At 70.4% G+C, this 40,947-nt stretch carries 40 protein-coding genes (1 of these 40 running past the window's edge); 11 read left to right on the forward strand and 29 right to left on the reverse strand.

The window, feature by feature from the left end; genetic code table 11:
- From pulA to ABZ855_RS24285, 3 genes are all read left to right on the forward strand, one after another.
- Window positions 1-2,829: the 3' portion of a pullulanase-type alpha-1,6-glucosidase gene (gene pulA / locus ABZ855_RS24275; RefSeq protein WP_360810126.1), read on the forward strand. Its footprint begins 2,553 nt before the window's first position; only the last 2,829 of its 5,382 coding nucleotides appear in the window; the start codon falls outside the window, past its left edge; it ends in the stop codon at window positions 2,827-2,829.
- Between the two features lie 70 nt (window positions 2,830-2,899).
- Window positions 2,900-4,552 carry a fused response regulator/phosphatase gene (locus ABZ855_RS24280; RefSeq protein WP_360810048.1) on the forward strand — a complete coding sequence of 551 codons (1,653 nt, stop codon included), beginning with the start codon at window positions 2,900-2,902 and terminating at the stop codon, window positions 4,550-4,552.
- 48 nt (window positions 4,553-4,600) lie between these two features.
- The gene (locus tag ABZ855_RS24285; RefSeq protein ID WP_360810050.1) at window positions 4,601-4,957 is read left to right on the forward strand and encodes an isomerase; all 357 of its coding nucleotides are present in this window, start codon (window positions 4,601-4,603) and stop codon (window positions 4,955-4,957) included.
- Window positions 4,958-4,979: 22 nt separating this feature from the next.
- Here ABZ855_RS24285 and ABZ855_RS24290 read toward each other — a convergent pair whose 3' ends face one another.
- The 3 genes from ABZ855_RS24290 to ABZ855_RS24300 form a co-directional block, all read right to left on the reverse strand.
- Window positions 4,980-5,699, reverse strand: a complete 720-nt coding sequence (locus ABZ855_RS24290) for a TetR/AcrR family transcriptional regulator (protein ID WP_360810052.1) — start codon at window positions 5,697-5,699, stop codon at window positions 4,980-4,982.
- A gap of 113 nt (window positions 5,700-5,812) precedes the next feature.
- Window positions 5,813-7,744 carry a hypothetical protein gene (locus ABZ855_RS24295; RefSeq protein WP_360810054.1) on the reverse strand — a complete coding sequence of 644 codons (1,932 nt, stop codon included), beginning with the start codon at window positions 7,742-7,744 and terminating at the stop codon, window positions 5,813-5,815.
- 62 nt (window positions 7,745-7,806) lie between these two features.
- Window positions 7,807-8,316, reverse strand: a complete 510-nt coding sequence (locus tag ABZ855_RS24300) for a tetratricopeptide repeat protein (RefSeq protein WP_360810056.1) — start codon at window positions 8,314-8,316, stop codon at window positions 7,807-7,809.
- Window positions 8,317-8,456: 140 nt separating this feature from the next.
- Here ABZ855_RS24300 and ABZ855_RS24305 point away from each other — a divergent pair, with 140 nt between their 5' ends.
- Window positions 8,457-8,891: a hypothetical protein gene (locus ABZ855_RS24305; RefSeq protein WP_360810058.1), complete on the forward strand. Its 435-nt coding sequence runs from the start codon at window positions 8,457-8,459 to the stop codon at window positions 8,889-8,891.
- A gap of 114 nt (window positions 8,892-9,005) precedes the next feature.
- On the opposite strand, the gene ABZ855_RS24310 is transcribed toward ABZ855_RS24305, so the two are convergent.
- From ABZ855_RS24310 to ABZ855_RS24340, 7 genes are all read right to left on the reverse strand, one after another.
- On the reverse strand, window positions 9,006-10,709 hold the full coding sequence (locus ABZ855_RS24310) for a DUF1996 domain-containing protein (RefSeq protein WP_360810060.1): 1,704 nt from the start codon (window positions 10,707-10,709) through the stop codon (window positions 9,006-9,008).
- A 222-nt stretch (window positions 10,710-10,931) separates the two neighbouring features.
- Window positions 10,932-11,585 (reverse strand): response regulator transcription factor, encoded by a 654-nt coding sequence (locus tag ABZ855_RS24315; RefSeq protein ID WP_360810062.1) that lies wholly within the window; start codon window positions 11,583-11,585, stop codon window positions 10,932-10,934.
- Entirely contained in the window at window positions 11,570-12,880 is a 1,311-nt protein-coding gene (locus ABZ855_RS24320) for a sensor domain-containing protein (RefSeq protein WP_360810064.1), read from the reverse strand. The genes ABZ855_RS24315 and ABZ855_RS24320 overlap by 16 nt, the downstream gene beginning before the upstream one ends.
- 119 nt (window positions 12,881-12,999) lie before the next feature.
- A complete protein-coding gene (locus tag ABZ855_RS24325) occupies window positions 13,000-13,599 on the reverse strand; it encodes a winged helix-turn-helix domain-containing protein (RefSeq protein WP_360810066.1) in 600 nt (199 codons plus the stop codon).
- Between the two features lie 329 nt (window positions 13,600-13,928).
- Entirely contained in the window at window positions 13,929-14,957 is a 1,029-nt protein-coding gene (glnII, locus tag ABZ855_RS24330; protein ID WP_360810068.1) for a glutamine synthetase, read from the reverse strand.
- 261 nt (window positions 14,958-15,218) lie between these two features.
- Entirely contained in the window at window positions 15,219-15,908 is a 690-nt protein-coding gene (locus ABZ855_RS24335; protein ID WP_360810070.1) for a hypothetical protein, read from the reverse strand.
- A gap of 97 nt (window positions 15,909-16,005) precedes the next feature.
- On the reverse strand, window positions 16,006-16,377 hold the full coding sequence (locus ABZ855_RS24340; protein ID WP_360810072.1) for an arsenate reductase family protein: 372 nt from the start codon (window positions 16,375-16,377) through the stop codon (window positions 16,006-16,008).
- 140 nt (window positions 16,378-16,517) lie between these two features.
- Between ABZ855_RS24340 and ABZ855_RS24345 the strand changes: the two genes are divergently transcribed.
- Window positions 16,518-16,826, forward strand: a complete 309-nt coding sequence (locus ABZ855_RS24345) for a hypothetical protein (RefSeq protein WP_360810074.1) — start codon at window positions 16,518-16,520, stop codon at window positions 16,824-16,826.
- Between the two features lie 48 nt (window positions 16,827-16,874).
- On the opposite strand, the gene ABZ855_RS24350 is transcribed toward ABZ855_RS24345, so the two are convergent.
- On the reverse strand, window positions 16,875-17,483 hold the full coding sequence (locus ABZ855_RS24350) for a hypothetical protein (RefSeq protein ID WP_360810076.1): 609 nt from the start codon (window positions 17,481-17,483) through the stop codon (window positions 16,875-16,877).
- A gap of 33 nt (window positions 17,484-17,516) precedes the next feature.
- Entirely contained in the window at window positions 17,517-18,437 is a 921-nt protein-coding gene (htpX, locus tag ABZ855_RS24355; RefSeq protein ID WP_360810077.1) for a zinc metalloprotease HtpX, read from the reverse strand.
- Window positions 18,438-18,733: 296 nt separating this feature from the next.
- On the opposite strand from htpX, the gene ABZ855_RS24360 reads away from it, so the two are divergent.
- Entirely contained in the window at window positions 18,734-20,065 is a 1,332-nt protein-coding gene (locus ABZ855_RS24360; RefSeq protein WP_360810079.1) for a chloride channel protein, read from the forward strand.
- A gap of 142 nt (window positions 20,066-20,207) precedes the next feature.
- On the forward strand, window positions 20,208-21,626 hold the full coding sequence (locus ABZ855_RS24365; protein ID WP_360810081.1) for a DUF2252 domain-containing protein: 1,419 nt from the start codon (window positions 20,208-20,210) through the stop codon (window positions 21,624-21,626).
- A gap of 91 nt (window positions 21,627-21,717) precedes the next feature.
- Here the strand turns inward: ABZ855_RS24365 and ABZ855_RS24370 are convergent, their stop codons facing one another.
- Complete coding sequence (locus ABZ855_RS24370; RefSeq protein ID WP_360810082.1) at window positions 21,718-22,080, reverse strand: carboxymuconolactone decarboxylase family protein; 363 nt, start codon at window positions 22,078-22,080, stop codon at window positions 21,718-21,720.
- Between the two features lie 176 nt (window positions 22,081-22,256).
- On the opposite strand from ABZ855_RS24370, the gene ABZ855_RS24375 reads away from it, so the two are divergent.
- Both ABZ855_RS24375 and ABZ855_RS24380 read left to right on the forward strand, forming a co-directional pair.
- Window positions 22,257-22,670 carry a hypothetical protein gene (locus ABZ855_RS24375; protein WP_360810084.1) on the forward strand — a complete coding sequence of 138 codons (414 nt, stop codon included), beginning with the start codon at window positions 22,257-22,259 and terminating at the stop codon, window positions 22,668-22,670.
- Between the two features lie 119 nt (window positions 22,671-22,789).
- Entirely contained in the window at window positions 22,790-22,981 is a 192-nt protein-coding gene (locus ABZ855_RS24380; RefSeq protein ID WP_360810086.1) for a DUF6381 family protein, read from the forward strand.
- A 101-nt stretch (window positions 22,982-23,082) separates the two neighbouring features.
- Here the strand turns inward: ABZ855_RS24380 and ABZ855_RS24385 are convergent, their stop codons facing one another.
- From ABZ855_RS24385 to ABZ855_RS24410, 6 genes are all read right to left on the reverse strand, one after another.
- The gene (locus ABZ855_RS24385; RefSeq protein ID WP_360810088.1) at window positions 23,083-24,447 is read right to left on the reverse strand and encodes a diacylglycerol kinase family protein; all 1,365 of its coding nucleotides are present in this window, start codon (window positions 24,445-24,447) and stop codon (window positions 23,083-23,085) included.
- A 56-nt stretch (window positions 24,448-24,503) separates the two neighbouring features.
- Window positions 24,504-24,953, reverse strand: coding sequence for a hypothetical protein (locus ABZ855_RS24390; RefSeq protein ID WP_360810090.1), 450 nt, complete (start codon window positions 24,951-24,953; stop codon window positions 24,504-24,506).
- Between the two features lie 30 nt (window positions 24,954-24,983).
- The gene (locus tag ABZ855_RS24395) at window positions 24,984-25,448 is read right to left on the reverse strand and encodes an SHOCT domain-containing protein (protein ID WP_360810092.1); all 465 of its coding nucleotides are present in this window, start codon (window positions 25,446-25,448) and stop codon (window positions 24,984-24,986) included.
- A 78-nt stretch (window positions 25,449-25,526) separates the two neighbouring features.
- Window positions 25,527-26,327, reverse strand: coding sequence for a ribonuclease BN (locus ABZ855_RS24400; RefSeq protein ID WP_360810094.1), 801 nt, complete (start codon window positions 26,325-26,327; stop codon window positions 25,527-25,529).
- A 114-nt stretch (window positions 26,328-26,441) separates the two neighbouring features.
- Entirely contained in the window at window positions 26,442-27,809 is a 1,368-nt protein-coding gene (locus ABZ855_RS24405; protein WP_360810096.1) for a hypothetical protein, read from the reverse strand.
- Window positions 27,810-27,950: 141 nt separating this feature from the next.
- Window positions 27,951-28,625 (reverse strand): DUF308 domain-containing protein, encoded by a 675-nt coding sequence (locus ABZ855_RS24410; RefSeq protein ID WP_360810098.1) that lies wholly within the window; start codon window positions 28,623-28,625, stop codon window positions 27,951-27,953.
- Between the two features lie 115 nt (window positions 28,626-28,740).
- Between ABZ855_RS24410 and ABZ855_RS24415 the strand changes: the two genes are divergently transcribed.
- Window positions 28,741-29,394, forward strand: a complete 654-nt coding sequence (locus ABZ855_RS24415; RefSeq protein ID WP_360810100.1) for a potassium channel family protein — start codon at window positions 28,741-28,743, stop codon at window positions 29,392-29,394.
- 9 nt (window positions 29,395-29,403) lie between these two features.
- Here the strand turns inward: ABZ855_RS24415 and ABZ855_RS24420 are convergent, their stop codons facing one another.
- The 7 genes from ABZ855_RS24420 to glnA form a co-directional block, all read right to left on the reverse strand.
- Window positions 29,404-29,601 carry a hypothetical protein gene (locus ABZ855_RS24420; RefSeq protein WP_360810102.1) on the reverse strand — a complete coding sequence of 66 codons (198 nt, stop codon included), beginning with the start codon at window positions 29,599-29,601 and terminating at the stop codon, window positions 29,404-29,406.
- Window positions 29,602-29,728: 127 nt separating this feature from the next.
- Window positions 29,729-30,292, reverse strand: coding sequence for a hypothetical protein (locus ABZ855_RS24425; RefSeq protein ID WP_360810104.1), 564 nt, complete (start codon window positions 30,290-30,292; stop codon window positions 29,729-29,731).
- Window positions 30,293-30,327: 35 nt separating this feature from the next.
- Window positions 30,328-31,938, reverse strand: coding sequence for an MFS transporter (locus tag ABZ855_RS24430; protein ID WP_360810106.1), 1,611 nt, complete (start codon window positions 31,936-31,938; stop codon window positions 30,328-30,330).
- A 120-nt stretch (window positions 31,939-32,058) separates the two neighbouring features.
- Window positions 32,059-34,710, reverse strand: coding sequence for a LuxR C-terminal-related transcriptional regulator (locus ABZ855_RS24435; RefSeq protein WP_360810128.1), 2,652 nt, complete (start codon window positions 34,708-34,710; stop codon window positions 32,059-32,061).
- Between the two features lie 88 nt (window positions 34,711-34,798).
- Window positions 34,799-35,659 carry a class II glutamine amidotransferase gene (locus tag ABZ855_RS24440; RefSeq protein WP_360810108.1) on the reverse strand — a complete coding sequence of 287 codons (861 nt, stop codon included), beginning with the start codon at window positions 35,657-35,659 and terminating at the stop codon, window positions 34,799-34,801.
- A gap of 186 nt (window positions 35,660-35,845) precedes the next feature.
- On the reverse strand, window positions 35,846-36,112 hold the full coding sequence (locus tag ABZ855_RS24445) for a hypothetical protein (protein WP_360810110.1): 267 nt from the start codon (window positions 36,110-36,112) through the stop codon (window positions 35,846-35,848).
- A 198-nt stretch (window positions 36,113-36,310) separates the two neighbouring features.
- Complete coding sequence (gene glnA / locus ABZ855_RS24450; RefSeq protein WP_360810112.1) at window positions 36,311-37,720, reverse strand: type I glutamate--ammonia ligase; 1,410 nt, start codon at window positions 37,718-37,720, stop codon at window positions 36,311-36,313.
- 197 nt (window positions 37,721-37,917) lie between these two features.
- Between glnA and ABZ855_RS24455 the strand changes: the two genes are divergently transcribed.
- Entirely contained in the window at window positions 37,918-38,385 is a 468-nt protein-coding gene (locus ABZ855_RS24455) for an RDD family protein (RefSeq protein ID WP_360810114.1), read from the forward strand.
- 103 nt (window positions 38,386-38,488) lie between these two features.
- On the opposite strand, the gene ABZ855_RS24460 is transcribed toward ABZ855_RS24455, so the two are convergent.
- The 3 genes from ABZ855_RS24460 to lipA form a co-directional block, all read right to left on the reverse strand.
- Window positions 38,489-39,187 (reverse strand): DUF4191 domain-containing protein, encoded by a 699-nt coding sequence (locus ABZ855_RS24460; protein ID WP_105975996.1) that lies wholly within the window; start codon window positions 39,185-39,187, stop codon window positions 38,489-38,491.
- Between the two features lie 68 nt (window positions 39,188-39,255).
- Window positions 39,256-39,456 (reverse strand): hypothetical protein, encoded by a 201-nt coding sequence (locus tag ABZ855_RS24465; protein ID WP_360810116.1) that lies wholly within the window; start codon window positions 39,454-39,456, stop codon window positions 39,256-39,258.
- A gap of 261 nt (window positions 39,457-39,717) precedes the next feature.
- Window positions 39,718-40,683, reverse strand: a complete 966-nt coding sequence (gene lipA, locus ABZ855_RS24470; RefSeq protein WP_164407770.1) for a lipoyl synthase — start codon at window positions 40,681-40,683, stop codon at window positions 39,718-39,720.
- Window positions 40,684-40,947: the final 264 nt, after the last annotated feature.

The raw sequence follows: 40,947 nt of genomic DNA on the forward strand, positions 1-40,947 counted from the left end.
GCCGCGAACCCCACCGACTGGGCCAAGCCCCTCGCGCCGGTACGCACCGACGCCTACGGGGCGGTCTACGAAGTTCCGCTCAACTCCGGTGCCACCAGCCTCAGTTACATCCTCCACAAGGGCGACGAGAAGGACCTCCCCACCGACCAGGCCCTCGACCTCAAGAGCAACGGCCACGAGGTCTGGCTCCTCGACGGCCAGGAGAAGTACCTGCTCCCACAACCCGCGGGCAGTGCCGGGGCCCTCGACCTGACCACCTCCAAGGCGATCTGGATCGACCGGAACACCGTCGCCTGGGACGGCGACGACAGCGCCGCCTCCACCCAACTGCTCTCCTCCCGCACCGGCTCGATCACCGCGAAGGACGGCGCTCTCACCAGCACCGACGAGCGCTGGCTCCGCCTCTCCAGGTCCGCCCTCACCGACGCGCAGAAGGCGAAGTTCCCGCACCTCGCCTCGTACACCGCCTGGACGGTCGACCCACGCGACCGCGACCGGGTCCGCGAGGCCCTGCTCGGCCAGGTCGTCGCCTCCCAACGGGCGGCGAACGGGGCTGTGTTGGCCGCGACGGGCGTCCAACTCGCGGGCGTACTCGACGATCTCTACGCCGACGCGTCGAAGGCCCACCTCGGACCGACCTTCAGCAAGGGCCGCCCCACGCTCTCCGTCTGGGCGCCCACAGCGCAATCGGTGAAGCTCGAACTCGGCCTCGACGGCTCCACGGTCGCCATGAAGCGGAACGACACCACCGGCGTCTGGTCCGTCACCGGCGCCAAGTCCTGGAAGGGCAAGCCCTATCGGTACGTCGTGAAGGTGTGGGCCCCGAGCGTCGCCAAGGTCGTCACCAACCGTGTCACCGACCCCTACTCCGTCGCCCTGAGCACCGACTCGGAGCGCAGCCTCGTCGTCGACCTCGACGACAAGTCCCTTGCCCCGCGCGGCTGGACGACGTACGCCAAGCCGAAGGCGGTACCCCTGCGCGACGCCGAGATCCAGGAACTGCACGTCCGGGACTTCTCGGTCGCCGACGACACCGTGCCCGCGAAGGACAGGGGCACCTACCTCGCCTTCACCGACAGGAACAGCGCGGGCTCGAAGCACCTGCGCGCACTGGCGAAGGCCGGCACCTCGTACGTGCACCTCCTGCCCGTCTTCGACATCGCCACCATCCCCGAGAGGCGGGCGGACCAGGCGACCGTCGACTGCGACCTGTCCTCCTACGCCCCCGACTCCGACCAGCAGCAGGCGTGCGTCGCGAGGATCGCCGCGAAGGACGCGTACAACTGGGGCTACGACCCGTACCACTACACCGTTCCGGAGGGCTCGTACGCGAGCGACCCGGACGGGACGCGGCGTACGGTCGAGTTCCGGCAGCTGGTGAAGTCGCTCAACGGCGACGGGCTGCGGGTCGTGATGGACGTCGTCTACAACCACACCCCGGCCAGTGGCCAGGCGAAGACCAGCGTCCTCGACCAGGTGGTCCCCGGCTACTACCAGCGGCTGCTCGCGGACGGCTCGGTCGCCAACTCCACCTGCTGCGCCAACACCGCGCCCGAGAACACCATGATGGGCAAGCTCGTCGTCGACTCGATCGTCACCTGGGCCAGGGAGTACAAGGTCGACGGCTTCCGCTTCGACCTGATGGGCCACCACCCGAAGGCCAACATCCTGGCGGTCAGAAAGGCCCTCGACGCGCTCACCCTCAAGAAGGACGGCGTCGACGGCAGAAAGATCATCCTGTACGGGGAGGGCTGGAACTTCGGCGAGGTCGCCGACGACGCCCGCTTCACGCAGGCCACCCAGAAGAACATGACGGGGACAGGCATCGCGACCTTCTCCGACCGGGCCCGGGACGCCGTACGCGGCGGCGGCCCCTTCGACGAGGACCCGGGGGTTCAAGGGTTCGCGTCCGGGCTCTATACGGACCCCAACTCATCGACCAGTAACGGCACTTCGGCCGAGCAGAAGGCCCGCCTCCTGCACTACCAGGACCTGATCAAGGTGGGCCTGAGCGGCAACCTCGCCGCCTACCGCTTCACCGACACGGACGGCAGGGACGTCACCGGCGCCCAGGTCGACTACAACGGCCAACCCGCCGGTTACGCGGACGCCCCCGGCGACGCCCTCGCCTACGCCGACGCGCACGACAACGAGTCGCTGTTCGACGCGCTCGCCTTCAAACTGCCCGCCACGACGAGCGCCGCCGACCGGGCCCGTATGCAGGTCCTCGCCATGGCCACGGCGACCCTCTCGCAGGGACCGGCACTCTCCCAGGCGGGCAGCGACCTGCTGCGCTCCAAGTCCCTGGACCGCAACTCCTACGACAGCGGCGACTGGTTCAACGCCATCCACTGGAACTGCGCGGACGGGAACGGCTTCGGGCGCGGGCTGCCCCCGGCGGCGGACAACGCCGCCAAGTGGCCCTATGCCAAGCCTCTGTTGGGCGCCGGAAATGTCAAGGCCGGCTGTGGTCAGATCCAGGACGCGTCCGACGCGTACCGGGACCTGCTGCGCATCCGTACGACGGAGAGCGACTTCTCCCTCGGCACGGCCGGCCAGGTGCAGTCGAAGCTCTCCTTCCCGCTGTCCGGCAAGGACGAGACACCCGGCGTGATCACCATGCGACTCGGCGATCTCGTCATCGTGTTCAACGCGACGCCCCGGCCGACCGAGCAGCGGGTCGGCCCGCTCGCCGGGACCCCGTACGAGCTGCACCCCGTCCTGCGGGCGGGAGCGGACCCCGTCGTCAAGTCGGCGACGTACGAACGGGAATCGGGCACGTTCGCCGTTCCGGCAAGGACCGTCGCGGTGTTCTCCCGCACCTCCTGATAAGGGCATATCTTGGTGGGGCAGACGCGGATCCCGGTCTTCCCCACCGGTGTGTCCAAGGGCGGGCGGGATGGACAGCAACGGCAAGCGGACCGACATCACCGATATCACCGACATCACCGTGCTCGTCGTGGACGACTCCACGGCCGGCCGGTACGCCATGAGTGCCCTGCTCCGCCGGGCCGGCCACCAGGTCGTGCCGGTCGCCGGCGGCCACGAGGCGCTCGCCGAACTCGACGTACGGCTCCGCAAGGGCAATCTGCCCGACGTGGCCCTCGTCGACGTGGACCTGCCCGACATGAGCGGGGCCGAGCTGTGCCGCAGGCTGAAGGCCCGGCCGCACATGGCGGGCCTGCCCGTCGTGCACTTCTCGGCCTCCGCCGTGTCGCCGGGAGCGCGCTCCGAGGGACTCGACGCGGGCGGCGAGGCCCATCTGACCGTGCCGGCCGAGCCCGAGGAGATCGACGCGGTGCTGCGGGCCGCCGTGCGCGCGTCGCGGCTGCGGGCCGACGACCAGGCGCTGGCGCGACGGCTGACCCTCCTGTCGGAGACGGTCTTCACCATCCAGGGGGCACGCTCCCTGCAGGAACTCGCCGACGCCGCCGCCGAGGGCACCGCCCGGCTCACCGGCTCGACCGCCGCCGTGTTCTTCCTCGGCCCGGACGACGAGCTGTACCGGGCCACCTCCCTGGGCCGCACCTCGCTCGCCATGCCGGACGAGAGCGCCCACCGAGCCGTCGCGGGCCTGCTCCGCCGCCTCACCCGAGGCCACAGCGGCGTCCAGATCACCACGGTGCCCGCGCTCCTGTGGCCCGCCGGGTTCTTCCGGCCCGGCGTGGAGCACGACGCACGTCTGGTGCTGATCCCCACCGAGGACGGCCGGGCCTCGGTGTGCCTGGCCACGCCCACCCGGGGGATGCGCAGAGTGAGCCCCGAGAAGGAGTCCCTGGTGGCCCGGCTCGCCCAGGCCACCGTCCTCGCCGCCGAACCGCTGCTCATGTACCAGGTCGAGCGCCATGTCGCCCTCACCCTTCAGCACAGCTTCCTGCCCCGCCCCGACCGGCTGCCCGAGCTCCCCGGCATCGACGTCGTCGTGCGGTACGTGCCCGCGTCCCGGGACGCCGAGATCGGCGGCGACTTCTACGCGGCCCTGCGCACCGACGCCGGCGTGCTCACCGCCGTCGGCGATGTCGTCGGGCACTCGCTGGACGCGGCCACCGTGATGGTCGAGATCAGGCACGCGCTGCGCGCCTACTGCGTCGAGGAGAGCGACCCGGCCGTGCTCGCCGAGCGGCTCGACCGGATGCTCCAGCGCTACCACCCCGAGGTCACGGCCACCGTCTGCCTGGTGCTCGTCGATCCGGCCACCGGACGCACCCGTATCGCCAACGCGGGCCACATCCCGCCGCTGATCATCCGGGACGGCGGCGGCGCCGACTACGCCAAGGCGGAGGGCCCGCTGCTCGGCGTGGGCCTCGCCCATCCGCCGCCCACCGAACTGTTCCTCGAGCCCACCGACCGGCTCCTCATGGTCACCGACGGTCTGATCGAGACCCGGGGCACCGACCTCGCGGACTCCCTGGAACACCTCCGCGCCGCCGCCTGTGGCGCGCTGCCCGGCCTGGACGCCCTGTGCGACACCCTGCTGGTCTCCTTCGGTCACGACCGGGAGGACGACATCGCGATGCTGGCACTGAGGATGGCCGATCAGGGCTCCGGTTAGGGTGTGGTGGCCGTGCCGTCCCACAAGCCCTAGAACAGGGGATTTTCCATGCCGCAGATCACCGTCGACTACTCGGACTCGCTGGCCGAGGCCTTCGACCGGCGCGGGTTCGCGCTCGCGCTGCACGACGAGGTCGTCGCCACGGCGAAGGCGAAGCCCGAGGCGTGCAAGACACAGTTCCGTCGCACCGAGGACGCCACCGTCGGGGCGGACAGCGACGGCCACGCGATCGTGCACGTCTGGATCGGCATGCTCACCGGGCGCACCACCGAGACCAAGAACCAACTGACGGAAACCGTACTGGAGTTGGTGCGCGCCCATGTGAAGCCGGTCGCCGACCTCGCCCTGCACGCCTCGGTCGAGGTCCGCGAACTCGACGACTCCTACCGGAAGTTCGACAACTGACCCGACAGCCGGGTCATGCGGGCTAGGAGGCGAGTGAGATGAGCCGTGCGACCAGATCGCTGAACGGGCCGTCGGCGGGCTCCTGTTTGAGCATCCGGCGCAGCAGCGCGGCCATCTCCTCGTCATAGGCGGCGCTCACGGCGGCCAGCGCCGCGAAGTCGTGCACGAGCTGCGCCTCCAGCTCGGCGCGCGGCACGCGCCGCCCGTCCAGCCAGATCAGCGCGGTCGACTCGACGAGCGATATCCACGTCCGGATCACCAACTCGAGCCGGGCGGGCGCCTCTTCGACGTCCAGCTCCAGATGCGACAGGATCTGGACGTACGCGGCCTGGCGTACGGCGTCGATGAGCGCGTTCGTCGTCGGGGAGCTGCTGGCGCGCACCTCGTCGGCGGAGACCGCCGGGCCACCGCGCATCAACGCCGCGAAGCCGGGCCCGTGTTCGTCGACGAAGTCGAAGAACCGGCGCATCACCCGCAGCAGCCGCGCCCCCAGCGGGCCCTCCTGGGGCTCCACGAACCGGCCCGCCAGGTCGTCCGACGCACGCTTCAACGCGGCCTCGTACAGGCTGAGTTTGCCGGGGAAGTAGTGGTAGACCAGTGGGCGCGAGATGCCCGCGGCCGACGCGATCTCATCGATGGAGACCTCGTCGGGCGAGCGGCGGCTGAACAGTTCGAGGGCGACGCCGATCAACTGCTGCCGGCGTTCCTCGACTCCCATTCTGCGGCGAACCCCGGTTGTCATGCGAACACCTTACCGATCGGATACGGCCCCCAATGGGCGGGTCCGACCATAGGTGTTCACAGGTCCAGCACAAGCGGACCGCTTCGCTCGTCCCTTATGCAGGGAGGGGCGCTTTACCGCAGGCCGGTGATCTGGCGGCCGTCCTTGAGGGTTCCCTTCAGTTCGGCCTGGGTGCCCTGCTTCGTCTTCGCCGCCAGTAGGGATCCTCGGCTGGATGCGCTCATTCCGCCCGTTGCCGTGATCGTTGCCGTGTTCTCCGCGCCGGCGGCCAGCATGTACCACTCGCCCGCTCCCGACTTCCACAGCACGCCGGCGAGTACGTTCGGGTCCCGGGGGCCGCAGGCCGGTGTGTTCGCGGACTTCGCCGCGACCGCCCCGTACTGCCCGCCCGGCGTGTGGAACTGGGCCAGCACCTGCGCCCCGTCGCCCCGCCAGGTCTCGGCGCGGGTGCACAGCCAGTCGGCGGTGCCGCTCGCGTCGGGCAGCGGCTGACGCGCGTACAGCCAGGCGTTCACCGAGCGCACGCCCTGGGAGTGCATCGCGGCGAGGGAGCAGGCGAACGGCGACCACCTCGCCAGCGCGTCCGGAGCCGAGGCCTCGCGAAGGGAGGTCGGGCGGCCCGTGGTGAGGTGCGCCGGGACCAGTTCGGCCAGGTCGCTCAGCAGCCGGGGGGAGCCCCCGGCGACCGTCACCTGGAGCGTGTTCCAGGACTGGCAGGTGCCCTTCTGTGCGACGGGGCTGGCCAGCGGCCCGCTCACCCCGTCCTTCAGCCCGAGGTCGACCGGCGTCGCGGCCGGCCTGCGCAGGTCCCGCATCTCCGTCCTGACCACCCAGGGGGCCGTCAGATAGCGGACGTTGCCGTCGGCCCGGTCGAGGACCACCGCGTCGGCCTCGGCGCCGCTCGCGCCGTCGACCCGGGCGAAGTCGAGGGCGGCCCCGCTGGTGCCGTCCTTCGGTTCCGCGTACCGGGCGATGCGCAGACCGTCGTACAGGATCACCACGCGGGCCGCGTCGACCGTGCCCGCGTACAGCAGCTGGGGCGGGCCGGCCGGGCCGCCGGACGGGGTGCCCGGGGTCGCCGAGACGAGGACTCTCTCGCCGGGGCGGGCCCAGACGGCGAGGGCGCGGCGCAGCAGCGCGCTGTCGCCGGTGAGGTCGCCGCGCGCGGGCCAGACGGAGAAGTCGGTGCGGGTGGAGGACTTCCAGGCGGCCGCCGGTACCAGGGTCAACCGGGCCGGATCCAGGGCGGCTTCGGCGGCCGGGTTCTGCGCGTACGCGGGGGCGGCGGCACCGTTCGGGGCCCAGCCGTCGCCCGGCAGACCGAGCAGCGTGCCGCACACCGCGACGGCCGCGGCGGCGACGAGCGCGGCCTTCAGGTGCTGCCTGCGCCGCATCAGGTCGGTGGGGCGGGCCTGGAGCGAACAGGCGTCGAACTCCGCGGACTCGAGCAGCGCGTACCGCGCCGGCACCTCGTCCGCCTCACGCAGCGCGTCGATCGGCCGGTCGACCCCGGCGGCCTCCAGCGCGGCGCGTACGTCGGAGTCCGGGAGCTTCTCCAGGCCGCGCAGGACGTACGCTGCCCGGGCCGGGCCGGAAAGCGCCGACAGCCGTTGGTCCAGGGCGAGTTCCTCGGCGCCACCGGACCGGGGGCGGAGCCGCAGGCCCCACACCTGGGGGAGCAGCGGCGGCAGCTGCGACCGCTTGGGCAGCGTGCGGCCCCGCCACGGCCGCCCCGCCTCGAGCGCCGTACGCAGCACCTGGAGGCGGACGAGCGCGTAACCGGGGTCGCCCGCACGGCCCTTGGGCTGGCTCGGCAGTACCGGCGTGGCCGTGCGTCCCCTGGGCAGCGCGCGCTGGGTGAGGGCGTGCGCGGTCAGGACACGCCGGCCCAGGCCCAGGCTCGGCGGCAGCACCAGATAGGCGAGCCGGACGAGCCGGGGGTAGTGCTCGACGAGCGCGGCCTCGGCCTGCTCCACGTCGACGACGGGGCGGCCCTTGGCGCTCTTACCGGTGGCGGGGCTGAAGGCGACATCCTGTGACTGCACGTTCAGCAGAACGAGCGAATCGTTGGATGGTCACCTCGCCCGTGCGCAGCCCCGGGCGGGAGTTACTCTTCGGGGTCGGTCAGCAGCCGTGCGTAGTTCGCCATCGACCGCTGGTAGCGCGGCAGATGGGGAGCGAGGGCGCGGAGGACGAGCGAGAGGCCCTCGCGGTCGCGGCCGAGACTGGACAGGCACAGCGCCAGACACGCCCGTACGGCGTCGTCCAACTCGTCGGAGGGGGCGTCCAGTTCGGGAGTGAGCAGCTTGACGCCCTCGTCGGCCTGGCCGAGGTTCCGCAGCGAACTCGACAGCTGGATTTTGGCGCGGCGCCCCTTGTAGCCGCTGGCTTCGCTCAGCCCGAGCGCGAGAGCCTCCCGGTAGAGCGGAACAGCTCTGTCGGAGTGGCCCGTCGAGTCCCAGGCGGAGGCCTGTTCGAAGAGGGCCAGGGGGCTGTCGGCGGGCAGTTCGGCGACGAGTGTGTCGATCACGGCGCGAAAGTCCGCCCCGTGCTCCTCGTCGTAGTCGTCGATGGTGGCCCAGGCAGCGGTCACTCGCTCTTCCCATTCTGCGTTCACTTGCCCACTCTCGCACACGCGTTCCCTGATTGAGTGGTCTGTGCCCGGCAGCCGTATCGAAAGGGAGGGCTCCTCGACGGAGCCTCCCGCGGCATGGGCCGAGAATGATGTCGGCGCCGAACGGACCGGAGGAAGAACAGATGATGGTGACGCGACCGAAGCTCGCGGCTGCCGCGGTCACAGCCGTGGCGGCGCTGGCCCTGACCGGCTGCTCGGGCGGCGACAGCGACCGTGCGGGCACGGAGATCGACGCCACGCCGGTCGCCGCCACGGGCAGCCTGGAGCACATCGCGAGCGAGGCGGGCTGCGAGCCCGTCATCCAGATCGACGCGGACGAACTCCGGCAGGCCGCCTGCAAGACCACGCCCTACGGCAAGTTCCTGCTCCTGACCTACGCCACCGACCGCGGCCAGCGCGAGTGGATCAACGGGGCCAAGGACTACGGCGGGTTCTACCTCCTCGGCCGCAAATGGACGGCGGTCGGTGACCAGAAGGTGATCGCGAAGCTGCAGACCAAGCTCGGCGGGACCACCGAGGTGGGCGCCGACCACCACGCGGCCGGCCACGAAGGCTGAACGCGGACAAGAGAAGCGCAGGAAGCACAAGAGAAAGCCGGTGGCGGGAGAACCCGCCACCGGCTTTCTCAGGTGGAGCTCAGGTGGACCACCGTCGGTGGTCCACCGGTGGGACTACTGGCACTTCTTGCCGGTGTTGATGCAGTTGACCATCTTGTTCATCGTCTGCACGGAGAAGAAGTTGATGAAGTCGTTGTGGTCGGTGATCGGCTTGTGCAGGTTCTCCGGGAAGGTGTCCACCGCGTACGGGTTGACGACCGTTCCGTTCTGCAGCTTCGGGGCCGGGACGTTGTAGACCAGACGGACCTGGAGCTGGGGGATCGCCTTGAAGCCGTTGGCGCACTGGCCGTTGGCCTGGACGAACGCCACGTGGGTGCGGTGGTTGGCGCTGTCGATGTTCTGACCGTCCCAGCAGCTCTGGAAGTTGGTCGTGCGCACCACCTGGCTGCCCTGCGGGCAGATCGGGTACTTGTCCTTCAGCTGCACCTTGTTCTCGAAGCCGGTGCAGCTCCAGTTCACGTTGGCGTTCGCGTTGCCGTTGACGAAGGCCTTCGCGTCACCGGTGATGATGCGCAGGGCGGTCGGCATGGCGACGACGTTGCCCCGCTTGTTGCCGACGAACTTCAGCTGGGCCTGGGCCGGCTGGAGGATCTTGCCGACGTTGCCTTCCTTGCCACCACCGTCGTTGTTCTGGTCGAAGTCCTGCGAACCGTCCTGCAGACGCAGCACCGGCCAGAAGTACGACGACTTGTCGCCCTGGTTCTGGCAGCTGGTCTGGGCCGCGGCCAGCTCCTGGTCGCTCGCGAAGGCGTCGTTGCTCTGGTTGCCGACGTAGTCGTGCAGGTGGTGAGCACCGTTGCTGACACCGGGGGCCACGATCACGTTGTCCGTGTTGTGGTTGTCGTTGCCGTTGGTGCCGCACTTCGTGGTGAACGAGCCGCGCGAGCCGCTGTTGCCGTTCGCGGGGAGGCCGTTCTGGCCCACACCGAGCTGGGCGTTGCCCTGGACCTGGGTGATGTCGACGAAGTCGGAGGCCACCGGGCCGTTGCCGCCCTGACCGCCACCGGCGTTGCCCTGGCCCTGGCCCTGGCCCTGACCGTTGTTGCCCTGGCCGTTGTTCTGGCCCTGGCCGTTGTTGCCCTGGCCCTGACCGTTGTTCTGGCCACCGTTGTTCTGGCCGTTGTTGTTCTGCCCCTGGCCGTTGTTGCCCTGGCCGTTGTTCTGACCCTGGCCGTTGTTGTTCTGGCCCTGGCCGTTGTTCTGGCCACCGTTGTTCTGGTTGCCGTTGTTGTTCTGGCCGTTGCCCTGGTTGTTGTTGCCCTGGCCCTGGCCGGCGTTGGTCTGCGGCGCGGCCGCGACACCGGTGCACTGGGCGAACTGCCCCAGGTTGTCGGCCCCGGAGCCACCAGCGCGCTGGATGTTGATCCGGATCCGGTCGATCGCCGCGAAGCGCTTGTCCTTCAGCGGGCCGACGATCGCGTTCTGCACGAAGCCCGGGTCACCGGCCTGCGCCTGCCGGGTGGAGGCGAGACGCGCGTAGGCCTCGGTGATCTGGGTGTCGAGGTTCGCCAGCTCCCTGTCCACACCGGCGCGGGCACCGGCCGGGACGTTCGTGAGCTTCTGACCGACGTCAGGGCAGTCGATCGTGGCGATCTGCGCCGCGGCGGCCTTGGTCTGGTTCTGGGCGCCGTTCTCCTCATGTGCGGAGGCGTAGAAATTCGCCCAGACAAGTCCACCACCACCGATCGCGAGGGCCGCGGATGCGGCCACGGCGCGAACGGCCAGTGGTGAGCGTCGTTTACGTGCATTGCGTCCCATGGAACTCCTCTGACTTCCTTGCGGGGCTATCGAGGCGCCCGACAGGAGTGAAGCGGCGCCATTCCATACGAGGGGGACCCCAGGAGTGTTCAGCCGCCTCAGAAATTGATGAGAGATTCGTAGGACAATTCGACCCCAACTCCACCGGGTATACCGGGAGTTGCGGATCTCTTACGGCAAGTGTTCGGCGGGGGCGCGGATATCTCCGAATTTGGCGTGCTTTCAACGCCCCTGGTCGAGATAGGTGAGTACCGCCAGGACGCGCCGGTTGTCGTCGTCCGACACCTCGAGTCCCAGTTTGGCGAAGATGTTCGACGTGTGCTTGGTGACCGCCCGCTCCGTGACAACCAGATGCCCGGCGATCGCCACGTTCGAACGTCCCTGGGCCATGAGATCCAGCACCTCCAGCTCCCGGGGCGTCAGCCGCCCCAGCGGTCGGCCGTCCCCGGCCCGCCCCGCCAGCAGCTGCCGGATCACCTGCGGGTCCATGGCGGTACCGCCCGCCGCGACCCGTCGTACGGCGTCCACGAACTGCTCCGCGTCGAACACCCGGTCCTTGAGCAGATAGCCGACCCCGCCGTCCCCGTCGGCCAGCAGCTCCCGCGCGTACAGCCGCTCCACGTGCTGCGACAGCACCAGCACCGGCAGCCCCGGCCGCGCCCGGCGGGCCCGCAGCGCGCACTGCAGCCCCTCGTCGGTGTGCGTCGGCGGCAGCCGTACGTCGACCACGGCGACGTCCGGAGCCAGTTCGGCCAGCGCCCTGTCCAGCTCGGGGCCGCTCTCCACCGCAGCGGCGATCTCGAAGTCGTACGCCTCCAGCAGCCGGACCAGTCCGTCACGCAGCAGGAACAGGTCTTCGGCTAGGACAACTCGCAAGGAATCTCCATGGTCACCGCGGTGGGACCGCCAGCCGGACTGCTGACGGCCAGGACGCCGTCGAATGTACCGAGCCGCCGCTCCACCCCGGCCAGCCCCGACCCGCCCCCGACCCGTGCCCCGCCCCGCCCGTCGTCGCGGACGGCGATGCGCAGCGAGCCGTCCGCGTACCGCACGTCGACCGACACGTGCTCGGCGCCGGAGTGCTTGACGGCGTTGGTCAGCACCTCGCTCACCGCGAAGTACGCCGCCGACTCCACGGGCGCGTCCGCCCGGCCGCCCTCGACGTCTACCGTGACCTCGGTGTCGACGGGCAGCCGCAGCGCCAACGCCCGTACGGCGTCGCCCAGTCCACGCTCGGCGAGTACCGGCGGATGGATGCCGTGCACCAGGTCGCGCAGCTCGGCGAGCGCGTCGGCGGAGGACTGCCGGGCCCGCGCGAGCAACTCCCGTGCCTTCCGCGGGTTCTTCTCGATCAGCGCGTCGACGGTTGCCAAATCCATCCCCACGGACACCAGCCGCGCCTGCGCACCGTCGTGCAGATCCCGCTCGATACGCCGGAGTTCGGCGGCGGAGCTGTCCACCGCGTCCCTGCGCGTCTGCGTCAACACCCGCACCCGGGCGGCCAGTTCAGCGCGCTCGCCGCCCAACAGCGCCCGGGTGGACAGGAAGTGGAACCGCAGCAGCGGGGGTGTCAGCCAGTAGGAGGAGACGAGGAGTGCGGCCCCGAGGGCGCCGGCGGCGAGCGCGCTGCCCTGCCCGCCGATGGGCACGAACCCGTACCACCAGCCGACGTACGTCCCGTCCGTGAACACCCGCCAGCCGCCGAGGGCCAGCGCGAACCCCTCGAGGGGATAGAAGAGCAGCGCGGCCGGTACCAGCGCGGTGAGCGACCCGAGCAGCGCGTCGAGCGGCAGCCACGCCGACTCCCGCCAGGTCGCCGGATCACGCAGCACCCGTACGGCCCGCTCCGACCGCCCCGCGTCCGCCGAGGGCACCCGGGACCGGGGAGGAATCCGCACCCCGCCCCATCGCATGGCCATCAACCGCCGCCGGTCGACCCACGCCCGCACCCACGTGACGGCCAGCGGAGTGGTGAGGAGCCCGAGCCCCAGGACGGGCACGAGCGCGAGGGAGAGGAGGAAGAGCACGAGCAGCGGCGTCGACACGGCGAGCGAGGAGACGGCCAGTAACAGGGCCCGCGCCCCGGCGACCACGACCGTGCGCACCCGGTTCCGGACCGCAACCCGTAGGGGAACTCGTGCGGTGAGGGTGTCGGCGCCGGCGTCATCCATGCGGTCAGTCTCGCCGAGCGCACCCAGCCGGGTCACGGGACCGAACACCCGTACAGGGGAGTGGTGTCAGCCCCACCCCCCGGTACGGGCGATCGGTCAGCGCACGGTAGCCGGTTACGTCAACGGGCGGTCGGGGGCGTGTACTTGTACCCCACCCGCCGTACGGTCTGGATCGCCTGGCGGTGCTCCGCGCCGAGCTTGCGGCGCAGCCGGGCGATGTGGACGTCGACGGTACGGCCGTCTCCCACATGCCCGTAGCCCCACACCGTGGTGACCAGCTGGTCGCGGGTGTGCACCCGGCCCGGGTGGGCGACAAGGTGGGCGAGCAGCTCGAACTCGAGGTAGGTGAGGTCCAGCGGACGCCCGTCGACCTCGGCGGTGCGCTGCACGTCGTCGACCCGTACGAGGGGACGGCCGCCGTCACCTCGCGCCACCTCGGGGGCGGCCGGGGCCGGTTCGGGCGCCGGGAGCACGAACGGCAGTACGGGAGGCTGCTGGTCGGCCGGTACGAGGACCAGGTAGCCGACCATCGGCGGCTGCCCCGGCAGCGTGGGCAGGGTGTGCGGGGGAGCCGGCAGCCAGGTGGCCCCCGGCGGCAGGAAGTCCGGGACGTCGATCACCTCGTCCCGGTCGACGGCACGCAGCCGGGCCCGGGCAGAGGTGCCGGGGGAGAGGGGAGCGAGAGGAGAGAGGGGGGAGAGAGTACGAGTGGTCGCCATGGCAAGTCAGCTCTTTCGCGCGAGGAGTTCGTCGGGGACGTACGTCGTGCGCGTGGGCCGAAGACCGAGAGGTACGGCGTCAGAGGGGCCGTACGGCTGGTGTTAGAGGGCCGACGCGTTCATCGCGCGACAACACACCCGGTCGAAGTCGTGGTGCTGGCGGGAAGGCCAGAAGGGCTCGAGGTCGTGGCGACCTGTCGCGATGCACTTCTGAAAGCTGGCCATGGGTCCATTGAAGCAGAGAAGGGGGGAGGCAGAGAAGGGGTGTCCACCATGAGGTGGACACCCCTTCTCACTATCCGGGACGATCATCCTGGATCAGCCGGGAATCAGACCTGTCCGGCCTTCTCCAGAGCCGAGCAGCAGGTGTCGACGATCAGCCGCGTCACGACGTACGGGTCGACGTTGGCGTTGGGACGGCGGTCCTCGATGTAGCCCTTGCCGTCCTTCTCGACCTGCCACGGGATACGGACCGAGGCGCCACGGTTGGAGACGCCGTACGAGTACTCGTTCCACGGGGCGGTCTCGTGCAGACCGGTCAGACGGTCGTCGATGCCGGCGCCGTAGTTCTTGACGTGGTCGAGGGGCTTGGAGCCCTCACCGAGCGACTCGCACGCGGTGATGATCGCGTCGTAGCCCTCGCGCATCGCCTTGGTGGAGAAGTTGGTGTGCGCACCGGCGCCGTTCCAGTCGCCCTTCACCGGCTTCGGGTCCAGCGTCGCGGAGACGCCGAAGTCCTCGGCGGTGCGGTAGAGCAGCCAGCGGGCGATCCACAGGTGGTCGGAGACCTCCAGCGGGGAGACCGGGCCGACCTGGAACTCCCACTGACCCGGCATGACCTCGGCGTTGATGCCGGAGATGGCGAGACCGGCCTTGAGGCAGTTCTCCAGGTGGGCCTCGACGATCTCGCGACCGAAGATCTCGTCGGCGCCGACACCGCAGTAGTAGCCGCCCTGGGGGGCCGGGAAGCCGCCCTCGGGGAAGCCCAGCGGACGGGAGCCGTCGAAGAAGGTGTACTCCTGCTCGATGCCGAAGATCGGCTCCTGAGCGGCGAACTTCGTGGCGACCTCGACCAGCGCGGCACGCGTGTTGGACGAGTGCGGCGTCATGTCGATGTCGAGGACCTCGCACATGACGAGGATGTCGTCGCCGCCACGGATCGGGTCCGGGAAGGAGGCGACCGGCTTGAGCACGCGGTCCGAGGAGTGCCCCTCGGCCTGGTTCGTGGAAGATCCGTCGAAGCCCCAGATCGGCAGCTCGGCGCCCTTGGCGTCGTCGGCGAGGATCTTGGTCTTGGAGCGGAGCTTGGCCGTCGGCTCGGTGCCGTCGATCCAGATGTACTCAGCCTTGAAGGTCACGGGACCATCCTTCGGGTGTGTCTCTAGGCGCACTTGCGGGTGCTGCGGCGCTGCGGCACTGGGGCGCCGCTCTTTGATACCCGCGAGCCTGTCAACAGGCGATTTCCCGGTCGTTGCTCGAATGTGAACCCCGTGTTACCTGGTGTTCCTGTGGCGCGTCTCACGTGTGGAGAGAGTCCCCTGGTGAAGCGGGACGGGCCCTGCCGCCCCTGGCCGGGAGCGACAGGACCCTTTGTCCGAGCAGGTTTCAGCGCCGGAACGTCACCCCACCTTCTCGATCAGCGCCCGGCGGATCAGGAACTTGCCGGGCTCGCGAACCTGCTCGAAGGCCGCGTTGTTGAGCAGAGCGCAACTGCCGGAGACCGAGGTGACCTCGACGGTCGTCGACTTGTTGTTGTCCAGGTTGGTGACGCGCAACGTGGTCCCGGCGGGGAACTGGTTGCTCGACGCGGCCGGGGCCCCGCCCTCCCCGGAGAGGGTGACGGTGGATCCGTTGCAGACCTGCTGACCGTCGCCGGGCACGCCGGGATCGGTCGGCGCGTCCGGTGCGGCGGGCGAGGCGGGCGGGGCGGGCGGGGCCGTCTGGGCCGGCGACGAGGACTCGGCCCCGGGCTGGGGCTCGGTGACGGGCTGCGTGATCTGGGAGTCCTGAGCCGACTCCCCAACCACGCACCCCGACGCCTCCTGCTGGACCTTGATCTGCGCGACGACCGCGTCACGGTTGGCGATCCGGGCGGCCGACTGGGCGTCGGGGTTGGCCCGTTGGTCCGCGATGAACTTCTGGTTGTTGCCCAGGGCGGTGGCGAGCCCCTGGCAGACCGTCGAATCGGCGGCGGTCTGCGCCGCGTTGGAGGTGGCCGCCATCGCGAAGGCGCCACCGCCCGCCACCAGCCCGGCACCCACCAACAGGGCGAGCTTCTTCTTCGTACTGACAGTTCTCCTGCGCGACATGCGCGCCTCCTGAAGAGATAGGGGAGCGTACGCCGCTATGTACGAGATACCGAACGAGGCTACTCAGCGGTTACCTGAGCCATTCAAGTGACCTGCGTCACGCGGGTGAACGCCGTGACAGGGCATCCCGTACGGCCTCGTCCGTACGGCCCACCACCGCGCTGCCGTCGTCGGCGGTGATGATGGGCCGCTGGATGAGCTTCGGATGCGCGGCGAGAGCGGCGACCCACCGCTCCCGGTCCTCCGCCTCGCGGCCCCACTCCCGCACCCCCAACTCCTTGGCGACGGCTTCCTGGGTCCGGGTGATGTCCCAGGGCTCGAGCCCGAGACGGTCGAGCACGTCCCTGATCTCGGCCTCGGTGGGCACTTCCTCCAGGTAGCGGCGGACGGTGTAGTCGGCGCCCTCGGCGTCGAGCAGCGACAGGGCTCCACGGCACTTGGAGCAGGCCGGGTTGATCCAGATTTCCATGGGGCTCACGGTACGCCAGGGACCTTCCAAAGGCCTTGTGGCCAGGGCCTTTTGTCAGTGCCGGGCAGTAGAATAGAAGCAGTGTTCGAGGGTGTCGCCGGAGGTTCCGGCGGCACTCTGACCGCGACAGGAGGATGCCTGTGCCCGCTGCCGCTCTCAACCCGTTGCCCACCCAGTCCACCGCCAGGAGAGGGGTCGTGCTCGACCTGCCGTACGCCCCCGTGGAGAAGCGCCCGCTGCCGCCGGGCCGCCCGCGTGAGTGGTACGTCACGCACAACCGCCGCCTCAAGGCGATGCGGCTCGCGATCGCCCTGCTCGACTCCGGCGTCCACATGCCGAACCAGGCCCGCAACGAGACGATCCGCAGCGCGGCGGACCTGATCGGCGTCCACCCGCCGTCGGACACGACGTGCCACATGGTGCGAGCCCTGATGCGCTACTCCCGCTGAGCGGGGAGTAGTTCCCGGGCGAGGGGGACGTCCGAAAGGGCGTCCCCCTCAGAAACCGGGCGCACCCCACACCGGGAACCACCGGCTCAGATCGTCCTCGATCCGCAGATCGCCGGCCAGTGCGGCCCGTATCTGCAACTCCAGGGCGTTGTCACGCCGTTGACGCTCATCGCGACCGTCGCCGTCCGCCGACGGAGCGAAGGGGTAGAAGGTCCCGCGCTTGTACAGATAGACAAGCCCGAGCGGAATCACGTCCCCGCTGTCCGCGCGCTCGAACCAGACCACCGAACACAGCAGTTGAGGCCCGAACCCGGCCGCCTCCAACGCGCTGTTGACCGCGTGCAGATCCCCGACGAGCGCCGGCAGCTCCTCCGCCTCGCGCCGCGACACCAGCCACGAGTACCCGTACTCGTCCCGTACGAGCTCCACCGGCGGCCCGGTCCGCTCCGCATCCCCGTCGAGCAGTGCCTGAACCTCCCGGCGTACGTCGTCGAAGGCCGCGCCCTCCACCGTGGCGAAGCACACCGCGCCCCCGCCCGTGGGCGTGAAGCCGGCCGCCGCCTGGAGGGTCACCGCGGCCGACGGCAGCCCGAAGAGCCGGTCGAGATCCGGCGCGACGGGCCTGGTGCGCCCCAGCAGAATGTCCAGCAACCCCATACAGGCACTCCCAGCCTTGCCGAGCCTCGTTGCTTACTTCCCGGAACCGGGAGCCGCCGCCTCGCCCAACTCGGCGGACATCCGCCCCAGTTGGTCGATCCGCTGCTCCAGACTGGGATGGGTGGAGAAGTACCGTGCCAGGCCCGGCTCCCTGCCGAGGGCGGGCGTGAAGTAGAAGGCGTTGAAGGCCTGCGCGGTCCGCAGGTCCTTCGACGGGATCCGCGCGATGTCGCCGGAGACCTTGGTGAGCGCGGAGGCCAGTGCCGAGGGCCGCCCGGTGAGCTGCGCGGCGGAGCGGTCGGCGGCCAGTTCGCGGTACCGGGACAGGGCGCGGATCAGCAGGAAGCTGATCGTGTAGACGGCCGCGGAGACACCCATCACCGCCGCGAAGACGACGGCGGTGTTCTGGTCCCGCCGGCCCCCGCCGAACAGCTGCGAGTAGAACGCGAACCGGACGATGAGCCCGGCGATGACACCGAGGAACGACGCGACGGTGATCACGGCGACATCCTTGTGCGCGACATGGGACAGCTCGTGCGCGAGCACCCCCTCCAGCTCCTCCGGTTCCAGCCGCCGCAGCAACCCCGTCGTCACGCACACCACCGCGTGATCGGCGTCCCGCCCGGTCGCGAACGCGTTCGGCATATCCATGTCCGAGACGGCGACCACCGGCTTGGGCAGGTCGGCCACGGCGCACAGCCGGTCGATCACCCCGTGCAGCTGTGGATACTCCTCGCGCTCCACGACCCGCCCGCGCATCGCGAACAGGGCGACCCGGTCGGAGAACCAGTACTGCGCGGCGAGGAACCCCGCCCCGACCACCACGACCAGCACCCAGGACTTCAGCAGCACGATCAACGCGGCGACGAAGGCCACGTACAGCAGTCCGAGCAGAAACAGCGTGACCGTCATCCGCACGGTCAGTCGCCGATCGCTCCCTATCCGGCTCGGCATCACGCATCACCCCGCAGTCAGGCACTCGCCCCACTGTCAGTGTGCACCCGCCCTGTCCCATGAAGCGGTCGCGATCTGCCCTGGGCGGGGCAAAGGGAAATGGCGAGCGGGTCGGCCGTGGAGGCATCGAAGTCATCGGAGTCAACCGCATGGGCGGCGTCGAAGTGCCCGCACGGGAACGTCGTGCCAGGCTCGCAGCAGCGCCGCCTGTCGTGTCAGGTGGCGGAGCGTCCCGGGCTCGCCGAACGCGGCTCCGGGACATCGAGCGAGGTCGGCATCGTCTGGAGGCAACGCGCATGCCGGTCGCCACGGCGGGAACCGACACCGCGTCACCGCCGAACCCGCGGGCCCTTCTTCGGAGCCGCGCGTACCTGGTGCTTCTGCTGATGTCCGCGCTGATCGGCGTGCCGGTGTCCGCGGCGGCCTTCGGCTTCCTCGCCCTGATCGGCGAACTCCAGCCACTGATCTACACGGATCTGCCCAGGTCGCTGGGGTTCGACCGAACGCCACCGTGGTGGCCGTTGCCGCTTCTCGCCGTCGGGGGGCTGCTCACGGGGCTGGCGATCAGGTACCTGCCGGGGTCCGGCGGCCATGAACCGTCGGCCGGGTTCAAGGCCGCCGGCCCGCCCACCCCCATCGAGCTGCCCGGCATCTTCCTCGCGGCTCTGGCGACGCTCAGCTTCGCCGCCGTCCTCGGACCCGAGGCCCCTCTCCTGGCGCTCGGCGGCGGACTCGCCGCCGGCGCCGTGCGGATGGTCAGACGAAACCCCCCGGAGCAGGCGATCACGGTGTTGGGGGCGGCGGGCAGTTTCGCGGCCGTCAGCTCGCTGCTCGGATCACCGCTGCTCGGAGCGTTCCTCCTGATGGAGGCCTCGGGGCTGGGCGGGCCGATGATGGCGGTGGTGCTGGTGCCCGGTCTGCTCGCCGCGGGCATCGGCGCACTCATCTTCGTCGGCCTGGGATCCTGGACCGGCCTGGGTACCTACTCGCTGGCACTGAACGACGTTCCCAAGGCCTCGGACCCGACAGCGGCGGAATTCGGCTGGGCGCTGGTCATCGGAGTGTCGGCCGCACTCGTGGGCGTGGGAATCCGCTGGCTCGCCGTCCGGCTCAGGACGCATGTCGAGAGACGACGGGTACCGGCCACGGTGGTCATGGGCCTGGTCGTGGCAGGGCTGGCGATCGGCTACGCGGAGGGCACCGGCAAAGCGGCGACCGACGTGCTGTATTCGGGGCAGACGGCGCTGGATCCGCTTCTCAGGCACAGCGCCGCGTACTCGGTGGGAGCGCTGTCGCTGCTGGTGCTGTGCAAGGGCCTGGCCTACTGCGCGTCGCTCAGCTGTTTCCGGGGAGGCCCGATCTTTCCCGGGATGTTCGTGGGGGCGGCGGGCGGCATCCTGTGCTCGCACCTGCCGGGGCTGAGCCTGGTCGCGGGGTTCGCGATGGGTGTCGGGGCGATGAGCGCCGCGATGCTGGGGCTCCCGATGGTCTCCGTCCTGCTCGCCACGCTGTTGATCGGGGCGCAGGGGCTGACCGTCATGCCGCTGGTGATCGTCGCGGTCGTGGTCTCGTACGTCGCCACAGCGAAGCTGGCGCCTCAGCGGCAGGAGCAGCCGCCTCAGCGGTAGCCGCCGTAGCCAGGGGGAGTGGGACGCGGACGGGGCCGCCAGGGTTATCGAACGACGATATGATCTGTTTCAGGCTGTTTTCTCCCCGCTGACTGCCGTCGCGGGATCCCGCGCGGCGGTGACCACCCCCTGGAGCGGCGCCATGACCCCACACCACCTGGACGGATACGCGATACGGGACCGCACCCCGCAAGAGCGGGCCGCGCTCGGCAAGGCCGCGCGGAAAGACGTACCCCGCAGCAGCCACGCCGAGTTCGACCCCGGACCGAAGCGGCCGGACCCCCTGGAGATCATCGAGAAGCAGTCGGCGACCCGGGTGCCCGAACTCGTACCGATCCGCTACGGCAGGATGACCGAGTCGCCCTTCCGCTTCTACCGGGGAGCGGCCGCCATCATGGCCTCCGACCTCGCGGAGACACCGCGGACGGGGTTCACGACACAGCTGTGCGGCGACGCGCACATGCTGAACTTCCGGCTGCTGGCCTCGCCGGAACGCCGCCTCATGTTCGACATCAACGACTTCGACGAGACGCTGCCGGGCCCCTGGGAGTGGGACGTCAAGCGGCTGGCCGCCAGTTTCGTGATCGCCGGCCGGCTGAACGGCTTCAGCACCAAGGAGCGGGCCGGGATCGTACGGGCGGCCGTGCGGTCGTACCGCGAGAACATGCGCGCCTTCGCCGAACTCGGCAACATGGCCGTCTGGTACGCCCAGTTCGACGTGGACTGGGTACGTGAGCGGTTCGGGGCCGATCTGTCCGCGCGAGGCCGCGACCGCTGGGCGCGGGCGGTGCGGAAGGCGCGTTCGCACGACACCCAGCAGGTCTTCGACAAACTCACCCACGTCGTGGACGGCAAGCGGCGGATCACCCCCGATCCACCGCTGATCACCCCCCTCCAGGACCTGATGGCGGAGGCCCAACGAACCAAGCTGGAGCAGCTGATCCGCCGGCTCATCGAGCGCTACGGCCAGAGTGTGCAGTCGGACCGGCGCTTCCTCCTGGAACAGCACCGGGTCGCCGACATGGCGCGCAAGGTGGTCGGCGTCGGCAGCGTGGGGACCCGCTGCTGGATCGTGCTCCTGCTGGGCAAGGACGACGAGGACCCGCTGTTCCTGCAGGCCAAGGAGGCCGACGAGTCGGTGCTGGCACCCCATGTCGGGGGCAGCGTGTACCGGAACCAGGGCGAGCGGGTCGTCTCCGGGCAGCGGCTGATGCAGGCCACCAGCGACATCCTCCTGGGCTGGGAACGGGTCGAGGGGCTCGACGGCCGGCGACGGGACTTCTACGTACGGCAGTTGCGGGACTGGAAGGGGGTCGCGGTTGCCGAGGACATGGTGCCGCGGGGCATGCGCACCTTCGGCGCGCTCTGCGGGGCGACCCTGGCCCGGGCCCACGCGAGGTCCGGCGACCGGATCGCCATCGCCTCCTATCTGGGTGGCGGCGACTCCTTCGACCGGGCACTCGTGACGTTCGCCGAGACCTACGCCGACCAGAACGAACGGGACCACCAGGCTCTCGTCGACGCCGTCCGCAACGGGCAGGTGGCCGCCGAGCAGGCCTGAGGAGAGACGCCACGCGGGAAGGGCGTGACCTCCGAGCGGAGGTCACGCCCTTCCCTCGTGGCGTATGGCGGTACGCCGGGTTCATCCGGGTTCACATGGCCGATCCGGCATCCCCGCCCTCGTGGTGGAGGGTCAGATCGAAGGCCTCCCCGATGCTTCGGGCGGCGGACACCACGCGGGCGCTGCCGACCACCGGGGCGACCGCCACGAGGACACCCTGGACCTTCTCCAGGGGCACACCGAGTCCTTCCGCGGCGCCGACGTTGAGCAGATACGAGGCGGGGGAGGCGTCCATGGCCACCAGCGCCGCGATGCGCGCCAGCAGATAGGTCTCGGGGTCCAGCCCCGATCGTTCGAACGTGTCGAGCGTCATCTGGACAAGTGTTTCGAACACGGGGGCGTCCGCCTCGGCGAGGGCGCTGACGCCGCCTGTTCCGGTCATTTCGTCGGCCATGGCCGGCTCCTTCCGCAGCGGGGTGATCAGGGTTCATGCCCGCGCACATCCCAGGCCATCAGCGATCCGCCTCTCCGACTTCACCCGCCACGGGTGATCACCCCCGGCGCGGGACCCGGCACGCTCGGAGACGCGGCACATGCGTTGCAGCTCCCTCAGGAAGCGAGGAATCCGTTATGGCCACGACCACCCACCACCACCGCAGCACGGACACGGCACCGGCATTCGCCGGCGGGCTGGTGACGTTCGCCGGCGTCATGCTGTTCATCGCCGGCATCCTCGACCTGTTCCGGGGCATCATGGCGATCGCCGACGACGACGTCTACGTGAACACCCCGAACTACGTCTTCAAGTTCGACCTGACCAGCTGGGGCTGGATCCAGCTGGCTCTGGGCGTGATCGCCATGGCAGTCAGCGCCGGCCTCTTCTCGCGCGCCACGTGGGCCCGGGTCGTCGCGGTCGGCATCGCCGGGCTGCTGATCATCGCCAACTTCCTGTCGATCCCGTACTACCCCGTCTGGTCGCTCACCCTGATCGCGCTGTACGCCTTCGTCATCTGGGCCCTGTGCGTCGTGCGGCGGGAAGACTGAGGCGGCGCTCCCGCTGTGGGCTGCGGAGACAACAGAGGGTGATCGTCCGGGATGCGCGGGAGCGCCGGCCCTGTTTCGCTGGTGTGGCCCGCTCTCCCCACATCACCCAAGGAGTGATCATGAGCGTTGCAGGTGAGTCCCGCGGCCGAGCCCAGCAGATGCGGCAGAAGGCTCAGGAGATGGAACAGGCCGCGGAGCGTGCCACCGACCCGGCCGAGCGTTCTCGGCTGAAGGAGAAGGCCCGGCGGCTCATGGAGCAGAGCGAGCAGCAGGGCGGCACCGGAGGCCGGGACAGCGACTCCATGATCTGACCGCCCCACCCGCACCGGCCGGTGGCTGCCGCGCGAACTTCCGTGCGCGCGAGGCCACCGGCCGGTCACTCATGTCCGCGACCCACAGTCAGCGATGTCAGTCAGCCATGTGCCGCGTCGTCCGCCGGGCTCCGGCCCAGCGCCAGCCGTGCCACGCGCGGCCAGTCGGCCGCCCCGCCACCAACCCGTCGGGCGTGGGGGCGATGTCGTGGCACACGGACCCGGAGTGCCCCGGGCGCGATGCGGCACACCACGGGTGCCGGCACCACGACGTGTTCCCCGTCGATGCCGACCGGGAGGGTGTCCGTGTCCGCTTCGACGACGACCTCCCCGGCACTCAGCCGGACGAATCCCCCCGAACGCGGACCGCGTACCAGACGCGCCGCCTGAGCGGTGCTGCCGACCCGCACGCACACCACGCCCAGGAGGCCCGAGTCCAGCCGCTCCCTGCGCCCCGGACGGGCGGCGTCGACGGCACGCCCGTAGGGATTGTTGCTGACGAGCAGCGCCTGAAGTCCCTCGACGTGCGTCCGGTCGGCCCGCATCCACATCCGGGGCGCGTCCTTGCCGGTGAGGAAGCCGGGGAGGGTGCGCAGCGTCGTGCGGGCCTTGGCATCGCGGTACGCGGGGTCGGTGACGACGGACGCGTACGTGCCGAACGAGGCGTTGTTGACGAAGACCCGGTCCGCGGCGAACCCGAGGTCGACGCGGAGTTCCACGCCGCCGGTGAGGGCTTCCAGGGCCTTCGCCGGATCCTCGCGGTCGAGGCCGAGATCGAGGGCGAAGTGGTTGCGGGTACCGGCGGGAATCACCACGAAAGGCAGGTCGTGGGCCGCGGCGACCTCGGCCACCAGCGCCTGGGTGCCGTCGCCGCCCGCCACCGCCAGCAGATCGGCCCCCTCAGCGACGGCCTGCCGGGCCAACGCGGAGACATCCTGGCCCGGTTCGAGCAGCACCACCCGGCAGCCGGCCGCCCGCGCCTTCCCCACCAGGCCGAACCGGTCCACCTTGCCGCCACCGGAGCGCGGGTTCATGAGGACCCAGGGATGCCAGGGCGCCTCGGCGACCACCTGTTCGACGGCGACATGCCCGGGGGACAGAGCGCCGCGTGCCGTCGCGACGGCCAGCGCCCACAGCGCCAGGGACACACAGGCCGCCCACAGAATGCCGGACATCGCGTACAGCACGAGGACAGCCACGGGTGCGAGCAGCGAAACAGCCACCCCGAGGGCGCGCAGAGCACCGGTGTGCGCCAGGGTCCACCACACGCCGACGGCGGCGACCGCCAGCCCGGCGACACCGACCAGCACCCACAGCACGCTCCGCAGACCGGCGGCGACGAGCGGCACCAGCATGCTTCCCAGAAGGGCCAGCACGGCCAGGCGAGCCCGGCCGGGACTGTCCTCGCGCACGGTCGAGGCGCCTGCCTGCCCCGGGTTGTCCGTGTGCCCGCCGTCTCGTCCCATCTGCCGGCCCTTCTCCTCATGGGCCCGGGCGCCGTCGGTTTCCTGCCCGGGCCGCCTCAGTCGCGGCGGGGTGTGCCCTCCTCCGAGAGGTCGAAGAGGTTGGTGCGCGGGACCACGCACAGGGCCCAGATGATGAAGCCCGAGAGCGCGATCATCACGACCGACCACACCGGGTAGTACGGCAGGGAGAGGAAGTTGGCGACGATGACGAGTCCGGCGATGCCCACGCCGACGACGCGCGCCCACATCGCTGTCGTGAGCAGCCCGAAGCTGACGACCAGGGCGATCACGCCCAGAACGAGGTGGATCCAGCCCCAGCTGGTCAGGTCGAACGCGAAGGCGTAGTTGCGTGTCGTGACGAAGATGTCGTCATCGGCGATGGCCATGATGCCCCGGAAGATGTCGAGCAGGCCGACGAGGGAGAGCATCACGGCCGCGAAGGCCGTCAGACCGGTGGCCCATTCCTGCTTCGCCGTGTATTCCGGCCGGGTGTGTGTCGCGGTCATCTTGCGCCTCGATTCGTGTGGTGCGGATGCTCAGCGATGGGAGGTGCCGGTGGCGGAGCCCGTCTGCTGCGCCGAACCGTGGCCGGTCAGGACCAGTTCCTTGGCCCTGCGGAACTCCTCGTTCGTGATGTCGCCGCGGTCGCGGATCTCGGAAAGCCTGGCGAGCTCGTCGACACTGCTCGGCTGACCGCCGGACGCGGTTTCCCTGATGTACGCCTTGAACTCGTCCTGCTGCGCACGCGCCTGCTTGATCTCCCGGCGGCCCATGCTCTTGCCGCGGGCGATCACATAGACGAACACGCCGAGGAAGGGCAGCAGGATGCAGAACACCAGCCAGCCGGCCTTCGCCCAGCCGCTCAGCTGGTCGTCCCGGAAGATGTCGCCGATGATCCGGAACAGCAGGACGAACCACATGATCCACAGGAAGAACACGAGCATGGTCCAGAAGGCGCCCAACAGCGGATAGTCGTACGCCAGGTAGGTTTGCGCGGTCATCTCGGCCTCCGTCCCGGGCGTGGGCCCGGCAGCAGTTCTGTGCCGCACCAGCCTGCCCACGGCCGTCTCCCGGCGGCCTCACCCGGCGCGGGTGAGTGCGCGCGCCGCGGCCGTCCGGTACCAGGCGGTGGAGGCGACGTACTCGCCGAGGGCCAGGCCCGAGACGGCCGTCAGGAAGACGGCGATCAGCCAGGACAGAAACGTGAAGACCGGGCCGAGCGGGCCGAACTCGTCCAGGCTGTGCTCCATGGCCGCGGGCATCAGCACGCGGGCGGCCCAGCTCAGCAGGACCGTACCGGTGCCGGCCAGCAGCGCTCCCGGGAGCAGACTCAGCCAGCCGATCCGCCCGCCCAGCAGCAGATGCTGGGACCACCACCACAGCAGCGTCGCCGAGAGCAGGGAGAGCACCAGCCCGGTCACCGCGCCCGCGCCGAACCCGTTCCGCAGCGGTGCCTGGAACAGCAGGAAGGCCAGCCAGACGACCGGCCACAGCAGCCAGCGCCAGACCGCGGCCCGCACCGGTGCGCGCGGCAGCCGCCAGCACCGCTCGCACACCGCCTGGAGCGCGCGGCTGAACGCCGTGGCCGACACGAGCGTCACCACCAGGCCCACCGCTCCCACCGTGTCCCGTGTCGTACCGGTCGCGGAGAAGACCTCACGCATCTCGTCGAGGGTGTCGCCGCGCATTCCCAGAACGGCGCGGACGGAGTCGGCCAGCAGGTCCTGCATCCAGCCGGGGGCGAACGCGGCGAAGGTCATCAGCAGCGGGAGCGCGGTGAGGAACGCCTGCGCGGCCAGCCGTACGGCGCCCTCCACCAGGTTCAGCGCCGACAGACGGGACAGCAGCCGGACCGTGGTCCCCGACCGCAGGCCCGCCACGGCCCGCGAGGCCGCGCTCCTCAGGGACCGCGTGCGCCTGAGTGAGGTCGCGCGCCTGAGTGACGTCGTGCGGCTCGGTGACGCGCGCCCGGGGCCGGTTTTCCCGGCCATGGCTCACGGGCCGGTCCGGCTCGCCGCCCGTTCGGCCGCCCGGTCGGCCGGTCCGGCGGCGGCCGCGACGATCGCCAGGCCGAGCAGAACGGCCACGGCGACGCAGAGAACGAGCGCCACCGCTCCGACCGTGGGGTGGTTCCAGAGCAGCAGCGTCAGCGCTCCGGCCGCGAGGACACCGGCGGTGGTCCAGGACCGGTGGCTCGCGAGCCAGCGTCCGGTGGAGCCGGTGGGAACCCCGGAGCGATACAGCGCCTGGCCGGTGGCCGTCGTTCCCCGGTCGGCCAGGGCGCGGACGGCGCGAGCGGGACGGCCGGGACCGTACAGGTACGCGATCACAGCGATGATCACCGCGACGATCAGCAGGGTGCGCGTGCTGTCACGAAGGAACCGGACGAACGTGTCGTAGATCGCCGCGGCCGCGTCGGTGGGCAGCGCCGTGGACGGGACCGAGTCCAAGTAGACCCGTCGGAGCACGGCCAGCGCGACGAGCAGCACCACCATCATCACGCCGACCCCCGCCGCGGTGATCATCAGCATCACCCGGCGTGCCGGAGCGGTCCACACCGCGAGAGCGGCGAGCACGACGGTCAGGACGGGCAGCCAGGTGCCGAGAATGTCCAGCAACCGCATCGCGTCCTGCGCCTGGTTCAGCTTCTCGGTCCGGAACAGCGTGACCGTCTTGTCGGTGTCCGGGATGGCGGACGCCTTGTCGAAACCCGCGTCGACGAGCTGCTCCCGCACCTGGTCGACGACATCTCCCAGGTTCAGTTCGACGGCACCGTCCTTGGCGCTCACGGCACCCTTGCCGTCACCGGTGAGCATGCCGACCACCGCGCCGTGAGCGCGCCGGTTGGCGCCCTCCCACACCTGTTGGAAGGCATCGCTGGTGACCACACGGGTGACAGTGCGGTCCACGACCGACTTGACCGCGTTCCGCAGCGGACCCTCCAGGGCCTCGGCGCCCGCCACGACGCGGGGTTTGGCCCCGGCGTCCTTGAGCGTCTCGGCGAGCGCGTCCGTTATCGCCTTGACGTCCACGTTCTGCACCACGCGGTCCGTGAGCCGGTTGATCACGACCTCCTGCACGGCCGGGTCCGACGCCAGCGGCCCGACGGTCTTCACATATCTGCCGGTGTCCGAGACCGTGTCCTGGACCCAGGCCGCGACGACGGCCACGGGCGCGAGCAGCAGGGCCAGCAGCAGGAGAACCGACGAGACGACCCGACGCAGTCGCCGGTGGCGTACCGACGCGTGCCGGCGCATCCGCTCGTACTCCGCCCGTTCCTCGGCGGTGATGACGTGCGTGGCGTTCGGGTCTCTGCCGGGGTCCGGCGAATCGGGCGAATCGGGGGTGGAGGCCGGGTTCATGGGTGCTCCTGTCCGTGGGTGCGCCGCCCCGGCGCGACGATCGCCCCTGACGATCACCGCTCGGGATGACGGAGGTGGAGGGAGGTCCGGAGGTCCGGGTGTGCCCGCCGCGTCGTGCCCGCCTGAGCGGCGGGCGGGGTGTCAGGCCGTCCCGGCGGGCGGGTGCGACCCCGTGGCGGGTGTCTTTCGGAGCGCGGCCCGCAAGGCGAGGGCGACCGCCGTCTCGGCCAGACCGAGCAGGACGAGCCACAGGCCCACCAGCCGGGTCAGGGCACGGGCGGACTCCGTCGGCAGAGCGAGCACCACGATCCCCGCGACGATGCCGAGCACCGCGACGCCCACGACGACGCCGCGGTGCGGCAGGTCCCTGGTGGCGAGCGCCGAGTACAGGGTGAGGACGCCGGAGACCAGCCAGACGACGCCGACGATCAGCGAGAGCGCGTCGATGGTCTGCAGCGGGTTGCGCAGGCACAGCACCCCGGCCAGTACGTACAGCACGGCCAGCAGCAGTCCCGGGAGCCGTTCACCGTGCTCCTCCCGGCCGAAGACGGCCACGAACCGGAACGCCCCGGTCACCAGCAGGTACAGGCCGATGAGGACCGCCAGGACGTGCAGGGTCTCCTCCGGCCAGACCAATACCAGGATGCCCAGCACCAGCGTCGCGAGGGCGGGTCCCAGGAGCCAGATCCATGAACGGCCGAGCCGCGCGAGAACGTCCGCGGAGTCACCCATGGGGCCGGCGCCGGGGGCGGGGCCCGCCCGGTCGTATTCGTGTTCCTGTCCGGTGTGGGATGCCGGTCCACGCGGCATGGTCATGGCTCCTCCTCGCGTGATCGACGAGTGGTCGCTCCAGGGTCACGCCAGTCACCGGGCGCCCGGGTCACCCACCACGGGTGATCCCTCGGCGCCGGCGCGGAGATGAGGTGAAGAGATGAGCGATCCGAGCACTCCCCGGCCGGGCCGCACCCCGCCCGGACCGGACGGCCGCCGACGGTCCCTCGATGCCCGTCGGCGGTCTCTGCGCGCCCGTCGGCGGGCGGCGGTCGTCGCCCTGATCCGCGCCGCACTCATCGCCGCCGGCCTCGTCACCGCCTACTACCTGCTGCCCTTGGACGAACACGGCACGGTGACCTCGTCGGCGCTGCTCGTGTGCGGCCTGGTGGGGGTACTCCTGGTGTTCGGGTTCGAGGTGTGGGCCATCGCGCGCTCACCCCACCCGCGTCTCAAGGCCGTCGAGGCCCTGGCCGCCACGCTGGCGCTGTTTCTGGTTCTCTTCGCCGGCGCCTACTACATGGTGGACCGCACCACCCCGGGCTCCTTCAGCGAGCCGCTGACCAGGACGGACGCCCTGTACTTCACGCTGACGACGTTCAGTACCGTCGGCTACGGGGACATCGCGGCACGCTCCCAGGCGGGGCGCATGCTGACGATGGGTCAGATGGTGGGAGGCCTGCTGCTCGTGGGCGTCGCCGCGCGGGTGCTGGCGAGCGCGGTCCAGGCCGGGCTGCGCAGGCAGGGCCGCGGGCCGGCGCAGCCGGGTTCCGACAGCGACGCCGGGACACCGGACCAGGACTCCGGACGATGACCGTCCCCGTCACTCCGGCAGTTGGCGCATCTCCAGTACACACAGTCCCAGTGACTGGCAGCGTGCCAGCAGCCCGTACAGATGCGCCTCGTCCACAACCCGGCCGAACAGGACGGTCTGGCCGGACATCACTACGTGGCCCAGCTCCGGAAAGGCTCGGGCCATCGTTTCCGACAGGTGTCCCTCGACGCGGATCTCGTAGCGCACGAGCTGTCCTCCTACGGGCTTGCCGGGACAGGCGGACGGCGCCTTACCTGCGATCGTCCGGCCTTCCCGGCGTTTCGGACCTCACCCGGGAGAGGTGACCCGTCGCCGGACGGCGGGCCACCGCCGATCAGTGCGTCAGGAAGATCTTGACGGAGATGATCAGCAGGCCGAGCACGAGGTTGACCGTCGCGGTGACGGCCAGCAGCCGCCGAGAGGCACCTGCGCGGCGGGCCGCGGCCACCGACCAGCCCACCTGACCGGCCACGGCGACCGAGAGGGCCAGCCAGAGCGCACCGCCCACATCCAGGCCCAGGACGGGGCTGACCGCCACCGCGACGGCCGGCGGGACGGCGGCCTTGGCGATCGGCCACTCTTCGCGGCACACACGCAGCACGCCCCGGCGGTCCGGCGCCCGTTCCGCGAGGCGCGCCCCGAACACATGGGCGTGCACGTGGGCGATCCAGAACACCACCCCGGTGAGCAGCAGAAGCAGCACGAGCTCGGCGCGGGGGAACGAGCCCAGGGAACCGGCGCCGATCAGTACGGAGGCCGCGAGCATGGATCCGTAGACGCCGCCCGTGTAGTCCGCTCTGGCTCGGTGCTCGGCCCTGTGCTCGGCCCGGCGCGCTCTACGGGCCGTGGCCGGGCCGGTCGTGGTGGTTGTTGTGGACGGGGCGGGGGTTCTGGACACCGGCGACTCCCTCCGGACTGGGTGAGTCGATGCGGTCACCTCGGCTGGAGCGTCGGCTCCGAGCGGCGCGGACGGGTCTCCCGGGCGGTCGGGAGATGCGGTGTGACCAGGAAACTGGCGAGAGCGATACCGCCGGTGGCCAGGATCGCCGCCTTCAGACCGTCCAGTTGGGCGGAGGAGTAGGAGTCCGCGACGGCGTCGACCTCGGACTGCGGCAACCCGGCGCGCTCGGCCGCCGAGCGCACCTGATCGGTGGGGACGAACGCGATCCCGGCCTCGAGAGCGACACCGACCTGCTGCCGCGCCTCCTCCGACAGACTCGGGTTGTCCGCCACCTGCGTGGTGAAGGCGTGGGCCAGCGCACCGATGAGGATCGATCCGATGAGAGCGGTGCCCAGCGCCGAGCCCAGATTCTGTGCCGTGAACTGAAGCCCGCCGGCCTCACTGCGTTCCTCTTCGCCGACACTGGACTGGACGACGTTGCCCAGTTGCGAGGCGAGCAGGCCGACACCCACGCCGAGCAGGGCCATCGCTCCGGCGAACTGGGCGTCGTCGATGACCGGGTCGATGGTCGCCAGCAGCCACACGATGGCCGCTGCCAGGGTGAGCAGGGCCAGCCGTACCACCCGGCGCGGTCCCATCGTCCGCCCCAGCGAGGACGCGGACAGGGAGGTGATGAGCATGGTGGCGGACACCGGGAGCAGGCGCAGGCCCGTCTCGAAGGCGTCGAACCCCTGAACCACCTGCAAGTACAGCGGGATGGTGAAGAACAGCCCCAGCAGGATGAGGTTCTGGCTCAGCAGCGTCAGCAGGCCGGACCGCAGCACGGGCCTGCCCAGCAGGGACAGGTGGAAGAGGGGGTCGGCGCCCTCTTCGTCCCGCCGTCGCTCCCACCGGCTGAAGAGCGCCAGGACAGCCACCCCCGCGCCCACGACGAACAGCGTCGGGGCGAAGCCGAAGACGGTGAAAGGAGGATTGCGGGGCTGCACCCACCCCCAGGTGCTGCTCTGCAGGACCCCGAGCACGCCCAGCCCCAGCCCGGCCGCGGACAGGACCGCGCCGACCCAGTCCAGCCGGGGCCGCGGGCCGGTCGGAGCGGGCGTGGCGATGACCCGGTGGCACAGCAGGACGACCACGACGACCACGACCTCGCCGGCGAAGACAAGCCGCCAGGTCAGGTACGTGGTCACCCAGCCGCCCAACAGGGGGCCGACCGCGATCCCCGCGCCGGCCAGCCCGCCGATGATCGCGTAGGCGACAGCCCGGTCCTTCCCGCGGTACGACTCCGCGACGAGGGCGGCCATGGCCGGCAGCACCATGGCGGCTCCGAGCCCCTCGATGACGGACCAGCCCAGCGTGAGGACCCACAGGGTGGGTGCCGCGGCGGTCAGGGCCGAGCCCACGCCGTACACGACCATCCCCGTGAAGAACATACGGCGACGCCCCAGGATGTCCCCGAATCTACCGCCGATGATCATAAAAGCGGCCATCACCAGCGCGTACAGCGTGATGACGGCCTGGATGGCGGTGACCTCGGTGTCGAAGTCCTCGACCAGCTGGCTGATGGAGACGTTCATGACCGAGGTGTCCAGGACCATCAGGAACTGGGCCGCGCCCAGGACGATCAGAGCCCGCCAGTGCTTCACCGCGTCCACCTCGCAAGGTCGGTCGTCCGCCGCGCCTCCCATCGCATCCGAAGTACGCGCCCGGTGCCTCACCCGCCACGGGGGAACAACCACGGGGGAACCACCGGCACCGACGCGCGTTCAGAGCAGCCGGAGTTCCCGTGCGCGCCGCACCGCTTCGCCCCGCCGGCTCACCGCCAGCTTCCGGTAGACGCTCTTGAGGTGGGTCTTCACCGTGTTCACCGAGACGTAGAGGTCGGCGGCGATCTCCTCGGTCGACATCATCCGGGCCAGTCGCTCCAGCACGTCCTGCTCGCGTCCGCTCAGCTCCGCGGCGACGAGCGGGGGCGGCGGGGAATCCGGCCGGGAGTCGTCGTGGCGCGGCGGGCCGGGCGTGAGCCAGCCCGCTGCCAGCCCCTGCAGCGGAGCCGTGGCCAGCAGGGGCCGGATCCACGCTCCGGCATCGAGGAACGGACGCCGCAGCCGCTCACGCCGGGCGTCGAGGAGCGCCTGTGCCACGAGCCTGCGGGCGACGGCGGTGTCTCCCGCCCTCTCCGCGCTCTGCGCCCTGACCAGCGCTGCCCGCACGGTCACCCCAGGGCCGGTCCGTCCCTCGGTGCGGATGCTGTCGAGCAGGTCGATGGCCGCCCCGCGATGCCCTGTGGCGAGCTGGATCGCCGCGGCCTCCACCGCGCACATCGGCTGGTCGACGGCGACTCCCTCAAGCACCTCTACGGCTTCGTCGGGCCGCCCTTCGGCCAGGTGGGCGGCGGAGGAGACGAGCAGCTCACGGCTTGCCGCCCAGGGCGAGGCCACCGCGGCGGAGAAGGCCGGGTCCGCCGCCGTGGCGGCGGCTCCTGTCCTGCCCCTGGCCAGCAGGAGGTGCGTGGTGGCAAGGGTGAGCCCCGCCGCCAGGACCGGATCACGCGTGCCCGACGGGAGCCGGGTCGTCTCGTCGAGGAGGGCCTGGGCCCGGCCCAGCTCATGGCGGTCGACAGCCACGGCGGCCAGGACCAGTCGTCCGATGCCGGAGCGGGGCTGCTGGTCCTGGCCGCCCCGCTCCGCCTCCGACACCGCCGCCAGTGCCCTGCGCTCGGCCCGGCCGAGCCAGCCGTTCAGATAGTCGAGCAGTGCCAGGTGCCCCATCGACTCCTCCCGGGGCAGCAGGGTGGAGGCGCCGCCCGGAGTACCGGCCACCGTGGTCAGGACAGCGCGTGCCTCCTCGAAGTGCCCGGCCCACAGGCGTGCCGAGCCCAGATGGGTCAGCAGGAGAGCGGTGAGTTCGGGATGTTTGTCCAGCAGCTGCGCCGGGACTGCCTGCCGCAGTTCACCGGCCGCCTCGGCGGCCTTCTCGACGCGTGGGGGACACCCGGTCAGCCGTGCGGCCAGTGCTTCGAGCAGCGCGCAGCTCAGCTGGGCGGCCGCCAGGCCGGGGGTGTGGTCCGCCAGCCGTTCCTCGGCGTGGCGCAGGTGTGCCTGGCCGTGTTCGAGGTTGCACCGGGACAGCTCGCGGGCGGCGCGCACGAGGTCGGTGGCGGGGCTCCGGGCTTCGGGCCCCATCTGCGCGAACAACCGGTCCAGGACGTCCGAGCGCAGGCCGGTGAAGAGCTGGCCGATCGCGAGGTCGTCTATGAGGGAACCGGCGGCGAAGTCCCAGTCGCCCACGGCGGCGCTGTGGGCGAGTGTCTCCGGCAGATATCCGGACCGGCGCAGCCACTGTGCGGCCCGCCGGTGGAGTTCCGGCTCCACGCCCGGCAGGCGTACCCGCAGATGAGCGCGGAGTATCTCGCCGAACAGCGGATGGAGCTGGTACCACGAGTGGCCGAGAGGTTCGACGAACGCGTTCTCATGGTGCAGCCGGGCCAGAATGGACTCGGCATCGGCCCGGAGGGTCAGCGCGTCGGCCAGATCGGGACAGAAACGCTCCAGGACGCTCACGCGCAGCAGGAGGTCCTGTGTCTCCCGCGTCTGGACCTTCAGGACCTCGGCCAGCAGATAGTCGGCGACCGTACTGCGGTCCGCCTCGAACTCCTTCAGATAGAGCTCGGGGTCGTCGCTCTCCCGAGCGGCCAGGGCGGACAGGCGCAGGCCGGCGGCCCAGCCCCGGGTGCGGTCCACCAGGTCCTCGGCGGCGTGGACCGGCAGGCGCAGACCGTGCAGCTCCAGCAGTGCGACGGCCTCCTCGGGGGTGAAGGCCAGTTCGGCGGCGCGGATCTCCGTCAGATCACCGGCCGCCCGGTAGCGGTGCAGGGGGAGCAGCGGGTCGGTGCGGGTGACGAGGACGAGGCGCAGGCCCTGCCCGGCGTGGTGCAGGACGAACGCCAGCTGCTCCGAGATCTCCGGCGTGGTCACGCGCTCGAACTCGTCCAGTACGAGGACCACGGGCCGGTCCCGGTCGTTCAGTTCGGCGGCGAGCGCCGCCAGCAGCCTGTGGTCCACCCCGGAAGCGTCCGCGGGAGCCCCGACCGCGTCGGACACCGGTGCACCGCAGGCACTCAGGGTCTCGAGGACGTACGCCCAGAACACCCCCGGACGGCAGTCACCCGCTTCGACGGTGAGCCAGGCGACCGGCGACCGCAGCCCGGCGGCCCAGTCGGCGGCCAGCAGGGTCTTGCCGGCCCCGGCGGGTCCGTTGAGCAGTGTCAGCGGGGTCACGAGAGCCTGGTCGAGGTGATCGACGAGCCGCTGCCGCCGCAGGAACGTGGCGGGCCTCGCGGGCAGGGCGAACCGGGTGCGCAGAAACGGGTCTCCCAGAGGGTCGGCGCACGGAACGGCCGGAACGGTCGAAACGATGGAAAGGGTCGGTCCCCGAGCGTTCGCATGGGTCTCCGGCACCGCTCTCACCTCGCAGTCCGTCAGTGCCCGCGATGGACAGCGCCGGTCAGTGGGCCGCGGCGCCCTGGAGGTCGGGCTGGAAGGCGCCGATCAGGTCGTGGCCCGGCTGGATGACGCCGTAACTGCCCTCGGGCACCGCGTTCCAGGCGCCGGGAAGGTCACCCAGCGGCTCGGACACGACGAGGCGGGTTTCGTCGGAGACCTCGCGGAGGAACTCGGCATCGGGGTGCAGCGCGCGCAGGGTGTCCACCCTGGTGCTGAAGAACAACGACCGTGAGCGGCCCTCGCTGGAGTAGCGGAAGGCCCACATCCGTTCGCCGTCGGCCACCGCGACGGTCATCTGAAGGGGGTTCCTGATGCCGTGCTCGTGCCCTTTCCGCTCGATCAGGCCCGCCATCCGCGCCACGGCACCGGGAGGATCCTCCGTCAGGCCGAAGGTGAGGGCGAGATAGAACATGAGCTCGGAGTCGGTGGAACCCTCGATGTCGGGATACAGGGCCGGATCGACGGCCAGCGCGAGGTCACGCCGCAGGACGTGGAACCCGCTGATCATCCCGTTGTGCATCCACATCCACCGGCCGTGGCGGAAGGGATGACAGTTGGACTGCTGCACGGCGGTCCCGGTCGCCGCCCTGATGTGGGCGAAGAAGAGACCCGAGCGGACGTGGTGGGCGACCTCCCGCAGATTGCGGTTGTTCCACGCCGGGCCCACGTCCCGCAGGACAGCCGGGGTGGCGGCTGTGTCCTCGGCGTACTCGTTGTACCAGCCGAGACCGAAGCCGTCGCCGTTGGTCGTCTCCACGCCCATACGGGAGTGCAGGCTCTGGTCGATCAAGGAGTGCGCGGGCTTGAACAGCACCTGGCTGAGAAGGATGGGGGTACCCGAGTAGGCGATCCAACGGCACATCGTGGGTCCCTTCGCTCCTGGGACGGCCCACCCGATGCGGCAGCACCGGAGCGGAGCGTCCTCGTGCGCGTAGTCACCAGTATCGCTTCCAGGATCCCCTCGGGCACGCCGACGGCCCCGTCTCCGCCGACTGCCGCGCCCCCGGCACCCGGCTCACGGGCGTCGGGGGCGGCGCCGGCGTCGCTGCTAGTACGGCGCCCGGAACTGGGCGTACCCCAGCAGCAGGATGATCCCGGCGACACAGCCGAGGACCACCGCCGTCGATATCCACGACGATCTGCGCGGCCCGGAACCCTCGGGCTCACCCCGGAACGGCACCGGCTCCGGCGGGTTCTCCTTCCAGCGGGCCGCGAGCATTCTGGCCCGGGCGGACGGCTCCTTGTGCGGAGCGTCGCGCGCCCACCGGTAGTCGAACTCCCGCTCGCTGTCGTCGTGTTCGGACTTCCCCGACATCCCCGTCATCCCCGTCGCCCTTCGTGTCCTGTGCGATCCCATGCCTGTGCGAGGTCCGTTCACCATAGTGCGCCCCACTGACACCGCCCCGGCCGGCCTCCGCCCCCGACCCCGGACACGACGGCGCCCCCGCACCGGCGAACCGGGGCGAGGGCGCTGACGTACACCGATACCGGGCGCCTGCGGGCGCCGGCCGACTCACACGTCGAAGTACAGCTCGAACTCGTGCGGGTGCGGACGCAGCTGCAGCGGCGCGATCTCGTTCGTGCGCTTGAAGTCGATCCACGTCTCGATCAGGTCCGGCGTGAACACGTCGCCCTGGAGGAGGAACTCGTGGTCGCGCTCGAGGGAGTCGAGGACGGCCGGGAGCGAGGTCGGGACCTGCGCCACGCTCGCGTGCTCCTCGGGAGCCAGCTCGTAGAGGTCCTTGTCGATCGGCTCGGCCGGCTCGATCTTGTTCTTGATGCCGTCCAGGCCCGCCAGCAGCAGGGCGGAGAACGCCAGGTACGGGTTGCCGGAGGAGTCGGGCGCGCGGAACTCGACGCGCTTGGCCTTCGGGTTGGAGCCCGTGATCGGGATACGCATGGCCGCGGAGCGGTTGCGCTGCGAGTACACCAGGTTGATCGGCGCCTCGAAGCCCGGGACCAGGCGGTGGTACGAGTTCACCGTCGGGTTGGTGAACGCGAGCAGCGACGGGGCGTGCTTGAGGATGCCGCCGATGTAGTAGCGGGCGGTGTCCGACAGGCCCGCGTAGCCGGCCTCGTCGTAGAAGAGCGGCTGGCCGCCCGTCCACAGCGACTGGTGGACGTGCATGCCCGAGCCGTTGTCACCGAAGATCGGCTTCGGCATGAAGGTCGCGGTCTTGCCGTTGCGCCAGGCCACGTTCTTCACGATGTACTTGAAGAGCTGGAGGTCGTCGGCCGCGGCGAGCAGCGTGTTGAACTTGTAGTTGATCTCGGCCTGGCCGGCCGTGCCCACCTCGTGGTGCTGGCGCTCGACCTGCAGACCGGAGTTGGCCAGCTCCAGGGAGATCTCGGCGCGCAGGTCGGCGAAGTGGTCGACCGGCGGCGTCGGGAAGTAACCGCCCTTGTAGCGGACCTTGTAACCACGGTTGTTCTCGACCGCACCGGTGTTCCAGGCGCCGGCCTCGGAGTCGATGTGGTAGAAGCTCTCGTTCGACGAGGTGGCGAAGCGCACGCTGTCGAAGACGTAGAACTCGGCCTCGGGACCGAAGTACGCGGTGTCCGCGATACCGGTCGACGCGAGGTACGCCTCGGCCTTCTTGGCCACGTTGCGCGGGTCACGGGAGTACTGCTCGCCCGTGATCGGGTCGTGGATGAAGAAGTTGATGTTGACCGTCTTGTCACGGCGGAACGGGTCGACCCGCGCCGTGGACAGGTCGGCGCGCAGCGCCATGTCGGACTCGTGGATGGCCTGGAAGCCGCGGATCGAGGAGCCGTCGAAGGCCAGTTCCTCGTCCGGGTCGAAGGCCGACGCCGGCAGCGTGAAGTGCTGCATCACACCCGGCAGGTCGCAGAAGCGGACGTCGATGAACTTGACGTCCTCGTCCGCGATGTACTTCTTGGCCTCGTCGGCGTTCTGGAACATCCAGCTCCTCCTACTCCCGGCCGTCCGTGCCGGGGTGGTAGTTCGTTCGTGCGGCCAGTGCGGTGGCACACGTTGGATCCGACTTTAGGGACAGGTGATTTCTCAGGCATGACCCATTTGTTTCGACCAAGTTAACCGGACCCGGGCCGGGCGACCCACCTGTGGGTAGCGGAAATCGCGCGCAGTACGGTGGTCGGGTGGACAACAGGGACGCAATCGGATCGTGGCTCTCCGGCCCCCGCGCCGCCGCGGAGGAAGCCGGTGTCGACTTCGGATACCGGGGCCAACAGCTCGGTCTGCCCGAGGCGGGCCCGGGCTCCATCGCCCGCCCCGGCCGCCGGCTCGGCGCCCTGGCCGTCGACTGGGGCCTGTGCCTCCTGATCGCATACGGCCTCATCACCGACAGCTACAACAAGGCCGCGCAGGTGTGGGCACCGCTCATCCTGTTCGCGTTGCTCCTGCTCACGCTGGGCACGCTCGGTTTCACTCCGGGCAAGCGGCTGTTCGGCCTGCGGGTGGTCGCCCTGGACACGGGCCGCGTCAGTCCGCCGCGCGCCGCGCTCAGAACGCTGCTGTTCTTCCTCGCAGTCCCGGCCCTCATCTGGGACCGCGACGGCCGCGGCCTGCACGACCGGCTCGCCCGCACTGTGGAAGTACGGATCTGACGCAGGTACGAGAGACGACGCGAGGTACGACGATGGGGCGCCCGGAGTGATCCGGGCGCCCCATCGTCGTACCTCGCGTCGTCATACGCGACCGCTTCTCGCGTCAGCGCATCTTGCCGCCGCGCGGCATGCGCATCCCCTTGGGCATCGGGCCCTTCGGCAGCGGCATGTTGCTCATCAGGTCACCCATGGCCCGCAGCCGGTCGTTGGTCGCGGTCACCTGGGGGCCGGCGAGAACGCGCGGCAGCTTCAGCATGGTCGTGCGGAGCTTCTTCAGCTCGATCTGGCCCTCACCCGTGCCGACCAGCAGGTCGTGCACCGGTACGTCCGCGACGATGCGGGCCATCTTCTTCTTCTCGGCGGCCAGCAGGCTCTTCACCCGGTTGGGGTTGCCCTCGGCGACCAGCACGATGCCGGCCTTGCCGACCGCGCGGTGCACCACGTCCTGGCTGCGGTTCATCGCCACCGCCGGAGTGGTCGTCCAGCCCCGGCCGATGTTGTCCAGTACGGCCGCCGCGGCACCCGGCTGGCCCTCCATCTGCCCGAAGGCGGCCCGCTCGGCCCGGCGCCCGAACACGATCGCCGTCGCGAGGAAGGCGAGCAGGAGGCCGAGAATGCCGAGATAGATCGGGTGCCCGATCAGAAAGCCGATCGCGAGGAAGACACCGAAGGTGAAGATTCCGACAGCCGCGAGTACAAGACCGATCTTTTTGTCGGCCTTGCGGGTCATCTTGTACGTCAGGGCGATCTGCTTGAGTCGCCCGGGGTTCGCGGCGTCCGCCGCGGTTTCCTTCCTCGCCATGCCGTGAAGTCTACGTGGCCCGGCAAGCGCCCACGACGGCGGTGTCGTCGGGTGCCGGGGAGCGGCGGTCAGGAACGGGTGGCCAGGGCCTGGTCGAGGACGCGCTGCGCCTCATTGCGGTCCTTGGCGCGACGGCGGTCCTCCAGGACGGAGGTCCAGGCGTTCTGGCGGGCGGTGCGCTGGCCGCTGTTGAGCAGCAGCGACTCGACTGCGCGCAGCGCGTCGGTGAACGACGGGATCGGTGTGGCGCGGACGGGTGCGGTCTGCATGACGGGGGTCCCCCCTCGGGACGGCTCTGGGTAAGGGTGCACATCGTGTGAAGACAGGCTCACTGATTGGTGTTACCAGGGCGTGACCTGCCGGTCAAACACGGATGAAGCCTTGATACGCAAGGCGAAAACGCCGGTGCGGCCCCGACGTATGCCCTCAACTGCGAGGACGGTCGGGACCGCACGGATTCGGCCGTTACTGGCGGGTAGTCTCTTGTGCGCGAATTCACACGTCTGCCGCGCCCGGGGTGGAGGCCCTGCTCACACCGCCTGCGAGGCGATGTACGAGCCCCGCTTCTCGATGGCCATCTGGTAGAGACGGCCGGCGCGGTACGACGAGCGGACCAGCGGGCCGGACATGACACCGGAGAAGCCGATCTGCTCGGCCTCCTCCTTCAGCTCGACGAACTCGTGCGGCTTCACCCAGCGCTCCACGGGGTGGTGCCGGACGGTGGGACGCAGGTACTGCGTGATGGTGATCAGCTCGCACCCCGCCTCGTGCAGCTGGCGCAGCGCCTCGCTGACCTCCTCGCGGGTCTCGCCCATACCGAGGATCAGGTTGGACTTCGTGACCAGACCGTAGTCGCGGGCGTCGGTGATGACCTTGAGCGAGCGGTCGTAGCGGAAGCCGGGGCGGATGCGCTTGAAGATACGGGGGACCGTCTCGACGTTGTGCGCGAAGACCTCGGGCCGGGAGGAGAACACCTCGGCCAGCAGCTCCGGTACGGCGTTGAAGTCGGGTGCGAGCAGCTCGACCTTGGTGCGGCCTTCCTCACGTCCCTCGGTCTGCTGGTGGATCTGGCGCACGGTCTCGGCGTACAGCCAGGCGCCGCCGTCCTCCAGGTCGTCGCGGGCGACGCCGGTGATGGTGGCGTAGTTGAGGTCCATCGTGACCACGGACTCGCCGACGCGGCGGGGCTCGTCGCGGTCGAGTGCCTCGGGCTTGCCGGTGTCGATCTGGCAGAAGTCGCAGCGGCGGGTGCACTGGTCGCCGCCGATGAGGAACGTGGCCTCGCGGTCCTCCCAGCACTCGTAGATGTTGGGACAGCCGGCTTCCTGGCAGACCGTGTGCAGGCCCTCGCTCTTCACGAGGTTCTGCATCTTCGTGTACTCGGGACCCATTTTCGCCCGGGTCTTGATCCACTCGGGCTTGCGCTCGATGGGGGTCTGGGCGTTCCGGACCTCCAGGCGCAACATCTTGCGTCCGTCGGGTGCGACTGCGGACACGATGGCTCCCTGTAGCTTCGATTCTTCGGCGTACACCAGGGTACGCCCGTGCGCTGTACGCCCTGCGAGACGGGCAACCTTTGAGACGGAGGGTCCATTCCCGGGCCCGGTTTTCCTCGCCCCCGCCGCCCCTACCCGTCCCATCCGTCTCGGGGGCGCTGCCCCCGACCCCCCGCTCCTCAAACGCCGGAGGGGCTGGATAGTCAGCCCGTCCGGCGTTTGAGGACGAGGCCGTTCAGGCCGAAGCGGGGGTCTGGGGGCGGC

Source organism: Streptomyces sp. NPDC047042, assembly GCF_040644035.1.
GTDB lineage: Bacteria > Actinomycetota > Actinomycetes > Streptomycetales > Streptomycetaceae > Streptomyces.

Excerpts from the sequence above, each read along its gene's own strand:
- ABZ855_RS24325 (WP_360810066.1), bottom strand. The coding sequence starts at position 13,599 with ATGGCGACCACTCGTACTCTCTCCCCCCTCTCTCCTCTCGCTCCCCTC.
- ABZ855_RS24410 (WP_360810098.1), bottom strand. The coding sequence starts at position 28,625 with ATGACCATGCCGCGTGGACCGGCATCCCACACCGGACAGGAACACGAA.
- ABZ855_RS24385 (WP_360810088.1), bottom strand. The coding sequence starts at position 24,447 with ATGGGACGAGACGGCGGGCACACGGACAACCCGGGGCAGGCAGGCGCC.
- ABZ855_RS24415 (WP_360810100.1), top strand. The coding sequence starts at position 28,741 with ATGAGCGATCCGAGCACTCCCCGGCCGGGCCGCACCCCGCCCGGACCG.
- htpX (WP_360810077.1), bottom strand. The coding sequence starts at position 18,437 with ATGCCGAGCCGGATAGGGAGCGATCGGCGACTGACCGTGCGGATGACG.
- ABZ855_RS24365 (WP_360810081.1), top strand. The coding sequence starts at position 20,208 with ATGACCCCACACCACCTGGACGGATACGCGATACGGGACCGCACCCCG.
- ABZ855_RS24335 (WP_360810070.1), bottom strand. The coding sequence starts at position 15,908 with ATGTCGCGCAGGAGAACTGTCAGTACGAAGAAGAAGCTCGCCCTGTTG.
- ABZ855_RS24370 (WP_360810082.1), bottom strand. The coding sequence starts at position 22,080 with ATGGCCGACGAAATGACCGGAACAGGCGGCGTCAGCGCCCTCGCCGAG.
- ABZ855_RS24305 (WP_360810058.1), top strand. The coding sequence starts at position 8,457 with ATGATGGTGACGCGACCGAAGCTCGCGGCTGCCGCGGTCACAGCCGTG.
- ABZ855_RS24395 (WP_360810092.1), bottom strand. The coding sequence starts at position 25,448 with ATGACCGCGCAAACCTACCTGGCGTACGACTATCCGCTGTTGGGCGCC.
- ABZ855_RS24440 (WP_360810108.1), bottom strand. The coding sequence starts at position 35,659 with ATGTGCCGTTGGATCGCCTACTCGGGTACCCCCATCCTTCTCAGCCAG.
- ABZ855_RS24445 (WP_360810110.1), bottom strand. The coding sequence starts at position 36,112 with ATGTCGGGGAAGTCCGAACACGACGACAGCGAGCGGGAGTTCGACTAC.
- ABZ855_RS24280 (WP_360810048.1), top strand. The coding sequence starts at position 2,900 with ATGGACAGCAACGGCAAGCGGACCGACATCACCGATATCACCGACATC.
- ABZ855_RS24340 (WP_360810072.1), bottom strand. The coding sequence starts at position 16,377 with ATGGAAATCTGGATCAACCCGGCCTGCTCCAAGTGCCGTGGAGCCCTG.
- ABZ855_RS24290 (WP_360810052.1), bottom strand. The coding sequence starts at position 5,699 with ATGACAACCGGGGTTCGCCGCAGAATGGGAGTCGAGGAACGCCGGCAG.
- ABZ855_RS24465 (WP_360810116.1), bottom strand. The coding sequence starts at position 39,456 with ATGCAGACCGCACCCGTCCGCGCCACACCGATCCCGTCGTTCACCGAC.
- ABZ855_RS24360 (WP_360810079.1), top strand. The coding sequence starts at position 18,734 with ATGCCGGTCGCCACGGCGGGAACCGACACCGCGTCACCGCCGAACCCG.
- ABZ855_RS24310 (WP_360810060.1), bottom strand. The coding sequence starts at position 10,709 with ATGGGACGCAATGCACGTAAACGACGCTCACCACTGGCCGTTCGCGCC.
- ABZ855_RS24460 (WP_105975996.1), bottom strand. The coding sequence starts at position 39,187 with ATGGCGAGGAAGGAAACCGCGGCGGACGCCGCGAACCCCGGGCGACTC.
- ABZ855_RS24380 (WP_360810086.1), top strand. The coding sequence starts at position 22,790 with ATGAGCGTTGCAGGTGAGTCCCGCGGCCGAGCCCAGCAGATGCGGCAG.
- ABZ855_RS24320 (WP_360810064.1), bottom strand. The coding sequence starts at position 12,880 with ATGGATGACGCCGGCGCCGACACCCTCACCGCACGAGTTCCCCTACGG.
- ABZ855_RS24390 (WP_360810090.1), bottom strand. The coding sequence starts at position 24,953 with ATGACCGCGACACACACCCGGCCGGAATACACGGCGAAGCAGGAATGG.
- ABZ855_RS24350 (WP_360810076.1), bottom strand. The coding sequence starts at position 17,483 with ATGGGGTTGCTGGACATTCTGCTGGGGCGCACCAGGCCCGTCGCGCCG.
- ABZ855_RS24285 (WP_360810050.1), top strand. The coding sequence starts at position 4,601 with ATGCCGCAGATCACCGTCGACTACTCGGACTCGCTGGCCGAGGCCTTC.
- glnA (WP_360810112.1), bottom strand. The coding sequence starts at position 37,720 with ATGTTCCAGAACGCCGACGAGGCCAAGAAGTACATCGCGGACGAGGAC.
- ABZ855_RS24405 (WP_360810096.1), bottom strand. The coding sequence starts at position 27,809 with ATGAACCCGGCCTCCACCCCCGATTCGCCCGATTCGCCGGACCCCGGC.
- ABZ855_RS24375 (WP_360810084.1), top strand. The coding sequence starts at position 22,257 with ATGGCCACGACCACCCACCACCACCGCAGCACGGACACGGCACCGGCA.